Here is a 57,671-nt window from a genome sequence, read left to right as displayed (position 1 = left end):
AATATTCTTGACTGGACTTTCGAAGAACTGCTACTGACCTTTGATTTAGATATAAATCAGTTGGATGTGATTTGTGAAATGCGTGCGCGTTATGGCGTGACAGTGCAGGAAGCCTATGTAATGGGCAATGTTGGGTTACTATCGATCGATGTGCTGAATGAAATTTTCCATTTGGCAAGCCCTGTTGCAGGAAATGCGGTATTTACGCAAAGGGATGTTGTTAGAATCGCGAATACTGGATTCGGCATGGAGAAGGATGAGGCCATAGCTATCTACAAATTTGTGAAAAAAGATGGATTTGATATGACTGCACCCCAAATTATGCAGGAATTTTATCGAGCAACACTCTTACAGAAAACATTTGGGCTTTCGATTGATGCTTTGTTGATTTTAAAGGAAAATGGGCTTGTTGTTAATCCTGAAATGCCTGGACCTGATAATTTGATGAACCTTCGTAAATTTGCCGATGAATGGCGAATTATAAGCGGGACATCGATAGATGCAGATTTTTATTTAAAGATGCTTTCTCCTGTGACCGAAGATGAAGAGACTGCTGCGGAAACCTTTGCTTCAAATCTATATAGTTCTGATTTTTGTGAAGAATTTGATGTTGATGATGACGCCTCGATTCCGGATGCGCTTGATGAAACGCAGCAGAATTTGCGTTTGTTAGTCTTTGCCGAATTTGGTATTGCTGAAAGATTTGGTGATGCATTGAGTCCCGAAAACGATATCCTTGATTGGGAGAGATTCTATGATGATGCCAAAGGCTATGTGTTTGCTCTGGGCATTTGGAATAAAGATAAAGAAAATGAGGAAAAGCCTAGGTTGTCTAAACAATCCTATGCGCTATATGTGAATTTGGCGAGAAAAGTAGCCGTTTATAATTATTTGCAAAATTATGAGCAAGGAATTGATTTAAAAACTACTGACTTTGTTAAATACGAATCGGATGAAGATGTTCTGTCTATAATTAAATATGATGATAATGGGGAAGGCTCCTCTCTTAAACCATTGGTTTATGTAAACTATGTGACGGACAGACTACTTTCGGGCGATTTCAATTTTAATTCTCTTGAAGAACGCTTTACGACAGAATTAGATGATTTCGCCGAGGAGTTAGGACTGGAAAGTTCTGATTTGACGGCATTATATGAATATGCGGATGATGCCTTTGATAATGATATTGAAAAGTGGCTCTGTATTGCACAATATTACGAATTATATTCTAAAACGCATTTGCTTCCGAATGGGCTGAACGATTTGTTAAAGGAATCTACTCTTGAGTCTGATACAGAAGAAGATTTCATTAGATATAAGAACGATTTGATTGCCTATGGTGCATATGTAGAGAATCTTGAACTTGCTGTAAAGTCCCATACGAAGGAATCCGAGTGGCTCAAGTTTGCGCAGGAGATGAATGATGACTTGCGTAAGAAAAAACGGGATGCTCTCGCCGCCTATGTCTGTTGGGAATCATGTTCTAATACGGAAAGGTCTAACCGTTATCCGCGTCAGTTTGTTGATGATAGCGACCTTTATTCCTATTATTTGATGGATGTGAAGATGGAACCGGACATGGCTATTTCTCGTATTGTCCAGGCTTCCGCATCAATTCAGTTGTTCGTGCAACGTGCCGAGTTGGGTTTGGAGGGCGATAGGGTCCTCAATGATCAACAACGTAGCGAATGGGAATGGATGAAGAATTACCGTGTGTGGGAAGCCGCCCGTAAAGTCTTCCTATATCCTGAAAACTGGATAGCGTCCGATTTGCGTGATGACAAAACGCCATTCTTCGAGGAACTGGAAGAGCGTATTCAGGAATTTTCCGACGATCACGCTAATCTTGAAAATGCACTTTTTGAATATCTCGAAAAGATCCGCGAGGTATCGAGTATTGAAATTATTGGAGCGACAAAAGAAAATGGGGGAGATGAAGGAGGAATCCTTTACACCCTGCATATAGTAGGTCGCACACAGGGTGAACCACATACATATTACTATCGCAAATACAAGGCAAAAGCGATTCTTTCGGGGGAATGGACACCATGGGAACGTCTTGATGTAGATATTCCATCAGAGACTGTTATTCCTGCTATTGTGAACCAACGCCTATATTTGCTGTGGCCACAAATTACGGTTGGACAGCGCAATATAGAATCTGCTTCTGAAGGTGGCCTTGAAGCGATAGAATATTATGCGCGAATACAGGTTTGTTGGACTAGTTATACAGGGACAAAGTGGACGGGTACCCGTATGTCAAAAAATGCCCTGTACGATTCTTCTAGAAATCAACTTGACTTTGCCTTGGGCGATAACGAGAACATTGAAGACCGTTATAATTTGAAGACGGAAACGTCACTGGAATGGGTTAAGGTTTCCATTGTCAAGACGAGTTATCACTATCAGGAATTTGAAGAAATTGTCGGTTCCTCAGAAGTGATGGATGGCTCTTCGAAGTCAACGAAAGTAACCAAGCGTATCTACGATTATACTAGGCAGTTCTACCACAGAATCGCGGAAATTACAATTTCCGCGGATGGAAGTGATACTATCGAAGTCAATCCTGCTGCGGAGATGCTGATGGATGATTGTGCACCGGAAAGAACCCGGTTGGTCCATGGCGTCTTTAAGGAAGAGGAAGAATTCACTTGTGGTGACAAGGGCTTCAATTATCCCGAGAATAACGCAATCCTGAACTATACACCGGGCCGATTCAGAATTGTTTCTACGAATTTGTCCATGCTCAAGTTGGATGAAAAAGATAAAACAGAAGATTTGCCGTTCTTCTATATGGATGGTCGGCGTACATTCTTTGTTCAGCCTGTTCCGAAAGACGGAAATGTAAATCAGGGGCAAAAGAATTACAGGTTTGAACTTATTTCCCATTCGTTGGTAGATGAGTTTTATAAGCGTTATCGTGATGGTGGCACTAAGTGGCTTTATACCCGTGAAACGCAGGCTTTGCCTATTTCCGATAGCTATTATTACTCTTATTCCTACTATAACTACTATTTCAGCGTCTATCTTGGCTATTATATGGCTGGAGATTGGCAGTCGTGGGATTTGGGACAGAATATATTCCGCTTTAACTATCGCCCCGACAAGAAGGGCGTCGATGGTCCGTATCCTGCCCCCATGGTGGATTTTGTATGGGGCGGGGCAAATGCAATGTACAATTGGGAACTGTTCTTCTATGTCCCGATGCTCATTGCCGAAAAAATGATTGCAGAACAGAGCTACGAAGAGGCTTTGCTGTGGTTGCAGTTGGTTTTTGATCCGAGAATGAATTATTCGGCGTATGAACGTACAAAGAAGTTCGCAAGGGATTTGCCCAAGGGTGCTCGTTATTGGAAATTCTTGCCATTCTTTGTCAATAAGGATGCCGATAAGTCCATATTGCAGATGTTGGGGCTTCCGACCAAGCGGGACATGCTCCCAGATAGGACAGCTCTCTCGTCACTTGTTGATAAGTGGAAAAATGATCCGTTTAACCCTCATCTGATAGCTCGTTACCGCAAAGTTGCGTATCAGAAGTATGTGGTGATGAAATATCTTGATGCGCTCATTGGATGGGGCGACCAGGAATTTGCCAAGGACACGACGGAATCTGTCAATCTTGCGATTCAGTTCTATCTACTGGCCGCAGAACTGCTTGGCCCCAAAAATGCAGAAGCCCCTGAACCGGAACCGATGTCTGCGCTCACGGCGAACGACCTTCTTTCTAACACCGATTCTTTGGGCAATGCATTTATAGAATATGAAAATTCTGCATTAATCGGTCGAGACAAGGCGAAGGTCCTTAATGCAAGGGCTATGGATGCCAAGGCTCGCCGTACCGGAAACATTGTGGAATCGATGTTCTATTTTACAGTGCCAAGAAACGATACCTTGTTCTCGTATTGGGATACGGTAGCGGACAGACTGTATAAGATTCGTAACAGCTTGAATATTCAAGGTGTAAAGCGGACTCTGGCCTTGTTTGCCCCGCCCATTGATCCGGGCATGCTTGTGAAAGCGAGGGCGATGGGAATTTCTATCGATTCTATTCTAAATTCGTCAAATGAACCGACGTCCATTTATCGTTTCCGGGTTATTGTCAAACTTGCTGTTGACATGGCAAAAGATGCTTGCCAGATGGGCCGCGACCTGCTCTCCATTCTAGAAAAACAGGATGCTGAACAGTTGCAAGTGTTCAAGGCGAAATGTGACAAGGCGGTGATTGCGGAAAGCAGGGCCGTCCATGAAATGGAAATCAAGTCCCTAGAGGCCGAAAAAACTCAACTAGAAGAAAAGAAAACCGCGAAGAAGAGCACCTCCAAGAAGAAAAAGGCGATGCACCTTATTTCGACCGCTGAAAAGAAGTATCAGAAGTTGATGGAAAAGGTCGCTAAGATTCAGGAAACTGTTGAAAAAGTCCGCAACATCGCTTCTGCGACGTTCAAGATTCCTGATTTCAAGTTCGGTGCTGTTACGAATATGTTCGGTGGTCCAAGATTCGACATGGAGTCGATTGGCGGTACAAAACTTGCTGAAAATCTTGTGAGTGCGGCCGAAAGCTATGCTGCGCGATTCGCTCAAAGGCAACTTGATGCTGCCAAGACAAAGTTGCAGGCTGAATTGGAACGTCGCAAGAAGGAATGGCTTGTTGAAGACGAAGTTGCCGATGCTGAAGTGGTCGAAGTCGAAAAACAGGAAGTTGTAAACGAAATCAAGACCCAACAGGTCGAGAAAAAGCAGAAAAACATTGAAAATGAGATTCTGAGGTCGGAAGAAATTTATGATGTTTTGAGCGAAAAGTTTACGAACAATGATTTGTATATTTGGCTTGAAAAGGAACTCGGCAAGGTCTTTAGACAGTATGTAAATCTGTTGATTGATGTTGCCAAGATGGCTGAAAAAGCATACCATTTTGAAATTCCTGATGATGCTGATAAGTCATACATACAGTCGAATTATTGGGACTCTTTCTATAAAGGCTTGCTTGCTCCGGAAAGGATTCTGCTTGATTTAAGACGGATGGAAAAAGCCTATTTAGAAAAAGATGTGAAAGAAATGGAAATTGCTAGGGCAATTCGATTGAGCGAATTTAACAAACCTGATGGTTCTGGTGCATTGAAAAAACTACAGGATGAAGGTACATGCCAGATCCTTCTTGATAATCAATTCTGGACAAATGAATTTGCGAATCATTCATTCCGTAGAATTAGAAATGTCAGTGTATTTGTTGAGACTGTTGCTTCTGTGCAAAAAGTAAATGTTGAATTAACTTTATTGGAAAGTAAGTTGGCGAATATAACTGACTGCAATCCAGAGACATATGCTTCTAGCATTACAAATACTAATCCAAACTTTATTGATTCTCGGATATCTGCAGAAAAAAAGCATTTGTTTGAAGGTAGGGGCGCTGATTCAATTTGGAGCCTTTCGGTAACGGGTGCTTCTGGAAGTCAAATAACAGATGTGATTATATATTTAAACTATACTGCAAGGAATTAAGAATATGCAGAAGATAATCTATAATTCTTTTTTTCTTTTGATGATGTGCCTGGTGCTTTCTTGCGGTGATGAAGTTTCCTCGTCTGGAGAAGATGTTTCCGAGGCCCCAACAGAATCGTCACCTGTTGAAGAGGATGTTTCGTCAAGTTCCCCTGAAGAAAAAATCTCATCTAGTTCGGTTCAAGAGTCCTCAAGCAGCAAAATTCAGGGTGATAAAAGTAGCTCTTCTGAAGAGGGTGTTTCGTCAAGTTCCCCTGAAGAAAAAATCTCATCTAGTTCGGTTCAAGAGTCCTCAAGCAGCAAAATTCAGGGTGATAAAAGTAGCTCTTCTGAAGAGGGTGTTTCGTCAAGTTCCCCTGAAGAAAAAATCTCATCTAGTTCGGTTCAAGAGTCCTCAAGCAGCAAAATTCAGGGTGATAAAAGTAGCTCTTCTGAAGAGGATGTTTCGTCAAGTTCCCTTGAAGAAAATATCTCATCTAGTTCAAAAGGCACATCATCTAGTAGCTCTTTAGTTGTCGGAAAATGCAAAACGACAACTAAAGATAATTGTATATATGGTGAATTATATGATAAACGCGATGGAAAGACTTATAAAACCGTTGTTATGGGAACACAGGAATGGATGGCTGAAAATTTGAATTATTCGGATAGCAATTATACTCCAAATTTGCAGGGGAGCTCTTGGTGCTATAACAATGACACCTTAAATTGTGCAAAATATGGTCGTTTGTATCAGTGGACAGCTGCTATAGATACACTAGAAAGCGATTGTGGATATATGGAAGATGGATGTGCTGATTTAGATGTGAAAAATCGTCAAGGAATTTGCCCTAGTGGTTGGCATCTGCCGGACACATCGGAATTATCTGAGTTAATTGCTTATGTAAAAAAATACAGTTCAAAGAATTATTGGAAGGATTTGCTTGCTATATCGGAGCCTAATGGCACGGATGCGTTTGGCTTTTCCCTTTTATATGCGGGAAGCTATAGTAATTGGAATGCTTCGTCGCCAAACTATCTATCCTTAGGAAGTATGACGTATTTATGGTCTTCTATGCCGAAAAGTGAATATGAGTCTTATACGGCGGTTTTTAAGCAAAATGATGGATATGTTTATGTGGATGATACGTATAAAGCAACCGGACTTTCTGTTAGGTGTATAAAAAATAGTAATGTTTCAAAATCAAATTACTAATGATTTGTCATTATTTTGTGCGAAACAAAAGATTTTAACTTGAAGGATTAATATGAAAAATTTTTTAAGGATTTCGTTTTTTTCATTCTCATTGTTTCTGTTAGCTTGTTCCTCTGATTCGGGAACAGGAACAAATTCCACTGAAACAGCTTCCGGTAATAATCCGCAAGTGGATAATTCCGCTTGCATTGCCATGGCGGAAAAATATTTGCCTATTCCAAGTTCTCTCCCTGAAATGTTTACGACTTTGCTTAATTGGATGCCGGAAGGCAGTTCTTCGTGTGTCTCAAAGGTCTGGCATAACAATCTCCCCAAAACCTTCGATGCGTACTATCAAACTTTAGTAGCCTATAATTGGGGTGAATTGATTGGAACAGATATCCCCTCGGATGTCAGACAAAATGTCAACTCGGAGAAATATATGTATTTCAACTACAAAGAAGAAGGTGGTTTCAAGATTGTTTTCCAAATGTGGCTTTCGACAAGTGCGCAGGGTGGATATGATTTCAACGCAGTCTTTTCAAAAATAGGCGGTTTGTCAGATTGATATCTAATGGTAGAACTCAATCAGCGGTTGTTTATGTAGTTTTTTGAGATTGACAAGGTCTTTAATTTTAAGGTAGGTATTCTTATGTCCGATAAAAAGAAAATTCTTTTCTGGCCTGATGTCTATAAAGAACAGGGGCACTGGCTTCCGACTCTTGCTTGGGCAGACTATCTAAAAGAGTGGCATGATATCAACTATATGGGGATAGCCGATTGCCAAGAGATTGTGACGAAATACAATTTGAAAAATGGGACCAATTTTGGATACGAAACAATCTTTTCGTGTCAAGAGAAATCTGTTGACTATTCCATTTATCCGTATGGCTACACAAATGAAGTTGTAACGACTCCGGGAACTAGATGGAAAACTGACCACATATGGACCTTGGTCGCAGCAGGCTTTGATAGTGAGAAATCGTTAAATAAAGTAGGTTTCCCTTCTGATACAAAAATCTATAAATGTGCTCAGGAGTTTCGAAAAATTTGGAAGCGAATTAACCCAGACCTTCTTATTTCAGGCTATTTTACAGCACTAGAGTTGCTCATTATATATTATCATCATCATGTAAAAACAAAGGTCTTTACAAATGAAAAAATTCAATTTGCGTTTTCAACGACATATTTGCGACACCCGGAAGAGGATCCTGCTGCTCATGCATTGCAAAATTTACAGGCGTTTTCTGTTGCTGAACAGAATAAGATTATCAATATGGTAAAAAATGATAGCGATGATGTTGATACAATTTATGATGATCCGGGAATATCTTTGGAGGAATTTGTCTCGCCATTATCGACTTTCCATGAATTCATTCCATGCATAAAGTCTTTTGATTATAGTCAATATGAACATGGCTCGAAAGTTCACTATGTTGAACCATGTATGACAAAGGAATTGGAACCCGATAATAATGAGTACTCTGATGAGTACTGGCATGATTTTCTCAACGCACATAAAAAGATTGTTTTTGTTACAGCTGGCTCTCAAATTTTGGACTACAAGGAAAAAGCGTTAATTTTATTTCAGTCTATTATTGATGCTATGCAAGCGTCTGATATGTCTGGGTACCAATTGGTGTTGTGTGCGGGGGCGACTCTTGTTCAAGAGTTGAAAAGTGATTATGAGAATGTGTCTATTTTTGGATGGGTTCCGCAAAGAAAAATTTTAGAGAGCTTGGCTGATACTGAACATACGGGAAGCTGTGCCATAATTCATGGCGGTCTTGCAACTATAAAAGAATGTGTTTATTGCAATGTTCCCTTCCTTGTGCTGCCTCTTGGTAAAGACCAAATGGACAATGCGTTAAGGTTAGAAGATTACGGAATCAACAACTATTTCTATATCGAGTTTATCAAGCCTAAGTGTCTGCTTTACTTTATCAATCAGATTTTGCAAGATTATGTATCTCTTGCAAATCTCGCAGCTCTGAGTAAAGAGTTCCATATTGCTGAAAATTCTCATGTGGGAGCAAAATATATTAAGGAACTCGTTGAAACGGGAAGAATCGAGGAATTCGATGGTCCTGCTGTAGAGGAATCCGATTCAGACTGATTTCTCATCTGCTTCTCTGTTCAATGTGTGACACTCCTTTATAAACAGACAAAGACCTCGGCATTATGCCGAGGTCTTTATGTTCTATGGATTGCTTCGGGGCTGTTCGCCCCTCGCAATGACACACTAGGCGAGCGGTCTCATTAGTAAAGCAGAGCGAACACCATACCCGGGCGGAAGTACTTACCTGCGGTGTACTTGAGGGCCGTGCTGTGGAGCAGCATGAACAGGGCGCTCGCTTCAACCTTGTTGGCCTTCGCGATGCTGCCGAATGCCTTCGTAAAGGCGGGCAGGTTGCGGGGGAGCTTCGGGCTGATGCGGGAGTCTGCAAGCAGGGCGCCCTTCTTCAGGAGTTCCTTGTGCATCTTGTCGGCGGCGGTGGCACTGAGGCCGAATGCCTTCACTAGAGCTTCCGGGTGCAGGCGGCAGGAGCCGTTGAATCCTTCCGGTGCGGCGAACGGGATGCGGGCTTCTTCGTAGAGGTTGCGGATCATGGAATCGCCCATGTCGGCTGCCTGCTTTTCGAGGCCGTGGTGCATCATGGCGCACATGATGCTGTACTGGATGCCAATCCACACGTCGTGAGCCTGGAAGTTAAATTCGTCCAGCGGAGAGCCGTCCTTGCGAACAAGGTTTGCTGCACCGATGAGCGGGCTGTTGGCCTTGTAGTTCGTGTTGAATACACGGAGCAGGTTGGCCTTGGCCTTCTTCTCGTCGCTGATCGGCTTGAGGCCGAGCAGGCGGAGGTAAGTGTCGGCGAGCATCGAGTCGGCAAAGACGTCGTCGCAGTCGTTCGCAATCTTTGCGTTCCAGCTGGCGGTAAAGGCTTCCTTGCACTGGGCGGTGAGCCATGCCTTCTTAAGGCCGCGGAGTTCATTCTTGGAAAGATCCACGTCGCTCGGAATTTCGCCCGCGTTCAGCCATTCGTTGATGGTCTTGAGGGCGGCCTTCACGTCGCTGCCGTCGATGGCGAGCGTGTCCTTGATGGCGTCGGCGAGTTGCGGGAGCTTGTCGGCCACAACGTCCTTCGCTTCCATCGGAGTCACGAAGAAGTGGTAGTAGCCTTCGGCTTCGTCCCACAATGCTTCGTCGAATTCCTTGTTGGCGGCGTCGGCCTTGGCGTTCCAAGTGTCGGCCTGCTGCTTGTCGCCGAGGATTTCGGCAATCTTTGCTGCAGCGCGGAGGCCTGCAATCCAGAGGCTACCGCAGTACACGGAAATGCCGTGGCTGGAGAGGTTGTCGAACGTGTCGTCGGTACCGTGGGTGAGCGGGAAGTTTTCGCCTTCGTTCACCATCTTTTCGAGGTATTGCATGGCGGCGTAGACGGCTTCCTTGCAATCCTGCAAGTTCTGCTTGTCCTGCGTCTTCACGTAATGACGGAGAACCATCAGCACATACTTCGGAGCGAGATCCTTCCATTCCTTCACGTTGTGCCAGTCGTAGGCATCGGGTTCTGCATCGAAGGGGCTTCCGAGGTCGTGAATCACGGCGCCTCGCACGGCGCGCGGGCCTTCGAGTTTCGGGTCCGGAAGGTCAGCGAACGGGTGGTTCACGTATTCATGGTGACGGCGACGGTTGTCGTTTACGGCGAGAATCGCATCACCGAAGCGCTTCATCACCACACCGTCGAGGCGCGGCATCAGGGCCATCAGGCTGAAGCTGCCGTAGAAGTAAACGTCGAGGGAGTTGAAGAACGGATAGTCGGCGCATTCGCGGACGAGGAAGCGGTCGTCCTTGTCCCACACGGTGGCTTCGGCGAGGAAGCTGAGCGTGTTGATGGCGAGGCTCTTGAATTCATCTTGCTTGGCGGCCGTCTTGTAGAGTTTGGCCACGGCCTTCTTCGGCACGAGCGCTTCGAAAGCCTTGAGGCGAGCGTCGAAGTTCTTGTCGGCGGCGAGGGCTTCTTCGAGGATGGCGCCCACGCGGCCATAAGCTTCGGGGAAGAATGCGGTGTACTTCTTGGCGGAAGTAAGCTTGTTCAGCTTGATTTCGGGGAAGTCGAGCACCAGGTTGAACTGGAAGCTGACCTTCTGCTTCGGCTTCAAAACGGCCGTCACGGCGACGGCGCCTGCAATCGTTTCACGACCGCTGTAAACGTTCTTGACCCAAGAGCCAGCAACGCGACCGCTCTGGAGAGCGCCCTTCAGCACAGAGGCGGCATCGTCCTGGTAGAACATGGGCTTCACGGAAACGTTCAGGTTATCCTTCTTGTTCCAGGCGACGGACACGCCCATGCAACCGTTGAAGTCGCTTTCGGCGAGCGGCTTTTCGTTGTAGAATTCAATACCGCGCACAGAGCGGCCATCCTTGAGTTCCTTGTCAAACTGCACGCCCTTCGGGAAACGAGCAGACGGCACCAGCACAAAACTGGAGTCCTGAACGCCCTGGCGGTCCTTCTTGGCCATGTAGCCCGTGATGCTGTCCTGAATCTGGACAATCGTCACTTCGCGGGTTTCCTTGGTGTTATTTTCGAGAGTGAACATGGTGGCGTTCACCGGGAGGCTGGAGAGGCGTTCGTCACCCGGGGTCACGTAGCTGGACTGGGTCTTGGTGATAGCGACACCCTTGCCTTCGTAAACGGTTTCGCTCACCGGATAGAGAGCGGTGTACTTCATCTTGGCGGCGTCGTAGCCCGGCTGGCCGAGGAACTCGGAGTCGTTTGCCCAGGCGGCGGTGAGGGCGCCTTCGCGGGCTGCCTTTTCGCCAATCATGCCGTCAAAGAAGTCAATGAGAACGGCGCGGTTGATGGCGGCGGTGTCCTTGCCTGCAGCGATCAAAGCCTGGGTGCGGTCGCTGAACTGGATGTGCCAGCGTTCAAAGGCGGCCTTGTTCGTTGCAAAAAACGTCTTGTCGGCAAGCACTTTGTTGAGCTTGGCTTCTGCCTTCTTCTGGTCCTTCATGTCGGCATCGCCGAAAACGCGCGCACCGTTTGCATCGAGGAGCGGGAAGTTGTTGTTGTAGATGCCGAATGCGGCGAAGTTGCCAATTACAAGGGGAGCCTTTGCGCTTAAGACCGCTTCCTTGAAGAAAAAGTTGTTGAAGCGGAGGTCGGAGGGCTTTTCGGTGCGGACCTGCACGCCCGGCATCACGTTCATCACGGGGGTGGTGCCCGCAGGCGTTGCGGTGAATGTCGAGCCGATACCGCCGACAGCAATACCCGTGGTAGAGGGGGTCGTAGAAAGCGGGGTGTACCAGGGCTGGATAAATTCCACGGCGAGGCCCGGGGTCATCAGCTTCTGGACGGAACCGGCCTGTTTGGCGCCGGCGAGGTAATCTTTGATGCTCATAGTTATTTCCATGAATTAAGGTTTATTTCCGGGGTAAAAGTTACAAATTATAAGGCGGTTGCGCCTGCTTAAAAACAAAAAAGTGTTTACAAAACGGAACTCGGACAAAAAAAGTGTTATTTTTAAATCATGAACAAGTTGATGTCTTACCTGCTCCCTGGCGTTTTCCTCATTGCTGTCTTCGCGATTGTCAAGACGTTTTTCCTGCCGCCTGCGGTGACGGTCCAGGAATGGTTCGTGTACCTGACGGTCGCGGTTACCGTACTCTGCGTCGTGGTGCCCTGCGTTATCTATTACCTGCGCACGCCCCCTGGAATCGACCACAAGTAAGCGGCTCTTTTCTATATTTGGCGCCATGTTTAAAATTGGCGTGATGGCTTCCGGTGGCGGGAGCAACTTTAAGGCTATTATTGAGCGCATTGGCGAGGGTGACCTCGAGGCGCAGTGCAAGTTTTTAATTACGAACAACGGAACGTGCGGTGCCGTGGAGCATGCGAAGGAGTACGGCATCCCGGTTTACCACATTTCGGGGAAGACTCACCCGGATGTTGCCGCGTACGAGGCCGCGCTGCTTGAGGTTCTTGACAAGTACGATGTGGATTTGCTTATTCTGGCAGGTTACATGAAGGCCCTGCCGGTGTGCATCGTGCGGCGCATGGAGAATCGCATATTGAACATTCACCCGTCGCTCTTGCCCAAGTATGGCGGGAAGGGCTTCTGGGGAATTCACGTGCACGAGGCAGTGATTGCCGCGCACGAGAAGGAATCGGGCCCGACGGTGCACCTGGTGAGCGAGGAAATCGACCAGGGGAAGATTCTCGCGCAGGTGAAGGTGCCTGTGCTGGAAGGCGATACGCCGGAGGTGCTCGCCGCCCGCGTGCTCGAGCAGGAACACGATTTATACTGGAAGACGATAAGAGACTACTATAATGAAATGGGTCATTAGTCATGGGTCAATTTTTTGGTCAATGGTTATTAGTCAGTAGTCATTAGCATTTATCAGGCGCCAAAGGCGCGATAATTTTAACTAACAACCAATAACTAACAACTAATGACTAACAACTAATCTATGAAATTTAAACTGCCCGCATTCCTCGAAAACGTCAAGACTCCGGTAGAGGGGGAAACCCTCATGCGGAAGTTTGTCGCGGATCCGGCATCTGTCGGCGGGGCCGGCGTTGACGGTTCACTTGACCTGTTTGCGTCGGCCGCGGCGGGCGAGGGCAAGAGCGTTATCGTTGTGGGTGTCGACGAGGTCGGCCGCGGCCCGCTTGCCGGCCCCGTGGTGGCTTGCGCCGCCGTGCTGAAGGCACCCGACATTATGCCCGAACTGAACGACTCGAAGAAACTTTCCCGAAAGAAGCGCGAGGCGATGTTCGATGCGGTGAAGGACGCGTGTGCCTGCTATGCGATTGCGAGCGCGAGCGAGAAGGAAATTGACGAGATAAACATTCTCGAGGCCGACTTCCTTGCGATGCGGCGAGCGCTGCGGGCGCTCGGGATGCCCGGGATAAACGAGACTGCGCCCGAGATTCCCGTGGAGGTGAAGGGGAGTTTTGCGGAGGTGGACCCTAACGGTTGTCCTGCGGATTCCCTCCAGGGTGACAAGCGGGTGCCGCATATTTTCATTGCGGTCGATGGCAACCTCAAGATTCGCGGTGTTCCTGCAGAACTGCAGATGCCTGTCGTGAAGGGCGACGGGCGCATCGCGAGCATCTCTGCGGCCTCCATCCTTGCGAAGGTCTTCCGAGACCGCTATATGGACAAACTAGCAGAAAAGTATCCGGCTTACGGATTCGAGAAGAACGCTGGTTATCCCTCGCCGGTGCATCTCGACGCCATCCGTAAATTCGGGTTTACGCCGGTGCACCGCAGGAGCTTTCACGTCAAGGAACTTGAAGGCCTTGTGTAGGGCCTATTTTCAATTTTTACAGACTAAATGCTGCTTTTTTGTGTGTTAGGTCTGTATGATTCTGAAGTTCGCTTTTTTTCCCGAATAAAGTTTCTTTTGCTTGGTCTGAATCATATTTTTTTGCTACATTGTGCACGGGGCGGTCGTTCCCGCCAAGTCTTTTATTCGAGGAGGTTCTTTTGAACAATTCCATCCCTCTTGTACAAATGGTAGTGCAGTCCGATATTGCGACCATCGTGGTCCTCTGCATCCTTGCCATCATGTCGCTGGGTTCCTGGGGCATTATCATCGTGAAGTTCTTTGCCTACCGCAGGAGCAAGCACGCGAATGCTGAGTTCTTCCGCAAGTTCAGTACGGTTACGCAGTTCGTGCAGTTGCAGGGCCTTTGCGAGACCGCCGAGGACAGTGCGCTCCGCCGCCTTACGGCCGAGGTGTTGAAGGAAGCCTCCAAGTTCAGTAACTTCGTGAGTTACGACTCCATCCAGCACCGTGCATCGCTCCTGGAAGATACTATCCAGCGTTCCATCGAGGGCCTGCGCCTTACCGAAGACCGTTACCTGAGCTTCCTTGCCACGAGTTCTAACCTTGCCCCGTTCTTCGGCCTCTTGGGTACGGTGTGGGGCATCATGATTGCCTTTTTCCAGATTGGCCAGCACGGCTCTGCCGACCTGAGCGTTGTCGCTCCGGGTATCGCCATGGCCTTGATTACCACGGTGGGTGGCCTTGTGGTTGCTATTCCGGCTTCTGCGGGTTATAACTACTTTACCAGCTGCAACGGCCAGAACGAAATCTCCTATTTCAACTTCGGTTCCCAGGTGTTGAGCCTCTTCAAGCGCGGCGACTTGCTCGCTCTCGAAGAAGTTGCCGGCTAGGAGGCCTAGGTGAAGCGTAGCCGCGGAAAAGAACTCAAGCAGGAGATGAACCTCACGAACATGATTGATATCGTGTTCTCGATTCTTATCGTGTTCATCATTTCTGCGCCGCTCATGAGTCAGGGCGTGAAGGTCGATCTCCCGAAGGCCGAAGCCCCGACCATGGAGCAGGAAAAACTCTTGAAGGTGTCCATCACCAAGAACGAGGAAATCTACATCGCCGACATGCAGGTGGATTTCGATGGTTTCAATAACGTGTTCAAGTCGCTCTGGAATGGCGAGATGGCCGTTGTCATCAATGCCGACGAGGACGTGAACTACGGGCTTGTGATGAAGGTTGTGACCAAGGTCCAAAAATTGGGCGTGACAAAACTCGGGTTCCTTACGATGAATCCTAAAGAAAAACCGGGTAAATGAGCAAGCAGGAAGAAAGAATAAAGTACTTCGGCTCGGACGTGGACTCCACGCTCGTGAAGATAATCGTAGTTGCGGTTGTCTTCCATTTCCTCGTTGTCGCATTCTTTATCGGGCTCCATTACGTGAACCTGAAACCCGAACCGGAACAGATCCCGGTGTTCGAGATGGTGCAGGTGGCCCAGCCGCCTCCGCCCCCCAAGCCTGTGCAGCCTAAGCCCCCTGAGCCCCCGAAGCCCAAGGAGCCGCCCAAGCCCAAGGTGAACAAGGAACTACCGCCCGAGATTAAGCCCGAGCCGGAAGAAAAGCCCGAGGAAGTGCACGAGGATGTGCCGCCAGAACCGGAACCGGAGCCCGAACCGGAACCGCAGGAGGATTTCCCGGTCGACGACCTCGACTTGCCTGTTGCGGTGGAGGCTCCGAGCCTGAACCCGGTGGGTTCCGTGGACATGGACCCGCTGATGCAGGTGTACCTCGAGCAGTTGAAGAAGATTATCATGAGCAACTTCAAGCCGCCCAAGGACTTGAAGGTGGGCCGCGACGCGAAGACTACGGTGCAGTTCCAGGTGGACCGCTTCGGCGGGATTACCGCCGTGATACTCAAGAAGTCGTCGGGCAACAAGGCGTGGGACCACCTGTCCGTGCGCGCCATCCAGATTTCGAAGGTGCCCGAACTGCCGCCGAACTACCGCGCCCCGAGCCTCGTGTTGCACTTTAACTTTACGCCGAACTAGGTTGAATGTTTATGAAGAAGATTATCGCGTTTCTTGCCCTGTTGATGCTTGCCGTACCGAATGCGTTTGCCTCTATCGATACGATTGCAGTCGACGTGGGTATTTCCGTGTTCAAGACCATTCCGCTTGGCGTCGTCCCGTTCGAGGAGAAGCCTGGTATCGAATGGATGGAGGAACGCCCGCACCAGATTGTTACCCGCGACGCGAACCTTTCGGGCCGGTTCGACGTGGTTGCCTCCGACAAGTTCAACCTTGCGCTTTTCAGCCGTAGCCATGCGGAATACTACGTGACGGGGAAGGTATTGCCCCAGAAGGATGGCGCCCTGAAGGTGGAATGCTTCCTGTATGTTTCGAAGTCGAAGGACCTGCTGCTCGGTGAATCGTACACCCTGAAGCAGAAGGACTTGCGCCGCGCGATACACGCGTTCTTTGACAAGGTGACGAAACGCATTACCGGTGAGCGCGGCGTGGCGAGCACCAAGCTTGCGTACGTCTCGAAAATCGAGGGCGTGAAGCAGGTGGTGGTATCTGACTACGACGGTTTCCACCGCAGCCAGGTGACCCGCGATTCAACCATCAGCATGATGCCCGTGTGGACGCGCGGGAATGCGGGGCTTGTTTACGTGAACTTCAAGACGAACCGCCCGCACCTTTATGCCAAGAACTTCGGCGGGCCGGAACGCGTGATTTTCCCGCAGTTCGACCAGACGTACAGCCCCGCGGTAAACCCGCGTACGGACGAACTCCTTTTCTCTTCGACGGTCGACGGGAAGACTGACCTGTTCCTCGGCAACATGGAGACGGGCAAGGCGCGCAAGTTCGCCTACCTGAAGAGCAACCAGACGAGCCCGGCATGGAGCCCGTATGCGACCGAGGTGCTGTTCACGAGCGACCGTGGCGGTGGCCCGCAGATTTTTGTGATGGGGAAGGACGGCTCCGATTTGCGCCGCGTGACATTCATGGGCCGTTACAACGAGCGTGCGAGCTGGTCCCCGAACGGCGACCGCATTGTCTATACCTCGATGGACAACGGCAAGATGAACATCTATACCTGCGCGCTCGACGGCAGCGACATTGTGCAGCTCACGAACAACGCGGGCAACAACGAACACCCGACCTGGTCGCCCGATGGCAAGCTGATTGCTTTTTCGAGCAACCGTAGCGGGACTTACCAGATTTACATTATGCGGTTTGACGGCGCGAACGTGACCCGCATTACCCAGGGCGGCGAGAACACATCGCCTACGTGGTCCTGGTTCTACGAAGATAGTGAACAACAAAAAACCAAAGAAGGTGCTAAATGAAGAACATCGCTAAACTTTCCATTCTTACTTTTGCCGCATGCCTCGCCATTGTAGGCTGCGCGAAGAACGAACCCCCGCAGACGCAGCCCGCGCCGGCCACGGCCCCGGCTGCCGCACCTGCACCTGCTCCGGCTGCTCAGCCCGCGGCTGCACCCGCACCCGCGGTGAACGAGGATTCCCTCGCCGCCGAACGCGCGCGCCTCGAGGCCGAACGCCTTGAAGCGGAACGCGCCCGCCTCGAATCGCTCATCAACCAGATTATGAGCGAAGACGTGTACTTCGATTTCGACCGTTCGGAACTGACCGAAAAGGCGAAGGAACTGCTCGCACAGGTGGGTGAACTCCTCCTGAAGGAAACCCGCTTCACGCTTACCATCGAGGGCCACACCGACGCCCGCGGTACCGAAGACTACAACTTTACCCTCGGTGCAAAGCGCGCCATGAAGGTGAAGGAATTCCTGAGCGCCTACGGTATCGACGGCAAGCGTATGGAATCCGTGAGTTACGGTAAGGAAGCCCCGAAGGCTCAGGGAGAAACCGAAGAGGCTTACTCCCAGAACCGCCGTGCCAACTTCCGCGTGAACATCCAGCAGTAAATTAGAACTTAGTCAATGGTCATTGGTCAGTGGTCATTGGTTGAAAAATGCGCCGGTGGTGCAAAAAAAACTAATGACTAATAACTAAAAACTAATAACTAGCGTAGAAAATGAAAAAAATTGCTTTAGGTATTGTCTCGATTGCATTCGCCCTAGTCGGGTGCTCCCAGATGACGGTGCTCCGTACCGAGGAGATGCGCAATGTCGGTACGGACGTGCAGGTTGCTGTCCTCAGCAATCTCGATTCCGCAATGCATAAGCTTAGGGCCGATAACAAGAACCTCCGCAAGCGCGTTGACTCCCTGAAGGCGGAACTCCTTGCCCAGCAGGAGGCCTCTGCCTTGCTGCAGAAGCGCATGATGGCTGAACTGACCATGCTTTCGCGCCGGGTTAGCGATGAATCCGAAAGGAACGATTCGCGCCAGGAAGAAATCATCTACCGCCTTGATATGCTGCTCGGCAAGAGTGACAAGATTCTGGCGAAGAAGGTCGTGGTGAGCGGTGCCCCGCAGCCGCAGGTTTCGATGGACAGCGTAGAACGCGAGGCTGAGCGCCTCGTGGAAGCGGAAGCGATGTTCAATACGGCCCGTTCGGACTACCATCGCGGTGAATACAAGCTTGCCTACACGGGCTTCAAGCAGGTTTACGAACAAATGAAGGATGGGGAACTCGGCGAGAATTCCCTCTACTGGATGGGGCTTTGCCTTATGGACGTGAACCAGGTGGAAAAGGCCAAGAAGGTGTTCGAGGCGCTTGCACAGAGTTTCCCTGAAGGGCAGAAACTTTGCACGACGATGTTCAAGCTCTCGGCGATATATGCTGCCGAAGGGAATGTCGATATGCAGAAGCAGTACCTGCAGAAGATTCTCTCGAGCAAGACTTGCGCGACATCTGGCGAGTTTGAACAGGCGGCAGAAATCCTGCAGGAACTGCTGGAAGGGAACACCGTAGAACCGCAACCTGTTTCGGATGCTTCGACAGGCTCAGCAACCGAACCTGCTGCACCGGCAACAGAAACCGCGCCGGCCGCACCCGCTGCAGAGGCCCCGGCTGCAGAAGCGAAGCCTGCAGAAGTAAAGCCTGCCGAAAAGGCCGAAGCCCCGGCTGCCGAGAAGGCGGAAAAGCCCGCAAAGGATGCTGCTCCTGCCGAGAAGAAACCCGCGAAAAAGAAGAAGATTCCTTCTGTCAAGAAGGACTAGTTAAAAGCACGCTCTTTGGTAAATGTTGAAGCCCGCGCTCTGCGCGGGCTTTTTTCATATTGCCGAAAAAAAAATTAGAATGCGTCGTCGTCTTCGTCATCGCTGTGGCGAATGACGACACCGCCGATCTTGGCCATCTTGTTTTCGAAGTCCTCGTAACCGCGGTCCAGGTGGTACACGCGGCTCACGGTGCTTTCGCCCTCGGCCACGAGGGCCGCAAGCACGAGAGCGGCGGTTGCACGCAGGTCGCTACCCATGATTTCGGTGCCTTCGAGTTTAGTGCCGCCCTTGATGGTTGCGGTATTGCCGTTCACCTGGATGTTCGCCCCCATGCGCTGCAATTCGGCGACATGCTTGAAGCGGTCGTTATAGACGGTATCCTGGATGAGGCTGTTGCCCGGCACCGAGACAAGCGTCGCCATGAGGGGTGCCTGCATGTCGGTCGGGAATCCGGGGAAGGGGAGGGTCGAAATGCTGATGGGCTTGAGTTCGAGCCCGCGGGCATCGACCTGCGCCCAGTCGTTGCCGACATCTACCTTGCAGCCCATCTCGCGGAAGGCGTCTAGGGTAGAGGCGATGTGTTCGGGAATAATCTTCGTGACCTTCACGCAGCCGCGGGTAATTGCCGCGCCGCAGAGGTACGTGCCCGCCTCGATACGGTCAGGAATGGTGTAGCCCTTGCCGGGGCGGAGGCTTTCTACGCCTTGCACGGTAAGCGTGCGGGTCCCGCGTCCCTGGATTTTTGCACCCATCGAGACGAGGTAATCCACGAGGTTGTCGATTTCGGGTTCGAGTGCCGCATTCTGCAGCACGCTCGTGCCCTTCGCAAGCGTTGCCGCCATGAGCACGTTCACCGTTGCCCCCACGCTGGATATCGGGAAGTTGAACGTGCCACCCGGGAGCCTGCCTTCGCAGGTGGCCTCCACGTAGCCGCGGGTAAGGGTAATCTTTGCACCGAGCGCCTCGAGCCCCTTCAGGTGAAGGTCGACCGGGCGCGGTCCCCAGGCGCATCCGCCGGGGAGCGACACGCGGCAACGCCCGAAACGTGCTACCAGCGGGCCCAGCACGTAGAAGCTTGCGCGCATGGTCTTCACCAGCTCGTAGGGAGCCTCCAGGTGGTCGGCCCCGCGGGTGTCTATCTTGAGCTGGTGCGCTTCGCCGCTGATGCGGCAGCCGATAATGCGCAGCACGTCGCTCATCGTCTTCATGTCCTTCAGGTGGGGCACGTTCGTGATTTCGGAAACACCCTCGGCAAGGAGGGCCGCCGCCATCACGGCGAGCACTGCGTTCTTCGCTCCCGAAATCTGGACTTCGCCTTCGAGGGGTTTCTTTACCTGGTGGACTTCAAAACGGTACATTACTGAATCTCCTTGTCGCCTTCGCTTTTCTTAGCGTTGTCGTCCTTGCCCTTGGGCGTGTTGTGAACGACGTATGTCCTTGCTATCCAGTCGTGGAGCGCCCTGCGCTTCGGGTCAATGCATACAATCAGGTAGCCGAGGCCGTATATGGCGAGTGTAAATTGCGTGAGGATGCTGCCCAGGTAGCGGGCAGCCGAGGTAATCCAGGTGAGGCGCTCGCCGTCTGTGGTTTCGATGTGGATGCGGGCGAGCATCTTCCCGGGGGTAGCCGAGAATATGGCCTGGAACGCGATGAAGTATATGGCCTGCGCCACGCTCCAGATGGTAATAAACGTGCTTATGCCCGGCGTGCTCAATAGTTTGTTCGTGCTTTCGGCAGATATCGGGTCGTTTATGTAGGCGCTTGTCGCTTGCTGGACGGTCTCAAAGTCGAGAACCCCCGCGCTCGAAAGTACGAGCAGCGTAATGCCGCCGAAGAAGCCGAGAATGAGGTTGTCGACAACGCATGCGAATGCCCGCACGAAGAACCCGGCGAACTTGCGCGACCTGAACTTGCTTTCCTTGACAATCTGCTCAAGAGCCTCGATAGTGTCCTTGAGCATTTCCTCGTCTGTGGGCGGGACGGGCGGCAGGTCTTCCTTAAGCGCCTGCGAGGCCTCTTTCCATGTTTTCCAGTCGCTCTCGCCGCTGTGCCACACGAGCGTGTTGTCGCTTATTTTTCCCTGGTTTACAAATTCGTGGATTTCATCGATAGAATAAGGGCCTTGCCGGCGTTCGCCATCGGTAATGCTTTCGTCAATAAAATACCACTTCATACGCGGTAAAAGATAGAAAATTTTAGTCAGAAAACGCATTATTTACTAAATTTGGAGGCATGAAAATGTTTAAGCCGGGGCAACGTTACGTTAGCCAGTCGGAACCGGAATTGGGTCTTGGGGTCGTCTCCGAGGTTCAAGGCCGTACCGTCAAGTTTATGTTCCCGTTAGTGGGTCAGGTTCGTCTTTATCGTGTTGACAATGCTCCCGTGGAGCGCTTCATTTTGCAGCCGGGTGAAACGGCGAAAAACGAGAAGGGGCTTTCGTTCTCTGTCGAGAGCGTCCGCGAGGATGGCGACCTTGTCGTTTACGTAGGCCGTGGTGGTCGCGAAATCAAGGAAGCCGACCTTACGGCGAAGCAGATGGCGCGCCCGAGCGACCTTTTCCGTTCGCTCACGAGAATCGGTGCGGGGTCCAAGTCCGACATTCTTTCGGAAGATGTTTCCTCGAAGGCCTTTGAACGTCGCCGCCGTGCGATGGAACTTTCGTGCATGTGGAAATCTTCGCCGGTTCGCGGCATGATTGGCCCGCGGCTCGACATGATTCCGCACCAGTACTACCTTTGCTACCGCGCCTGCAGTTCCTCTACGCTCCCGCGCCTCATGCTGAGTGACGAGGTGGGCCTCGGAAAGACTATCGAGGCGGGCATGATTTGGCATGCCCTGAATGCGCGTGGCCGCGTGAACCGTACGCTCATCATTGTTCCCGAGACGCTCAAGCACCAGTGGATGATCGAGATGAAGCGCAGGTTCAACCAGCTCTTTACGCTGGTGGACGAGGGCTATATCCGCGGATTGTTTATTGGCGTCGAGAAGGGCGCACCGAAGCCGAACCCCTTCCTGCAGAGCAACAACATCATCGTGGCGATTGACTTCCTGATGAGCCAGCCTGCGCTTATCGAGGACCTGCTCAAGACGCAGTGGGACATGACGATTATCGACGAGGCTCACCACCTGGTGTGCGAGGACGGCTTCACGAGCCACGAGTACATGCTTGCAAACGCGGTGCTTGCCCGCTCGAAGGGCGTTCTCCTGTTGACGGGGACTCCCTTGCAGCTGCACCCCGAAAGCCAGTTCAACCGCCTCAAGATGCTTGACCCGGCCCGCTTTGCCGACTACGGCGCGTTCATCAAGGACCAGGAGGAATACCGCAAGCTGGTGAACGACCTTGCGAAACTGCCGACCGACCCGAACCACCACATGAGCTGGGACGACCTGTACGAATGCGTCCCCAAGAATTCGAAGATTCGCCCGTGGCTCGAGCAGGAAAACTCGAAGGCCATGACCGCAGGCGAATGGATGCGCCGCATCGTGGATGCGATGGGTACGGGCTCCGTGGTGTTCCGCAATACCCGCAAGGGCGTGGGCGGGTTCCCCAAGCGCAAGCTCGACGAGATTTGCCTGGAACCGAATCCGCGTTACCGCGAGATGGTGGAACTTGCCGCCGAGAAGGATTTGGATGCCTCGACCGACATTCAGGAAAATGGCCTGCTTTGCACCCGCTATTCCGACGGCTGGGAACTCGACGAGCGTATCGTTTGGCTCAAGGAGTTCCTCAAGAAACACAAGAACGACAAGATTCTCCTCATTTGCGAATCCATCGAGGTCGTGCTTGCGCTCGAGACAATCCTCACGGATTATTTGGGCGAGGGGGCGTTCTCGATGTTCCACGAGGACATGACCATCATGGCGCGCGACAAGGCTGCCGCGAACTTCAGCAAGGAGAACGGCGCGAACCTGCTTATCGCATCCGAAATCGGGTCCGAGGGCCGTAACTTCCAGTTCTCGCACCACCTTATCCTGTTCGACCTGCCGCTCGATGCGGCCCTCGTGGAACAGCGCATCGGGCGACTGGACCGCATTGGCCAGACGCAGGATATCATCGTGCATGTTCCCTACGTGAAGGGATCCGGCCAGGAAGTGATGTTCCGCTGGTACAACGATGGCCTGAACGCGTTTGGCGCGCCCCTCATGAGCGGTGGTGAACTCTTCCTCAAGTACACCGATAGCCTGATCGAGGCGCTTGCGAACCCGCGCGGCTGCCTGGACGATTTTGTAAAGAACGTTATCCCGCAGGTGAAAAAGGACTGCGAGGCGATGCGCAAGAATATCGAGAAGGGGCGCGACCGCCTGCTCGAATACAACTCCCGCAACCCCGAGAAGGCGAAGGAGATTACCGACGAAATCCTGCGTATCGATGCCCAGCATGAACTGAAGGATTTGCTTCTCGAATCGCTGCATGCCCGCGGGCTTGACGTGGACAACAGTGCCATCGAGGGTTGCTGCGTGATTACGCAGGGCCCGCAGATCGAGGAAGGTTCCGTTGCCGGAATGCCGACCCGCGGGATGATTGCCGCCCAGAGCGAGGAAGACGAGCAGGGAACTGACAATATTTGCCTCACAGCGACGTTCGAACGTGGGGTGGCGATGCTCCATGACGAGGTGGACTTCTTGAGCCTCGAGCACCCGCTGGCACAGGGCACCATAGATTTCGAGACGGGCGTGAACCACGGGACCGTCGCCTGCAGTATCTGGAACGGTTCCGGACTCCGCGGGCTTGTTATGCAGTACAACTTCGTGGTGGAACTGCCCGTGCCCGAGGAATGGGGCGTGTCCGATATCGTTGGCCCGCGCTACGTGTGCACGCTCGTGGATGCCTCGGGACAGGACCTCTCCGAACACCTGAAGGCTGTCGAGAAGGCGGAACTCCGCGACGTGAACGTGCCGCAGGGCAACAAGGCTGTCGATGCCACCTTGCGCTATTTCGCGAAGGAAGGGCTTGCCATTGCGAAGCGCAATGTTTCTGGAGTCGCGAAGGAATACGCCGACAAGGCCGCCGCTGCGGTGGAGGCGCGTTCCGAGCAGGAATACCAGCGCATGAACCACCTGCTCACCATGCGTGGGAAGGCGGGTAACAATGCGGAACTGGCACAGCTCCGCAAGAACGTTGCCGAGCGCAAGAAGATTGTCGCGAACCCGCAGCTCCGCCTCGATGCAATCAGGTTGCTTGTTTGCAGGTAGAGATAGTAAAGGTGAACGTTGTGGTTTTGAAATGAATTAAAATGTCATCCTGAGCGGAGGGGGTAGCCCGAAGTCGAAGGATCTCCTTGCTTGTAGATTCTTCGACTACGAACCTTCGGTTCTTCGCTCAGAATGACACATGCTGATGAAAAAAGAATATGAGTGAATTACGTAAGAACATCCTAGACGAAGCGCGCCGCATTGTGGTGAAGATTGGCTCGCGTATTTTGGTGGATTCCGACAAGGGCGGCGTGCGTACCCGCTATATCCAGAAACTCGCCGATTCCGTTGCCCGCCTCATGGAAGCGGGGAAGGAAGTCGTGATTGTGACAAGCGGTGCCGTGGGTACGGGTATGGCGGAACTTGGCTACAAGCAGAAGCCTACCGTGATTGCCGAGAAGCAGGCCTGCGCTGCCGTGGGCCAGATTGACCTCATGTACACCTACCGCGAGATGTTCCGCTGGGTGCAGCTCTCGGTGGGCCAGATTCTCCTTTCGGCAGACGACTTCCGTGACCGCGCCCGCTACAAGAACTTGCAGAACACCATCAAGGCGATGCTCGCGCGTAAGATTGTCCCCATCATCAACGAGAACGACTCGCTTGCGGTTGCAGAAATCAAGGTGGGCGACAACGATAAGCTTTCGAGCGACGTGGCGCTCTTCCTGGATGCCGACCTGCTGTTGATTTTCACGGATGAGGACGGCCTGTTCGATGACAACCCGAAGAAGAATCCCAATGCTCGCCTGTTGCGCTTTGTGCCCGAGATTACGCCCGCGGTGCTCGCGCTTGCGGGTAAGCCCGGCGAGGCCGGCTCTGCGGTAAGTACCGGCGGGATGCGCAGCAAGCTGGAGGCCATCCGGAACGTTACGAAGAGCGGGGCGAACGCCTTCCTCGCAAACGGCATGAAGGTCTTGCCGCACCAGGTGATTTTCGAGAACGCGAACGGCACGCTTTTTGCAGGCTCCAAGAAGAAGTTGAACAGTCGCCAGCGCTGGCTGAGCTTCATTACCACGCCGCGCGGGAGCGTCGTCGTGGATGAGGGTGGCGCGAATGCCCTCCGGAAAAAGCACTCGAGCCTGCTGCCCGTTGGGGTAATCGCCGTGCACAAGCATTTCGACAAGGGCGACCTCATCGAGGTGCTCGACGAGCAGAAAAATCCAGTGGCCCGCGGGGTGGCGGGTTTCGACAGCGAAACCCTGAAGCTTGTGCTGCGCAAGAAAACGGCGCAGGTTCACGAGATTCTCGGTGAAAACGTGCCCGATGAACTTATCCACAAGAACGACCTGGTTGTTTTCTAGGTTGTCTTTTATATATTTAAAACCATGAGCCTATTCCGTTCCATAAAGATTGCCCTGGTTGCGATTCCGCTTATGCTCACGTCGGCCCTGGCCGATGCCGTCGACGTGGATGCGGTTGCTTCGGGTGGCTACTGGACCCGCGACGAGCAGTTGCGCGACATTGGCGACCTGCTCCTGTACGGAAAGATGTCGTTTGTCGATATCGGCATGAACTACGCTCCGCTCCCGACCCAGATTCCGCTGAAGAGCAAGTTCGGCGAGCACGAGGGTTTTGCCATACGCCATCATTTATCCCTGATGGCGTCGCACCAGGTTTCGCAGAATAACTACCTGTCTGCGCTCCTGTTCTTCGAACGCTCCGGCTGGGACGGCGAGGACTTCCTGTTTTTCCCGAAGTACACGGATTTCGGGCTTGTCCGTTCCGTGACTACGTGGGGCCTTGGCTACACCAACACGACGGTAGACTACTCGATTGCTGCCGGTATGCAGCACCAGAACGTTGAATTCGTGGGCGACGTGTTCCCCGCAGAGAATGATTCGCTCCTGTACACCTGGGCGAACCTGCGCTTTGGCCGCATCAGCGCCCAGACGCAGTTCCACCGTACGCATTTCCGCATGCTCAGGCTTTCGCTCGATCTCGAGGACCGCGAAGTGTTCGGCGGGGCATCCTCCGGGCTCTGGACATACATGCCAAACATCGATGCAACCATCTACAAGCGTGAACTGGATGGCGACGATGAGGACTTTGTCCGCGTGAACTGGGAACAGAACCTGTTCAACCAGATGCTCTATGCGGAAGTCTCGTTCGATTTCCCGAATGACGGCTTCCATTCTGCCGCGCTGAAGTTCTACCCGGAACCCTCGCGCCTATTTTCTGTCGAGTTTACCTGCCTGCGCCGCCGTGCCGTGGCAGACAACTGGGACGACCTGATGTTCGGCTGGGCGTTCGAGATGCCGCTTGTGCGTGTGGGCTACAATTCCGCCTACGAGTACGACCACCTGTTCCATGCGAAGGGAACCTGGTTCGTGGAACTCCAGTTCAACATGGGTTCCCTCGGCGATGCCCTGTTTGCCAAGAACGGTCGCAAGTCCACTCCGCTCCAGACACAGGAAATCAAGAGGAAGAATACGCCGGAAAAGAAATCCGAACTGATTCCGCTTGACTCGCAGAATTCCCAGGGGGCGAACGCTTCGAAGACGATAACCGCGAAGGGTATCCGCTACGAGAAATCGGGCAGTGAAGGGGGCAAGTAATGAAGACTTTTAAGAGTTTGTCTGTACTTCTGGCCGCGCTTGCCTGTTGCATTGTGTTTACGGGTTGTCTCAGCCACTGGGCTATCGATTCTTCGACGCGCCTCCAGGTAGAGAACAAGTCGAGCAAGACGATTGTCGGTATCGATATCGTTTCGGAGGACGGTTCCGAGTATGTGCCGTGGATCCAGGATACGATACGCCCGGGTGAAAAGAGCCGCGTCTACGAGGAGGACTGGGTCGGAACGTTCAATGTCCGGTTCAGGATTGTCGAAAAGACGACGATTGGCTGTGCATGCGATAACGTCCCGGACGGGATGTATGCATCTTGCGTTTGCCCGGTGCTCCGTTCCGAAGCCTTGATTGCCCGCGATGTGGAATTTGAGGGCGGTAGCGAGTACGTGGTCATCACAGATAGCAAAGAGGGTCACGGACTGCGTTACGAGTTCAAGTAGATACTTTTTTACTACATTAATATTCAGTGCAGATTACAAAGTTAAAGATTTTCGGATTCAAGTCCTTTGCGCAAAGGACTGAAATCAACTTCCCCACGAAGGGCCTTACCGCCGTGGTGGGCCCGAACGGGTGCGGAAAGTCGAACATTACCGACGCTATCCGCTGGGTGCTTGGCGAGCAGAAGGCCGCCCTCCTGCGCATGAGCAAGATGCAGGACGTGATTTTCAGCGGTACCGAGGAACGTGCCGCCATGAGCCTTGCCGAGGTTTCCATTGTTATCGATAACAGCGATGGTACGCTTGCCTCTGAATACTCTGAAGTGATTGTTACCCGTCGCGTCCATCGCGACGGCTCGGGCGAATACCTGATAAATAACCAGGAATGCAGGTTGCGCGACGTGCATGCCCTGCTCTTTGACTCGGGCCTGGGTTCCAGTACCTACTCGCAGATGAACGCCGACATGATCAAGGCGGTGTTGAGCGACAAGGCGGACGACCGCCGTGTATTGTTTGAAGAGGCTGCCGGCGTGAGCAAGTACCGCCAGCAGCGCAAGGAAGCCGTACGCCAGATGGAACGTGTGCAGATGGACATGGCCCGCGTGGAGGACAACCTGCGTGCGACCCGCCGTTCCGTACGCCAGTACGAGACCCAGGCGGAGAAGGTCGATGAATACAAGAAACTGACGAAGCGCCTGCGCGAACTGGACCTTTCCGTGAGTATCGACAAGTTCGAGGACCACAAGGAAGGGCTCAATACGCTCGATACGTCGTCCCGCCGCATGGAGCACGAGGTCGAGACCGCAAAGACGCGTGCGACCGAACTGCAGACCAAGATCGAGGAAAAGAAGCTCGATATCAGCGAGGACGAAAACGCCTATCGTGAACTGGAACGCGAAGTCCAGGCGGCGACTATCGAACTCAACAACCTGAACAACGACATCGTGCGCCTGAAGGATTCTATCTCTGCGACCGAGGCGGCAAGCGCGAAGGCCCAGGACGAGATTGAACGCAGCGAGCAGAAGGTGGGCGAGCTTACTGCCGAGAAGGAACGCCTCGAGAAGGAAAACGAGGCGCTCGGTAACGATTCTGAGATGGACGAGATGAGTGCCATCCTGGAACGCGAACGCGAAACCCTGCAAGTGATGCGCGACAAGCTCGATGACCTGCGCACCCGGTCGAGGGAACTCTCGAACGAGCGTCTGCAGGCTGCGAATGCGCTGAACGCGCTCCGTTCCCGCTTTGAACGTGCCGATGCAGAAACGGATATGCTCCAGTCGAACCTTGACGGCTGGAATAGCGAACTGGAAACACTCCGTACGCAGCGCGATGATGCCTTGCGTGCCGTGGAAGATATCCAGCAGGGCATGGATACGGCCCGCACTGAAATTGAAAATCTCGAGGAGCAGAAATCCGTTCGCGAGGAACGCATTGAATCGCTTCGGTCGGAACAGTCCGAACTTACTGCCCGCATTGCGGAACTGAGGAACGAGGAGGCTCGCCTGCAGTCCCGTATCGACGTGCTCGAGAGCGTTGCTAGCGAGGGCTCCGATGCGAGCCGCTGGCTTGCCGAAAACAAGTCGAACCTCACGCAGGGCCTGCTTTCCGAACGCATTAGCGCGACACCTGAATATGCCCACCTGGTAGAAACCGCGCTGGGCGATATCCTTGATTCCGTGATTGTCGACAATGCGGGTAGCCTGGGCGAGATTGTCGCCTCCCTCAAGAACGAGAATGTGGGCCAGGCTCTGATGGCGCTCACGGCTAAGCCGCGCCCTGCTTTTGCGGGCAACATCGAGGGTAACGGCGTGATTGGCCCGATGGCGAATTTCGTGACGGCGGATGAACCCACGTTGGCATGGCTCCGCGGGATTCTTTCGCGCTACATCCTGGTGGAATCGCTCGATGCGGCGCTGGAACTTGCCGAACGTTACGGTAACGACGACCTCTGTTTTGTGTCCCCGGATGCGACAGTTCGCACGGCGGGGCTCGTTTCTACGGGAACGCCGACCGCGGGTACATTGAGCCGCAAGAACGAGATTGAAAGTGCCCAGCAGGCACTTGCCGGCGTGCAGGGCGAGCTCTCGCAGAAACTTTCTGACGAGGAGCGGGTACAGGATACCCTCGCCGAGGAAACCCAGATGCTCGAATCGCTGGTGGATGACATCCGCGAGAAGCAGAACTCGCTCCACGGGGGCGATGCCGCCATTGCAATCCAGAAGAATACGGTTGCCTCTTGCGAATCCCGCATGGCGACGCTCGATGCCAACTGCAACAGCGCCCGTGCCCGTATTGAAGAAGCCGCACAGCGCAAGAATTCCGATGCGGAACTTGCCGAGGCCGCGCAGGCTGCGGAACGGGCCGAAGGCGAGTACGACCGCGTGAACGATGAACTCGGCGAGCAGGAACAGTTGTTCCGCGACAAGGACGAAGAAGTTCGCGAACTTGAAAGGAGCGTCCTCGACAAGAATGCGAAACTCGCGCAGAACACGAGCCGCCTCAAGGACATTGCCGACCAGATGGACTTCCTCGGGAATACGATTGTCAACCGCAAGGACGAAATCGCGAAGAATGCGGAAGCGATGGACAAGCTCCGTAGCGATTCCGAAGGGATTGCCGACCAGGTTCAGGCGAAGGATTCCGCCCTGCGTGAAATCGAGAGCAGGCGAGACCTTGCCCGCGAAAAGTACGAGCTTGTTTCGGGCGATATCGATGAATGGCAGAAGGAAGTCAACAGCCTCCGTGACGACATGATCGAGAAGATGCACGACCTGAACGATATCGTGCGTCGCCGCGAGGCCCTGCAGGCGAATGTCGACAGGCTCAAGGAACGCATCCTTACCGACTGGGAAGTGAACCTGGAAGAACCCGGCGATATTGAACGCGTGGAATATTCCCAGCCCGAAGCGGACCGTGAAATCCGTGAACTGCGCGTGAAAATCAAGGAACTTGGCCCCATCAACGTGAACGTGATGGAAGATTACGAGGACGAGAAAAAGCGCCTGGAAGAAGTCGAGAAGCAGTTCGACGACCTGGACCGTGCCCGCGCATCGCTCGACCGTACCATCACCAAGCTCGACGATATTGCCCGCAAGCGTTACCTCGAGACGTTCGAGCGCATCCAGAAGAATTTCCAGTTCGTGTTCAGCAAGCTGTTCTTGAATGGCGAAACCAAGATGAGCCTCGTGGAAAAGCTCGACGAGAACGGCAAGCCGCTCGATATTCTTGATGCGGACATCGAAATCAACGTGCGCCCCACGGGTAAGAAGATGCGCGGAATCAAGGCGCTTTCCGGTGGTGAACACGCACTTACCGCAACGGCGTTGCTGTTTGCTATCTATATGGAAAAACCGTCTCCGTACTGCGTGCTGGACGAAGTGGACGGCCCGTTGGATGACGCTAATGTGGGCCGCTTCATGGCGCTGCTCCGCGAATTCAGCAAGCAGACCTTGTTCATCGTGGTGACGCATAACAAGCGTACCATGGCCGAAGCCGATATGCTCTACGGCGTGACGCAGGAAATCAAGGGTATTTCCCGCATCGCCAGCGTGCAGTTGGCTGATGCAACGAAGTTTGCGATATAATCTTTTGCTCGGTTCGTCCGAGCTTCTCTCTTATAAAAAAACATCCCCGCATTTGCGGGGATGTTTTCATGTTATAGTACGAATCAATTACTCTTGCTCAAGTTCCTGTTTAATCCACTGATACATGGATGATTCATCCTTGTACGCACAGACATAGATTACGCTTTCTTTGGTAACAGTTGCATCTTCGTTATCTCTGTTGCAAATCTGGTCGAGAGCAATGTCTGTGGAGGCGTCAACCCACTTACCATTGTCATTTACGACTTCTTTAGCTATAGAGCACTTGAAACTGTGGCTTTCACCATCCGTGAGGGTTTCGCTCTTAATGTCTGCAATGTTTTTAGTATCACCTCTATCGGTATCGCAATTATCAAACATGGCGTTAAGGTACTCATTTTCATTAATTTCTAGCCAATCTGTGGAGGAAGAACTTGCGGGGATTCCTTCTACGTTACCATTATTAAGACATTCATAGTATGCGTCACCGACTATAGCGGCATCTTTTTTTCGATTTCTTGTGCAAATTCCAAGCGTTGCGTTTTCATCCAAATCGCTTGCTTTAACCCAAGAGTATCCGCTGAGATAACCTCCAGAAATGTAGTTACACTTGTATTTTTTCCCTTCGTAAACAGCTACTTTGGTTTGATTTTTCATCTTATCTTCATCGCATTCGCCATAGATTTCTTCAAAGGTAAGTTCACGCCATTCATGGATATGGTTACCCCAGTTGTCTGTATATTCAGAATTTTCTTCACAAACATATTCATAACCGGATTCAGTAACCACTTTTTCATTGACATAGCCTTTATAGCAAGCTTTTCCTAAATACGAGTCAGTCCATCCAGCTGGGATCCATTTGTATTTGTTCTCGTTATCAAGGTAATCGCACTTATAAAATTCGGAACCAGATTCTGCCTTGACTTCGCCTTTTTCCATCACGGTTTTTGTACATATTCCATATTCCTCGTCATGATCATCTTTCTTTCTCCATTTGGAGCCATCGCATACAAAGGTTGTTTTGCTCGTTGCCGTGGCAAGTTCCGCATTCTTGGTGTCGAACAGCTTTTCTTTGCCTTCGTTTACAGTAGCGCTGCATTCACCGAGATAAAGCTTGGATTCCGGATTGTTGGCCTGTTCTTCCGGGGTTATGCCGTCCTGTTCAGAATATTCACCGGAAGAACCCGAAGAGCTCGGAGCACTAGGCACTAGTCCAAGATTATCGCAAGAAGAAGCGGACAGGTTACATTCCTCTTTGACGCACTCATACTCTTGAATTTCCCCGTCAAAGAACGCCGATCCCTTATCGCCTATATTACGGCCCAAGCATACATTGTCAGTATATTGCCAGCCACAGTTTTTATCGTTGCATATACAAACGGCATTATCATCAAGACCTTCAAAGCTATAGAAGAAGGTCGAATTAACAGCGTCAGCATCGCAAACTTTTTCCACCGTTGCAACACCTACAGCCCAAAGTGTTACAGGATACCAAACTTGTTCGTTTTCGATATATTCAAAGTAATGGAAATATCCCCCCTTGACATCAGACTTATATACCTTGCTGCTATAGCCAGACGGATCATTGAAAACCTTTGCGTCTTCGACTTTAAGCTTATAGGCTTCCACAAATCCATTCTGCAAAATCTTGTAATAGACGGCATCCGTACCACTCCAGACATTCGTTTCAGCAGTATAGTCGCCATGCTGCATTTGGTTCCACTTGAAGAAGTTCGCGTCGATAAGCAAAGCGAGGTAGTCTACAAAGAACATGCTGTGTTCCTTGCCTGCGTAAGTCGTATTGACGGCGGTGTTAAAGTTGCCGTTTTCGGCAAAGACATTGCGGAAAGCGTTATAGACCGGGTTAAAGCTCGGAGTCTTGTCCTTTTGGTCAATGAGGGCCATCACCCACACGATGCTGTTGAAGTTTTCGGCCAGGCCAATCTGATCGGGGGCATAATGTTCGAAAGACGGATATTCTTCGCTGTTTTCCAAATAAAGGGCAGCGGCAAGGTCCTTGTTCGCCTGCTCGTTTGCAACACCAAAACCGTTTCCATCGTCAACCAACTTCTTTACGCGGGCGGCCTTGTAGTCGGTCAAAAAGTCGATGACAACCGTATCGGACGCATCGGACAAGTCTGCATAGGCGTTGTAAATGACATCCGTTGCGTTCGAGCCAAATCCGCCAAAGGCGCCGAAAGCATTGTTGGTCAAGTTCAGCTTGACACGGAGCTTCACAACCGGGGTCGTAAGGTTCGTGATGTCGAGATCCCCTTCGAGGCGTGCAACCTTGTATTCCACCGCCTTTTCGTTAGTTTCTTCGATTGTCACAAAGGATTTATTGGCAGAGGCGAACAAGTCCTGCATAAACACCTTGCCGCTCGGGGCGAACTTTTCGTCCAGGTCCGTCACGGTAAGTTCTGCATTGTCGCCACCCTTGAGGTTTTTCCAGATTTCTTCGTAGATGTCGTCAGTTTTTGTTTCCTTATTGGCCTGCACCGGGAAACGCACGACAACATGCTTCTTGTACACCTTGGCGAGGTTCTCGTTCACGGGCGTGAACGGGATTTCCATCTTGGTTTCGGCTTCGCCGCAACGGATGGTCACGGTGATAATAGCCTTTTCGTTGTCACGAACTGTATCGACGATGGCGCAAGACCTATCTTCAAGTTCCGCATTCCAGCTGCTGTAGGCGTCGTTGAACTTGTCGTTGATATCTTTCTGGTTCATGGCTGAAGCGGAACTCAAATTTTTGATGGCTTCGTCTATGTCCTTCTGGTTCTGTGCGGATGCAGCGCTCAAGGTTTCTTTGATAGCTTTGTTGATTGCAGCAGTATCGGCACTTACGCCATTTTTACCGTTTATCCCGTTCTTGATTGTGCCGATGGTATCCCCATCGCATATAATCGCAAAGCCAGACTTGTCATCCAGTTCCTTTGATGTGCAACGGTACTGAATCGCTTCGTGGTCGTTCATGGCGACCCATTCGCCTTCAGAACATGCGTACATTGTGGCTTCGGACTTCACGAAGTTCAAGCTTCCTTCGGTTTTGTCGTTGCAGTTATCCGGATCCAGCGTGCTGACAATGCTATAGAATTCATTGGATGTGGGGTCTTCATTGCTACAGGATGTTGTACAAATAGCAAAAGCAGCACATAAAGCTGCAGTAGATAGGTGCTTGATATTCACCGAACATCTCCTTTTTTTTTAATTTTGACGGCAAAATTAGAAAAATTTGTTTACGATAGGGTTCTTTTTAGTATTTTGTATGGAAAAAAACAACTTTGTAATGAAAGGCTTTGCCTTTGCCGCCCTTTCTGCCATTTGCTATGGCACGAACCCGCTGGGCGCATTGCATTTGTACGCTCAAAATTACTCGCCGGAGACGGTTCTCTTTTACCGTTTCTTCACGGCAGCACTTCTCCTTTTTGTGGTGATTCTTGCGAAGGGCTCGCACTTTAAAATTTCATTCCGCGAATTCGGAGCGCTTGTCGCGTTCGGATTCCTCTTTGCGGTGAGTTCGCTTACATATTATGCTTCGTTCAAGTACATGGACGCGGGGCTTGCTTCAACGCTATTGTTCCTTTATCCGCTAGAAGTCTCGGTGCTCATGGCGGTGTTCTTCAAGGAGAAAATCAAGACCTGGACCATCGTTTCGATTGCGGTCTCTATGGCTGGCGTGGCTCTCCTCTATCGCGGTGGCGATGGCGTGCCGCTCAGTACAGTGGGTCTTATGCTTGCTTTCGCCTCTTCGATTTCTTACGCGATATACATGGTGATGGCAAACCGCATCAAACTGCAGATGGGCTCCGTGAAGATGACGTTCTACGCCATCTGCTTCTGCCTCGTGTTTTTATTGCTTTATTCGGTAACGCTCGGTTCGGGCCTCCCGCCGGTGTTTACGCAGGCAAGTTCGTGGGGGTGGGGATTCATGCTCGGGCTTGTGCCGACGGTGCTTTCGCTCATTTTCATGGTGAAGGCGGTCAAGATTATCGGGTCTACGCCTACGGCGATTCTCGGGGCGCTTGAACCCGTGACTGCGGTAACGATAGGCGTGCTTGTCTTTGGGGAAGTCCTTACGGGCAGGCTCATCGCGGGCATTCTCCTGATTCTCGGGTCCACCGTGCTTATCGCCGCCAAGCGGAAATAACCTGCCATCTGCCGACGGCCTACTATTTACTATATTCACAGGCATGCAGGCAATTTGTTCTAAATGCAATAAAGAATTCAACGACAAGGTGGGTATGTCCCCCTTGCAGAGCAACATGGCTATTCGCGTGCGCAACAAGGTGGGCAACATCTGCCCCGAGTGTCGCGCCGAAATCAGCAAGACTCGCCGTGGGTGGTGGAAAATGTGGTTCTATGACTTGAAGATAGGTTTTTACTGCTTCTGGTTCCTGGTTCCCGTGGCGCTCTTCTTTGCGGCGTTTACGGTGTTCCTTGCCTTGTATGTTCTTTAAAGGGGGTTGCTATGTTGTCTAGGATTACGCTGGTTTGCTTGCCCTTGCTGGCTTTGCTTGCGGGCTGTGTTTCGTCCGAGAAGGCGGTTTCTAAAAAGGATGCTTCTGCAGAAGAAACGAATGAAAATGCCGTTTTTGAGGATGCCGTTTCCGAAGAAGAACTTTTGACGAGATACCAGCGCGCAAGGCACATGCTATGGCAGGTTTCGGATTCCAATTCCAGCGTTTACCTGTTGGGGAGTGTCCATTTTGCGGATTCCACGTTCTACCCGCTGGATACGGCGATTACGAATGCGTTCGACCGTTCCGATGAACTTGCTGTGGAACTCGACATGACCGATACTGCTGTGTTTATGGAAATCGCAAAGCAATCCGAGTTGCGGGGCAAACTGCCCGCGGGGCAATCTTTGGCGCAGGTCTTGCCCAAGGATGTCAAGAAGCAACTCGATAGCGTCTGCGCTTCGTGGTATCTTGCCCCAGAAGTCCTCTATGGCTTCAAGCCCTGGTCTGCGGCAATGACGCTCAGTTCCGTTGCCATAATGCGGCTCGGCTTCGATCCGAATCTCGGGATAGATTTCTACTTCTTGCGTAGTGCGCAGGAATCCAAGAAGAAGGTTGTTTCTCTCGAGTCGGCTGCAGACCAGATTGCCGTGCTTGTGGGTGAGGGCCTCCCGGATTCGCTCGGCGTTTACTACCTCAAGAGCACGTTAAGCCAACTGCAGGTGATGGATTCCTCCGTCACGCTGATGATGGGTGCCTGGGTAAAGGGCGATGATTCGCTTTTCCGGGAAGCCATGTACATGGAACCTGAAGGTAGCGCTACGGATTCCCTACTGGAAGCACAAATCGAGGATCTCGTCTACATTGCCCGCAACAGGACGATGGCGGATTCCGTTGCGGCCTTCCTTGCGCAGGACCGTAAAGTGTTTGTCGTAGTGGGGGCCGCTCACATGGCGGGGAAGGGCGACAACGTGCTCAAGCTCCTGCGCGACAAGGGCCTGACGGTAGAACAGCGCTAGTTTTGCGGCATCTTGCGCCGTTTTTGCCGTTGTCTATGGACAACTTGTAAAAGCAATTTTTGCTGAAGTCGCCCTTTTTGCGTGAAAAAAGGATAGATTTATAAAAAAGTTGGTTACGCAAGGAGTATGCGGGATGTTTGAAGTTCCTTCCAAAGTTATTGCCGTCTTGTGCGGGCTCGCGGTTTTTGCGTCCGCCGCGGTGGACCAGTGCAAGCCCATCGGCTGGGCGACCCGTTCGGGCCGTACGTCGACCCCCTTCGAGGTGACGGGAGGCGGTAACGCGACCCCCATTACGGTAACAACATTCGCCGACCTGCAAAAGTACGCGAAGGATTCCTCGCCGCGGGTCATCTACATCGACGGCACGCTCGGCAGCGGTTGGAGCGGCACGACCGGCGACCGTCTGAACATCACGGCCTCGAACAAGACGATTATCGGGCTCAGGCCGGGAACCGTTCTCAAGGCTCCCATCCATATCAGCAAGGCATCGAACATCATCGTCCGCAACATCGTCATCCAGGGTCCGGGCAGCAATGCCGACCAGGCGTGGGACAACCTCACCATCGAAAACGACGGTTCCAAGAACATCTGGATTGACCACTGCGAATTCTGGGACGGCCAGGACGGCAATGCCGACGTGGTGAAGGGTGCAGATAACGTAACGTTCACATGGTGCATTTTTGGCTACAAGAAAAAGAGTACGCACAACCTCTCGAACCTCATCGGCAGTTCCGACAACGAGCCCGTGAGCGAGGGCAAGCTGAACGTGACCTACATGTTCAACTGGTGGAAGGCCGCGAACCAGCGCAAGCCGCGCTGCCGATACGGGAACGTGCACGTGGTAAACAATCTCCTCACCGGCGATGCGAGCATTACGAGCGGAACCGACGTGTTGGGCGTCTCGGCTGGCCACATGTGCCGCGTGCGCACCGAACGGAACGTGTTTATCAACGAGGCGAACCCGATTTACACCGGCAACGCGAACGGCACCGGCGTGAACGAGGTCATCGACAACATCTTTACGAACTGCTCGGGCAACACGAAGGGCACGGGAACTTCATTTACTCCACCCTACGACTACACGGGCTTCATGCTGCCAGCAAGCGAGGTGGAGGCCGCCGTGAAGGCGAATGCGGGTGCGACCCTCAAGAGCCCCACGGAATGCGACGCAAACTACGTTGAACCGCCGCCCCCGACTCCCGACAGGCAGTACCAGGCGGACAAGGGTACGGCGACAAACAGCTTTATCGAAACTTCGAATGCGGGTTATCATGGCGATGCCTACGTGAACTTCGACAAGGGCGGTAATGTGGTCGTGCCCGTGAAGGTTGATGTGGCGGGCGAGTACAAGTTCGAAATCGATTTCGCGAACGGTTCTAGCGAGGACCGCAGCCTGGTGATTTCTTCTGCAATGGATACGGCGACGAGCGTGTTCGAGAAGACGGGCGCGTGGAGCACCTGGAAAACGCAGGAAGTCTCGCTCAAGCTTACGGCGGGCGACAACAGCGTGAAGTTCGCGACGCTCGATGGAAAGGACGGCCCGAATATCGACCAGTTCGACGTGACGCTCGTGAAGGAGATTGCTGCGCCGGATACCTCGAAGAAGGATTCGACTGTTCGCGACACGAGTTCGGGCGATACCACGAAGCCGGATGCGATTCCGCTGCTTTCGGGCTTGTCGCTCCAGCAGGGTGCATACAGCGTGAGTGTCTATGCGACTGACGGCAGGTTTATCCGCAAGGTGGAAAATGTTCCGCAGGCGATGCTCCGCGACACGCGTGAACTGACCAGGGGCCTCCGTGCCGGAATTTACCTGGTGCAGGCTTCCGCGCCGGGAATCAGCAAGAAGTTCTTCATCGCGGTGAAGTAAGCTGAGAAAAAATCGGAAGGACCTGTGAAGCACAGTTTTTTTCTAAATTGAGGCCCGTATGTTGAAACATCTTGTTTGGCTGACCTTTTTTCCTCTAATTGCTGTTGTCTTTTTGGCCTGCGGCGATGATAACTCCAGTACCGGCCCCGCCGTGGAACCTTGTCCCGAAAATGCCGTCTGCGACACGACCTACGTGGACAAGGAAGCGTATAGTTTTATCTACTATTCGGGCAAGGGCCGCAAGGATCTCGATACGGTAACGGCCCCGAAAGACGAGATGGAGTGCGAAATCGGTGACGACGACTTTAAATGTGTTTGGACATGGGTCGTTCAGATTTGTCGCGTCATGTATTCATATTCCGGGCAGGAACCTCTTGGCGAAGTAAAAATAGAGGTCGTGGAATCGGAAGATGGTGAACAGCATTTTATTCATCACTATCACTGGACCGAAGTTCGCCTGGATACGACCTATATCAATTACACGAAGAAGCGCCTGATAGACTATATCCCGCCCTACATCGAGACTCCGAAACTGGATGTCGATGAACTGCGGGCGGAATTCGATACGCTGGTGATAGACTTGGACACGCTATACGACGACGGAACGAGATATTATGGACGTGTAGAATATAGTACCCCGTACACCTTTGACGATGTTTATGAGTTGCCGGATGGGATCGGGGCCTACACATCGGTATTCAGCACCGTTGTAGATTCTGCTACGGGTTTAATGTCTTTTGAGATTGAGCCGATTTCGTTTTCTTCCTGTTATCAAACGTACGTCACGAAATACCCGCTGAAACAAAGGAATCGGGACTTCGTCCTTTATGCGTTTCTGGACGAGCCGCTCGAACGCGATACGACCATCACCTGGATGGCGCATTATTCCGATATATACGGCGTCGAGGATTCTCTCGAGATAACGACGCTCTTCACGATGAAAGAAGGCCTGTAGCCAAAAAAGACGGACTAAAGTCCGCCATCACGAAAAAAAGTCACGCCCGGCAAATGCCGGGCGCTTCTCGTAAATTGATTATGACTGATTAAACCTTGGCGGCTTTCTTCGTGAGCCACAAGCGACTCGTCTTTTACGAGTCGTGGTGGCGAGAGCGAGGCTCTACCGGAGGTTCTTTGTCTGTTTTAGAGCCGAGCGGCCTTCTTCAACGCTGCTGCTTTATCCGTCTTTTCCCATGTAAAGCGCTTGCCGGTGCGGCCGAAGTGGCCGAGGGCGGCGGTAGCCACGTAGCCGGGCTTACGCAGGTCGAGCATCTTCTCGATGCCGGCCGGGGAGAGGTCGAAGTTCTTCGCGACGATTTCTTCAATCTTGCGGTCGTCGATCTTGCCGGTACCAAACGTGTTCACGAGCACGGACACGGGCTTGCTGTAACCGATGGCGTAGGCGAGCTGGACTTCGCAACGGTAGGCGAGGCCTGCGGCCACGATGTTCTTGGCTACGTAACGGGCAGCGTATGCTGCACTGCGGTCGACCTTGGAGGGGTCCTTGCCGCTGAACGCGCCACCACCATGACGGCCCATGCCGCCGTAGGTGTCCACGATAATCTTGCGCCCGGTGAGGCCGCAGTCGCCGTGCGGGCCGCCCACGACGAACTTGCCGGTCGGGTTCACGAGGTAGCGGGTATTCTTGTCGAGGAGCTTGGCCGGGATGACCTTCTTGATGAGTTTCTCGATGATTTCCTTTTCGATCACGGCGTGCTTGAGTTCCTTGCCCTTCACGAATTCGTCGTGCTGGGTAGAAATCACGACAGTGTCCACGCGCACGGGCTTGTCGTTCTCGTCGTATTCCACCGTCACCTGGGACTTGGCATCCGGACGGAGCCACTTGATGGCGCCGGATTCGCGGAGTTCCTGGATCTTTTCCATGAGCTTGTGGGCGAGGCTGATCGGGAGGGGCATCAGTTCCGGCGTCTCGTTCACGGCGTAACCGAACATCATGCCCTGGTCACCGGCGCCCTGCTTGTCATCCTTCTTGCCGTCGGCGGCCTTGGCATCCACGCCCTGGGCAATGTCGGGGGACTGCTTGTCCATCGCGACGAGCACGGCGCAGCCCTTGTAGTCGAACTGCAGGTCGGGGTTCACGTAGCCGATATTCTTGATGGTGTTGCGGGCGACTTCCTGGAAATCGACGTTCGCCTTGGTGGTGATTTCGCCGGAAATAACGACGAGGCCCGTGTTCACGAGCGTTTCGCAGGCCACGCGGCTCTTCGGGTCCTGTGCGAGGCAGGCGTCGAGGATGGAATCGGAAATCTGGTCGGCGACCTTGTCGGGGTGGCCCTTGGACACAGATTCAGAGGTAAAAAGATAATGTGCCATTATGGCTCCTTTGTGCTTCCAGCACCGAAAAGAATGTCGCATTTTTGAGCATTCCCAAGCGCTGAAAAAACGGGTTTGAGATTTTTCTATGCATAAATCTACAAAAACGCATAAGGTTTGACAACTCCGGACGGGTGGGGTAGGTTCAATTTGTTGTCATCTCTAGAATTTTTTTGGCGGTTTATCGGCCTTTTGTGCAAAAGGGCCATTTTTGACGTTGTTGTGGAGTCTATTTTGTTACCTTTTTGAATAGGTCTGGGGTAACTCATGTTTTTTCGAATTTTTGCGCTTACCGCATTGGTTTCATCGGGGTTGTTTGTTACAGCCTGTGGTGACGACAATTCCGTTGTACGCGATAACCTTCCGGGGAGTGTGCCGGAAGGGGTTGAATTTGGATCGTTTGTCGATAACCGCGACGGGGAATTCTATGCAACCGTTGTTATAGGTGACCAGGAATGGATGGCCGAGAACCTCCGTTATATCCCGCCGAGGGGAGGGAGCTTCTGTTACGATGACGACCCGAAGAACTGCAAGATGTACGGTCGCCTCTACACCTGGGGCGCCGTCATGGATACTACCGGGGTCACCTGCGACAGCGATGACCCGGAATGCTTCAACTGTGCCGCGAACCGCCGCTGCTACCAATGTGGCATGGGGACCCTCTGCTTTGTCCATACGACGTTCCGGGGTATCTGTCCGGAACACTGGCACGTTCCCTCGCGTGAGGAGTGGCAGCGCCTGCTCGGCCTTTACGCAACCCAGGTAAAGACGAACTATAGCGAATATATGGATTACGAAGGGGTTAGCAATAGTTTCAAGGATATCCGTTCCTGGGATAAAGGGACAAACCTGTACGGATTCTCCGTGATGCCTGCGGGAGTCTGGATCCAGCGCAGGGTCTTTGACGATACTGACGACCCTAACGGCTACATAAAGTGGGATTATTTCGACAAGGGGTCCGAAACCTATTTCTGGACATCCAGCGAAAGACATTTCGAGTATGCAAATGCGGTACGCTTCTACGAGTACGATGTTGTCAATCTCCTTTACGAAGACAAGTACAATGGTTACTCCCTGCGTTGCGTGCGCGATGTGGAACCGGGGAGGGTCTATTCCCTGGATTCTTCCGCTTATAGCGATTTTGACGAGAATACAGCAAAACTGGTCGATCCGCGTGATTCATCCGAATACAGGGTGACTGCAGTAGGGCCGCAATTCTGGCTTGCCCGCAATGTCGATATTGAACCCGAGGTTGGCGAGAGTTCTTGCTACGGAGACAGTACAGAGAATTGCAAAATTTACGGGAAACTCTACGACTGGGAGGCGGCTCAGTCGGTCTGCCCGCCTGGGACGCACCTGCCGTCTTCTGATGAATGGTACTCGATGCGGCAGTATCTAGAAAACCTCAAGGAAGGTTCCTGCTATGTCGCGTCGTGGCTCAGGTCCAGGGATTCGCTCTGGTCCAATTCCAGCTCCGCGCGCGATGACTTTTTCCGGTTTACCGCGAAGCCCGCGGGCTACATGAACGAGGATGGCGTCTACAAGGATAAGGGTGCGGGCGCCTATTTCTGGAGTTCTACGTTGACAGATGGTGCTGTCGGTATGTATCATTTAGGTGATGGCTGCTGTATTGACTTGGGCCAGAAATTTTCTCCCGCGGCTCAGGCCTCCGTCCGGTGTGTCGTGGATGCTTACAAGGACGATTAGCGAGGTCTCATGCGAATTTCTGATTTTTCCGGCTGGCTGAACGACCTTCTTGAACCGCACGCGTTCAAGGACTACTGTGTGGATGGACTCTGCGTGGAGGCGTCCGACAAGGTGACCCGCGTCGTGACGGGAGTATCCTTCCGTGACAGGCTTATCGATGCGGCAATCGAGGAACATGCGGACTGCATTATCGTCCACCACCCGAACGGGTTCTGGCAGGGCGAGAACCGCGTGCTCGTGGGCAAGTTCGGCGAGCGCATGCGCCGCCTGATGCAAAACGGCATCTCGCTTTACGGCTACCACCTGCCGCTCGACGGCCACATGGAAATCGGGAACAACGTGCTTATAGCCCGTGCGCTCGGCCTGGAAAAGATTGACGGTTTCATGCGCGAGGGCGAACGCACCGTGGGCGTCGTGGGGGAGTTTGCCGAGCCGGTTTCGCGCGAGGGCTTTGTGGATCTTGCCTGCGGAGTTTTCGAGCACGGGGTTCAGCATAGTCTCCTGCACGGTAGCGAGATGGTACGGAAGGTTGCCATCTGCAGCGGCTCCGGCGCAAGCGGCATCGAGGAGGCCAAGTCCCTCGGTTGCGATACGTTTGTCACAGGCGAAATCAAGGAGGCCGTGCCCATCGCCGTGGAAGAACTCGGGTTCAACCTGGTTTCTGCAGGGCACCACCGTACCGAGATTTTCGGCGTGCGAGCCCTTGCCCAGAAAATCGAGAACGACCTCAAGATACCCGCCAGGTTCGAGGATATCGACAACCCGGTCTAGTGAACAGTGCCGCCCGCGTGGCGGCCTCTTACTTTTTTCTTATTTTGGTGCCGTTTTTTGCGAAATTTAAGCAAAAATGCGGATTTTACAATATAATAGAGGTTTTTACTTTTCTTTTTAGGGGTGTTTTTCTATCTTCTTGCCCGTGAAATTCGTAAAGGCCAACATCCATTACCAGAATTCATCGAAGTCGGTGACCCTCAATTTGCCGGAATTCCTTTTCCGCGGGCACTGGGCGGTCCGCGCCTTCGTCGTCGTTGGCCTCCTCCTTCTCGTAGTCCAGTTTTCCGCTACCTTCGTGCACGATGCCGTGCTGAAGCATGTCATCAAGTCGCGCCAGTACCTTGACCGCCAGATGGTGCAGATCGAGGGTACGCTCGACTATCTGGACGGGACTTCCGGCGTATTTTTCAAGGACGAACAGCGCGTGCATTCCAAGTTCGCGCTTACCCCGCCCGATGCTCAGGCCCGTGAACTGGGAACCGGTGGCTTTATCGGCCCCGAGTCGCTCCTGGTGCGCGGGACCTCCCCGGTATTTGAACGCATGGCGCTCCTTCGCGAGAATGCAGCGCGCATCCAGAACAAGCTCGACATGAATAACGCCGCGTTCTCCTCGCTCTCCGAATACGTGGGGCAGCAGCAGTCCCGCTGGCGTTATATACCTTCTATCGCTCCCACGCGAGGCAGGCTCGGTTCCGGGTTCGGCCCGCGCGTCCACCCGGTAACCGGCGAAGTCGGCCGCATGCACCAGGGTGTGGATATTGCGAACGAGCGCTGGACCCCGATTTTTGCGACGGCGGACGGCGTGGTGGAAAACGCCATGTACAATCCGTCGTTCGGTAACTTTGTGGCGATAAGCCACGGAAACGGGATTCGTACCCGTTATGGTCACATGCAGATGCTCCTCGTCAAGCCAGGACAGCTGGTCCACCGCTACGAGATCATCGGCTATATGGGTTCTACCGGCATGTCTACCGGCTCGCACCTCCACTACGAGGTCTGGGTCGGCGACCGTCCTGTAAACCCCGTTGCCTATATTCTTCCAGGCGACTACTCGGTCGACTGATATCCTGGCTTGCTCCAGTTAGGTGGCGTTCCTTCGGGACGGCGGGCGGGATAAACCCCTTCGGGGGACTACATGAAATTATTGCCCTGGCTTGCGGTAACCATTCCCGCATGCCCAATGCTCGTGGAGGTGTTTCCGGACCCGACGGACGTACCTGACCAGGACGGGGAGTTTGTCGAGGTGCGCCTGGATGCTACGTTCCGGGCGGACACGTTAACGCTGTTCATGGACGGGAAGGCGGCTGTCCGGGTGCCGTACCCGGAGGGGAACCGCCTGGTGCTGGTACACGACAGCGCGTTTTGCCCCGTGCGGGAGAATGTCGCCTGCGCGGTATTCAAGGAATCGCTCCCGAATTCGCGGGAAAGTCTGTGGAAACTCGAGGCGGGCACGTGCACGGATTCCGTGCTGGTGCCGGCCTCGAAGGCGGGGAAGGCGTTCCAGAGGCGCGGCGGGACCGACGACTGGGAGTTTACCGCCGCCACGCCGGGTTTCGCGAATGCAGGTTACGAGCAGGGAATCGCAGACTGTGGGATTGGCGCACTGCGGATCGTGCCTGGGGAGGTTTCCGCGGGTGTGTTTGAATTCCGGGTGGAGGGAGTTCTCGATGGTTGCGACAGTGCGCAGGTTCATGCGGGCTGGCTCGACCTGATGGCGGGTGTAGCGCAATCCGGACGGCTCGATACGCTCGCCGTTTCGGGCCGGTTCGGATTCGGGTTTACCGCCCGAGGGAGCGTGCTGCTGCAGGTCTCGCTCCCGGAAGACGAGTACCCGCTGAATGACAAAATCGATACGCTTCTCGTGGTACCGGGCAAGGCCCCGCTCGTGATATCGGAGGTGCACCACTGCCCGCAGGAGCCCGTTCCCGAGTGGGTGGAGGTGTTCAACGCGTCGCGCTCGGCGGTGCCGCTGTCGCAGGTGGGTTTCTGCGGCAGGGGCGCTACGCTGGGCGGTAGCGGGGATTCCCTATACCCCCTGCAGGCGCTTCTCGTGACGCGAGATTCGCTCGAGTTGAGGAGGCAGGTCGGGTTTCCCGACGTGCGGATTGCGCAGGTGGCGCTTGGGTACCTGAACAACACCGGCGGGTCGCTCGCCCTGTGTTACGGAGGGCAGGTTATAGACTCGGTTAGCTGGGGCAAGGGGACTGCGGTCTGCCCCGCGGGTTTCAGCCCGCTTTCGGGTGCTACCGACGATTCGCCCGGGTTTGTGCGCAAGGCGGGCAAAAAGACGGAGGCCCCGTTCACGCTGACGCTTTCCAGCCGGGTAGTGCGTGCGCGCGGCGTACCCCTGCGGGTTCGGGTCGAGGGGGAGGGCGAGGTGAAGGTGCGCCTGCTCGATTCGGCTAGCAGGGAGGTGTGGAACGCCGTCGCGCAGGCGAATTCCCCGCAGTGGATGGACGTACCCGTGCAAAGCCTGGGGAGCCGCGGCGTGAACTACGTGGCGGCGAGGCAGGGCGATTATGAAAAGGTGGTGGGAATTGTACTGCGTCCTTAGTTTGTCTAAAATCGCGGGCCGTTTAGTTCAGGGCCGTTTAATCGCGCGCGGCTTGATCCCGTGTTGTCAAAACTCCTGTCTTGAACTGCGTCGCCTTGCCGCCATCATCTTCCTTGTTGGCTTTCTTTCGGGCTTTATCTCGCAGGCCTTCTGCTTCGATGCTCCTGTCGCCTTTGTCGGCGACTTCGGTTGCGCTCCCGAGGGGCTTCCGGGCTGGAACTCCACTCCGGCGCGCAGGGCAGCTCCCGCTTTCGGCATCTCGGGGTACATGCGTTCGGATTCTCCCGAGGAATGGGTGCTCTCCGCTGCAGGGGAATGGGGCAACCCGCATTACCGTGTCGCGTTCCTTTACAGCTACTACGCGCTCGATTCCCTGTTCCGCGAGTCGGGGGCGTCCATCGAGGCGTCGTTTTCCCGCTGGTTCCTTGTGGCGGGTCTCGGGTTCGGCGGTATAACGCAGTGGGTTCCGGGCGATGCCGCCTGGCTCCGCTACAGGCTCAAGTTCGGAATCTCCGCGCAGGCGAGGGGCTTCACGCTTGCTTCCTGGTGGCAGGGCTTTACTGACGAATGGCGGGAGTACCCGCGTGCGGGCGTGTTCTGGGACGCCTCGCAATCCTTCCGTGCCTATGTCGCGACGGACATGCAGGCTGTTTTCGTCGGCACAAGCCTCCGCTTTGCGTGGGGGAGTATCGAAACCTCGTACAGTTTTCCGGGCTTTTCGCTTGCGTTCGGGATTTCGTTCGCCTTCTCCGGGTATGGAATCGGGGCAAAATACGGTACGGGCGGCGCTCTTGGCCCGTGGGAAGGGCTCTGGGTGTCCAAATCGCTAAAAAAGGGAACTTAATTACAGGAATAGATGTTCCCAGCGCGATATTTTGTTTATCTTGTAGGTATGGATTCTGCGATTTCCGTTGCCGGACTCGGAATAAACTGGGTCATTGTGCTAGCCTTTACGTGCGTCATCCTTTTGGTGGCGTGCTGCATTTTCGTGTTCCTGCTGCGCGAGGGCATTCACAAGCAGAGGCTTTACGACAAGTTCCAGGGTAGTGTCAACGAGTTTATTGTCGTGCTGTCGCGCAGGCTCGAGTTCCTGTACGGGCTTCCGATGTACACGTCCGACCCGCTGTTCGCGAGGCTCTCTTCGGGCAATATTTTCCAGGACTTGCTTCGCTCGAAGGACTGGTCCCGAATGAAGCTGTACTTTGACGAGGTGGAAAAACACCAGAACATGTCGTTTGTATTTTCCGTGGAAATAGACCCGACAAATGCGAATTCCGACCAGAGCCGTGTGCAGTGGTACGAAATGAAGACGGTGCTCGATTATGTATCCGTGCAGGAATACCGCTACATCTGCTTTATCAAGAACTTTACCCGCGAAAACGAGAACAGGAAGGAACGCGAGCGCATCCAGGTGCGGCTCGATAACCTGTTGCAGAATACCGGCGACTTCCTCTGGAATTTTGAGGTCGATGACCGAAGGTTCAGGCTCCTTACCCCGCTTATGGACGAGGAACATCGCGTTATCCCGCAATCTACGGGCTATGTGGATATCCGCAAGATGATGCCGGAATCCGACTACAACCTTCTCGATTCCGTGGTGAATGCGCGCGTCAAGGATTTCCATACCTACGGTTCCAGGGGCGATCCGTTCGAGACAATCAAGCTGCGTCTGTATGGTGCCGACAGGGCTATGGTATGGTACTGCTTCCGCTGCAGGCTCGTAAACGACGAGGACAACCGCCTTGTGCTGCAGGGCTCGGCACGCCGCATGGATATGGTACTCGACAACCCTGTTTCGGACGATGACGACAAGGAAGCCATGCTTTCGGCGGTGCTCTCGTTCCCCGATGTGCGCGTGCTGTGGGCTGACAGGAACTTTACCATCCAGGGTTGCAACCAGGCTTTTGCGACCGACTTCCAGATTGTGAACCCGAAGGACATTTACGGGAAGAACTTGGATGCGGTTCTTACGAGCAGAATCCTGCCGCACGTGTCGAAAATCTTTTCGGAAGTGTTCGATACCGGAAGGAGCGTTGCCTGGAAGGGCGGGTTCTTGAAGGAAAATAGCCTGCTTATGTTCAACGCCGTTCCGCTCAAGTCGAAGGACAATGTGCTCCATTCCGTTTTGGGCGTGTACATAGTGCTTGACAAGAGCGACTTTGTAGAAGACGAAGAAAACGTTTAATCAAAAGGAGATATTGTGAAAAAGTTATTCGGTCTTGTGATTTGTTCTGCGTTTATGCTTTGTGCCTGCAACGAAGCGAATGCCGAGAAGTCTGCAACAGCGAAGGGAGCCCCCGCCGCACAGCCCGCGGCTGCGGTCGCGGCACCCAAGCCTGCGGAATCTGCTCCGGCTCCGGAAGCCCCGAAGGCGCAGATTACCAACATCGACTGGGCGAAGGCTCTCGAGATGCAGAAGGCCGGTGGCGTGCTGATTGACGTGCGCACTCCGGGCGAGGTCGCCGAGGGTACTGCCCCGGGTTCCATCAACATTCCGCTCCAGGAAGCCGAACAGCGCCTGGGCGAGTTCCCGAAGGACAAGGACCTGCTTATCTTCTGCCGTAGCGGCAAGCGCAGCATGGCTGTTTCGAACATCCTTATCCAGAACGGGTACGAGCGCGTGTTCAACGTGGTCGGTGGCTTCATGGCCTTCCCGAAGAACTAGTGAACTACCTACAGCTCGCACTTGAAGAATCGTTTTTCTCCATCGGGGTTAGCCGTCCTAATCCTGCTGTGGGGGCTGTTGTCGTTAAAGACGGGATTGTGGTGGGGAAGGGGCGTACGCAGTGCCCCGGGAGCGCCCATGCCGAAGTGATGGCGCTGCGTGACGCGGGCGAACTCGCCCGCGGCGCGGCCATATACGTGACGCTCGAGCCCTGTTGCCACTATGGCCGCACGCCCCCCTGCACCAAGGCAATCATCGATGCAGGCATCAAGGAAGTTTATTTCGCGCACGCCGACCCGAATCCGGTAGTGCGCGGCAACAGCCGCAAGGTTCTCGAGGAGGCGGGAGTCCACGTTTTCGAGGGTGTTGAAGCCTGCATTGCCGCTTCTTTCGAGGAGGCGGATGAAGGCGATTGCGGGAGCGGCTGTCGCGTGTTCGGGTACGATGCTTCCGGGCGTGCTGCCGGCAATCCCGTGCCTATTTCGGGTGCTGGGAGTGCAGGTTCTTTCTCGGGTGTCGGGTATGCTGGGCCAATCTCCGGTGTCGGGATGCGCGCGCCTAATTCGGGTGCCGGGAATGTTGGTTCTATTTCGGGTGGCGGGATGCGCGCGCCTTCAGAAGCAGAAATCGAGGGGCGCAGCGTATTTGCAGAAATCGAGCGCTACTTCGAGGCGTATGATTACTTTGTGCGCAACAAGATGACGTTTGTCGAAGTAAAGTGCGCCGTGTCGGAATCGGGATTCATGGGGGTCGCACGGCCCGATGGGTCGCATGCCCCGCTTTGCATAACGGGTCAGGGTGCGAACTGCTGGAACCATGAACTGCGCGCGATGAGCGATGCGATTCTCGTGGGTGCCGGGACGCTCCTTGCGGACAATCCCTCGCTTGATGTGCGGTATGCCCGCGGGAACAATCCTGTGAAGGTCCTCTGGGCGGGTCACCGCGTGTTTGGCGCTGAGGATGTTCGCGCGTTGAAGTTTTTCAATGCGCCGGATTGCCTTCTTGATAGGAATGGCACAAATTGTGCAGAGGGCAAAACTGTGGCTGATTGCGCCGCGAGCGATAAACGTTCACTTGTATTTTCCCTTGTGGAACAGCCTGCAGTTGCATCGCTCCCGCATGTCGAGGTCGTGCACCTGGGCGCGGGTGACTTTGTTGCCTGCTGGCGTGAGATGCTTGCGGAACTTTCCCGCCGCGGGATGCACCGCCTGATGGTTGAACCCGGCGCGACGCTCGCGCATCTCCTTTTTGAAAATCCTGCCGACGACGCACTTGATGGTGCCGGCAACGCGCCCGAAAATCGCCCCCTCTGGAACCGCCTCGACCTGTGGCATTCTACGGACCCGCGTGTCGAGGAAGTTCTAGATGGCGGTGCCCCGCTTTCCTTTCTCGGAGTCCCCTCGGGTGCAATTGCCCGCGAGTCGGCAATGCTTGGCCCCGACGTGCTGACCGTCTATTACCCGGGATAACGTTATCCCGCGGGCATCTCGCCATCTATTTCACAATCACCATCGGGCTCGTTTCGCTCAGCAGGTAGTCCCATTCCTCGCGAATCTTGTTGTATTCGCTCGGGTCGGCGTACAGCGCGAACGTCGTCCACTTGATGGAGGATTGCGCCCCGGCGTTTACGCCCTTCTCGAAGCTCACGTAGTCTGTGTCGCGGGCGAGTGCCTTCGGGCCGACCACGTTCACGCTCTTGCCATCGGCAGCCTTCACGGTGAGACTGTAGCTAAACTGCGTCTCGTGCGGCATGCGGATGGGGTGGTGGCGCTTTGCGACCTTGGGCATCTTGAACAGGCTGCGCTCCCACACGTTGGGGAACCGCCCTTTCATTTCGCCGCCCTGCCCGAAGTACGCCTTGGACCCGTAGGTGGTAATGAGAACGAGAGGCTTGTTGAACTCGTCGAGGTTCTTGATTTCGACCTTCGAGATGTTCACGTCGGGTACGCCCTGCGCCATGAAGTCTTCCATGAGCTTCTCCTGCTCCTTGACTTCGCGCCCGTAGAACTTGTTGCGGATGGCGCTTGCGAACTTGCCTTCCAGCGTCACGGAATCGCGGAACTCGCAGGTGCCGTCGTTCCCGATAAAGAGCCTGTGGTCAATCGCAATCTTGTGTTCCTGGTTGTCTTCGAGTATTGGCGTCTGCGTCACGCGGCTGTTCTCGCCGTCGATGATGAGGGCCACCTTGCCTTCCATGTCGAGCGGCACGGGGCGGTCGTTGCCCGTCTTGTCGGTCGCGTCAATCCACATCTCGCTTATGCGGTCCTGCTTGGGCACGTAGAGAATCATGTGGTTGAACTGCTGGATGGTCGGCAGCTGCGAGAAGCCTTCTTCCGTGAGGTGGATTGCGGTGAGGTAGCTCTTGACGCCGATGGTCGCGAGCATTTCTTTAAGCAATAGAGCCATGTCCTTGCAGTCGCCACGACGCTCCTTGAGCGTCACTTCGGCGGTCTGCGGGATAAGGCTGTGGCCGCCGAAGCGGATATCGCGGTAGCGGATATCGTGGCGCACGAAGTTCGCGATTGCCTTCACGGCCTCGTTCCCAATCTTGTTGCCCTTCACTTCGAACGCCTTCTCGCGCACGCTCACCGCCTGCTTGAACTGGTGCTTGATGAGGTTCTGGTAGTCTTCGCCGACCTCCTTCCACTGCTGCTTGCCAGTGAGCATCAGGCCTGCTCCAAAATCGCGGTACACGGGCATGTAGAGTTCCTTGCGCGTAACGACCGGGCTCTCGATTTTCCATTCGCGCCCGCCCTTGATGTTCTCGCGCTCGAGCGGTCCGTACTCCTCGGTGGTGAAAGCGTTCGTGTCGGCGTACACGCGGAATATGGACTGGCCCACGGGAACGTCCTTGCTGCTCACGAAGTCGGTGTAGGGAATCATGCCCTTCGCCTCGATGGCAGTGCGGCTGAACTGCAGATAAATGAAGTCGCCCGGCGCGAGTTCCGAGAGCGGGAAGTGCGCCATCTGGCTTTCGTTCTTGCCGCCGATTTCGGTCGCGTAGGTGATGTAGGCGCCGTTCAGGCTAGCCTTCTGCTTCAGGTTCCAGTTGCTGTCGTACACTTCGAGCGCGTTGAGGAATATGCGGTCGTACCCCGGCAGAAAATCGAAGGTGAACTCGCGGTAGATGGCTGCACCGCGCACGTCGAGGATTTCCATGAGCATTTCCTCGCTCCTGCTCCACGGCTGGTTCTTTTCGGCCTTCAGGCATTCCTTGCGGTAGTGCACCACGGCGGGGAAGTCTCCCTCGATTGCTTCCTGCTTGGCCTTCGCGCTCAGCAGGCTCTTGATATTCGCGGTACGTTCTTCTACCGGCGTGATGGGCTTCTGCAGCGTGCGGTTGTCGGCCTTCCCGAGGAACGCCTTGGTTGCGCTGAGGAAGCTCTTCGCATCTTCGTTGTCGGCCTTGAGCGAGAGCGCCTTGGTGAGCGCCTTTTCGGCGTCGCGGTAGTTGTGGCTGTAGAAGAGGATTTTACCGTGCATGGTCCACAGCTTGTAATCGTTCTTTTCCTTCTGGAGGGTCTCTTCGCTGATGGCGCGGGCTTCCTCGTAGCGGCCCAGGAACATGAGGGCGTCCATGAGGGTTTCACCCAAATCCTTGCTCATCCCGAACCGGCCTCGTACCCCATATAATATTTCGACGGCTTCGGCGTACTGGTCGAGGCCCATGTAGGTTTTCGCGAGGTACACGCCCAGGCGGCTGCTCGGCTGCGTGTCATAGAGGCGCTGCACCACCACGAGCGACTGGTGGCGCTGTCCGAGTCCCCAGAGCGCGTCGGAGAGGTTGATGACGTATTCTGGATTGTTCGGCGTGAACTGGAGCGCCGCTTCCGCACATTCGCGGGCGTGGCTGTAGTCGAACAGCACCTCGTACATTTCTCCGAGAATCGAGAGGAGTTTCCCGTTCTTGCGCACCAACGGCATTTGGCTTGTAAAGTAGGCGATGCCCGGGCCGTAGAGTTCCTTCATCTGGTAGATGAACCCGCAGTTCACGAGGTAGAGCGGTTCCTCGGGGTCCATCTTGTTCGCGCGTTCGAAGTAGCTGAGCGCCACGAGCGGCTGGTCTTCCACAAGTCGGAGGATGCCCACCTGGTTCATGACGGCGGCATTGAACTTGTTCTGCTTCTTGGTGCTTTCGGCGTCGGTCGCCTGCGCGGGCTTGGCCCCCACGGAGAGCCCTTCGATGGCGTTGTCTATCGCCTTCGCGTATTTCTTCTGCGTCGCGCCCTGCGTCCAGGCCGCAATCAGGATTCCTCGGCCGTTCTCGTAGAAGAACCGTCCCTTGTAGGCGAAATCGAAATTCCCGACCATGTGGGTGAGCGTGAATTCCTGGGCGTAGCGGTCGCCGACTTTCGTACGGCGTGCATCGAGCGTGCGGTTGTTCGGGTCCACGCCCAGGCGGGTGAGGAGCACCTTGAACATATCCTGCTGGTTAATCACGTCGGGCGGGAGGATGGCGCCATATACAAATAGCGAGACTTCCTCGGAATTGTCGGTGAGCACCAGGTCGGGGTCGTTGTTCTGCTTCGCGATGCCGTTCCAGAAATGCCAAAGCGTGTCCTTTGTGCTCCAGGTGTAGCCGAGCGCTGCGGAAGTGTGGCTCTGGATGCGTTCCGGAGAGAGTTCCGGGCCCTGTTCCTCGGCGATTTCGTTGAGGGTGAACCCCTTGAAGAATTCCCTCCATTCCTCCTTGAGCATGTCCTTTCCGGGCACGTTGTCGGTTGCGGTAAGCGTGAGGGTATAGACGCTGCGTCCGTTGCCCGTGACCATGCCCACTGCCTCGTACGGGGTCTCGTAGCGCTTGCCCGCGATGTCGAAGAACGCGCCGGTCGTCCCGAACGCCTCTTCGGGATTGAGCTCGCTCAAGGTCGCCTTCTTGCCGCTAGATTCCAGGCTCTGCATTTCCATGCGGGCGCGGTCCATGAGGTTCATGGGCTCGCCTTCGTCGAGCGCTACCTCGCGTAGCACCGCGCGCCTGCCCGAATTCGCGTTGTAGAACTCGTAGGGGGCTCCGTCCTCGCCGCCGATGACCGTCCAGTCGCCGCCCGGGAACTTGAAGCTGAAGCCCGCATTGCCTATTGTGCCGTCCGGGTTGCGAACCGCGCTTGCTTTCGCGCCCGAGCCCGTCGAAGCGCTCTGGTCGCTGTAGTCGTAATAGTTTTGGGCCGCGGTAGCGGGGGCGCCGCTCTCGTCGGCCTTCGGTTCCGGGTTGGTCAACGGGTCGCCGTTTCCGGCGCAAGAAACCAGGGATGCGAAAAGGAACAGCGCAAACAGGCCCGCACTCTGCTGTGCGAGGCGGCCGCGAAGACCGGCCACACGGGTAAATCTTTTAGACGTAGGAATCATCATGAGAGCAAAGATACAAAAACGAATTGCTCCCGCCCTGCTTTGCTTAGTCCCAAGTGGAATATGGTATTTTATTGGTAAAAAAATGTTAAGAAAATAGTCCCTGAGAGGCATCTCCATTTATAACCTTCTTGATGCTTTTGGCCGTCGTCATGAGCGTGTTTTTCCCGAAATCAGCAGTAGGGGCAACCGCCCCTGCCGGTCGGGGAGGGGCAAAGCGGGGGAGTCCGTGCTCCCTTAATCACTAAATATCGGTCTTTTGTCTTTTTTTTACTCCAGAACTACACAAAGACCTCCATTTTTTGTATCTTTGACGCCAGCAAAGCACCACCCTAAAGGTGGCTAGCAATTTCAACAATAAACAAAAGGATCCAATAATGGCTCTCAAACTCGGTATCAATGGTTTCGGCCGCATCGGCCGTATGGTGTTCCGCGCTGCTGTGGAAAACTTCTCCAAGGACATTCAGGTTGTCGGTATCAACGACCTTCTCGACGTTGACTACCTCGCTTACATGCTGAAGTACGACTCCGTGCACGGCGCTTTCAAGCACGACGTGTCTTTCGAAGGCAACTTCCTCATCGTCGATGGCAACAAGATTCAGGTGTTCGCCGAAAAGGATCCGTCCAACATCACTTGGGGTGCCCTCGGTGTTGACGTTGTCGTGGAATCCACTGGCTTCTTCCTGACCGACGAACTCGCCCGCGCCCACATCAAGGCCGGTGCCAAGAAGGTCATCATGTCCGCTCCGTCCAAGGACGCTACCCCGATGTTCGTTTACGGTGTGAACCACCAGACCTACGCCGGCCAGGACATCATCTCCAACGCTTCCTGCACCACCAACTGCCTCGCCCCGATGTCCAAGGTCCTCAACGACAAGTTCGGCATCAAGCGCGGCCTCATGACCACCGTCCACGCTGCTACTGCTACGCAGAAGACCGTCGACGGCCCGTCCAAGAAGGACTGGCGCGGTGGCCGTGGCATCCTCGAAAACATCATCCCGTCTTCTACGGGTGCTGCCAAGGCCGTGGGCAAGGTTCTCCCGCAGCTCAACGGTAAGCTCACCGGTATGAGCCTCCGCGTTCCGACCTCCGACGTTTCCTTCGTTGACCTCACTGCCGAACTCGAAAAGCCGGCTACCTACGAAGAAATCTGCAAGGCCATGAAGGAAGCTTCTGAAGGCGAACTCAAGGGCATCCTCGGTTACACCGACGAAGCTCTCGTCTCTACCGACTTCCGCAACGACGCTCGCACTTCCATCTTCGACGTCAAGGCTGGCATCCAGCTCGACCCGACCTTCGTGAAGGTTTGCGCCTGGTACGATAACGAATGGGGCTACAGCAACAAGGTTTGCGAAATGGCCCGCGTCATCACCAAGTAATTGATTTCTGCAAAGCGCTAGTGGCGCGGACGTAACCGCCTTCGGGCAACCTGATTTCCGCGCCTCCGCTTGAAACTTTTACAAGAAGCCCTGCTCAATCGAGCGGGGTTCTCTTTTTAAGACCGCTCGTTCGTCGTTTAGGGTGTCGAGACCTCCGGTTTCTCATTCGCTCCCACCTAAAGGTGGCCATGTACACTAAGGCAACAAGTTGCCAAGTGTCCAAAGGTCGCAACCGCCCTCGGTTAACGCCCGAGGGCTTTGTTTGCTCACGAATCGACCGCTCGTTCGTCAGACGGTGCGAATGTCGCGTTTTGGGTGGTGCAAATGCTGCTTTTGGGCGGTGCAAATGCTGCTTTTGGGCGAAATAGCAGACTAAATGGGGCTTTTGTCGCTGTTAGGTCTGTAAGATTTTGTACAAATTAAACGTTTTTTGGCGAAAAATATGCTTTTTGCTCCCGAAAATGAACTTTTGAGGATGCTTTCGGGAGCAAAAGTCCTGAAAAATGCCTGAAATAGTACGAATAAACTAAAAATCAGCAGACCAAATGCCGCTTGGAAGGCTGTTTGGTCTGTAAAAATGCGAATCATTTGCAAATTGCCTTCGAAGAGCCCGCAACAAGCCCGCACCCCGCAAAAAGCCCGCTTCGCGCACCCCGCACCCCGCATCCCTCGCTTCCCGCAATAAGCGCCCTGCAATAAGCCCGCTTTGCGCCCTCCCTAGTCTCATACAAAAATCCCGAGGGCCGCAGCCCCCGGGACTTCTCTCTCTTTTGGTGTAACTCTTCTGGCTTAGCGCATCTGGAAGCGGACCTGCGCGAGGTTCGCGCCCTGCTGCACGCGCACAAGGTAGCTGCCCGCGGGGAGCGTTCCGAGTGCGATGCTGTGACTGCCGGAACCGAGCTGCTTGCTCATCTGCACGCGGGTATTGCCGAGCATGTCGAACACCTGGATGTTCGCTACACCGCTGGCCGTGCTCGTGAACGAGAGCGTTCCGTTCTGGACTGAGGCGTTGAAGCGGTCGCTGCTTGCATAGGACGGGATGGCGGTAATCGCGGAGGAGGAACTGCTTTCAGGTTCGGGCTCATTGGCCTTGCAGGCAGTGTAACTCGTGGGGTTCGTGGCGAGGTAGCCCTTCACCAGGTTGCCCGAAGTGGTGTACTGCAGCGAGGTCTTGCTGGAGCCGTTCTGGAAAGCTGCCGTTCCTTCGGAAATATAGGATGCCGACCAGTTTGCCCAGGAGAGCTTGTGTTTGTTCATGTAGTCCTGCCAGCTCTTGTTGCGGCTCTGGTCGGGATTTCCGTTACCATCTGAGTTGGCGGTGCCCCATTCCGAGACGAATACGGAGAGGCCCGCGTTCATGGCCTTTTCGCCCTTGGAACCTTCACTTTCTCCACCCCAGTCGTAGTTGCCGCTCCAGTTATGGGAATTTGCATAGTAGTGCAGGGTGTAGGCCGTATTCTTCTTGCTGTCGTTCACCTCGTTGCCAATGGCGTCACTGGGGTTCTGGTCCCAGGAGGGGTTGCCCACGAGCACCAGGTTGTCGGAATACTGGCGGATTACCTGGATGACCTGGTTCGCGTAGTTCTTCACTTCGCTCCAAGAAATCTGCTGCGGCTCGTTATAGACTTCAAAAATCACGTTGTCGTACTGGCCGTAGGTTTCTGCCATTTCCTTGAAGAAGTTCTTGGCGGCGTCGGTCTGCTTGTGGGCCTCGTGTGAGTGCCAGTCGATAATCACGTAGATGTCGTTCTTGATGGCGGCCTCGACGACGGTCTTCACCAGGTTCTTCTGGGTGTTTGGGTCGCTCGCGTAACCCTTGTAGCCGCCCTGCCAGTCTTCGTTGCCGGTTGCCATGGCGGCGCGCACAATCTGGATGTTCATGTCGCGGACCATGGTAGAAACACCTTCTTCGCTCCAGAATTCGACGGCCTGGGGCATAAGGCTCCAGTAGAGGCTCATGCCGCGCACCTGCACTTCGGCGCCATCCTTGACGCCTTCGCAGCTGCCGTAGATCTGGCCTTTGCCGCTAGAGTTCTTGCCTGTCATGAGCTGGCCGTACTGGCTCACGGGGCCCACGCGGGTGGGGGTGATTTGCGCGAATGCGGTTGTGGCCAGCGATGCCGCCAGAGCCAGGGATGCCGCCGTTGTGAATCTCATAATACCTCCATACACTGCCTAGGCAATGTAAAAACGTTTATACACTTTTCTTAATCTATATTCAAATTTCGCCATTTTTACGCTTTTAGGCGTATTTCGTGTTTACATCGGCAACCATTTGTGAGTATGGTCACTCATAATGGGAATTATTGCCGCATTTTTAATGCTAAAAGGGTGTTTTTTTTATTATTTTATCTCATACAAAAGGCTTCTCGATGTCGCTCTATATAACTGTCAATACGCTCTGCGCTGTCATCATGATTATCCTCATGTTCATGGTTAAGCGTGGCGTGATGCACGAGTCCGACCAGAAGACGTTTTTTAACCTCTGCCTCCATTCGCTGCTCCTTTTTTCGTTCGACATTCTCTGGGTAGTGCTGGACGGGACTTCGTTTTCCCACGGCCCGCTGATAAACAAGATTGTAAACGCCGTGGATTTGTAGGTTTTTTAATAGTGGGTTCATGAACAACCATATTCATTACCGGTTAAGTTAAAATATATCCTTTTTTCTTGTTAAGTGGTATAC

At 53.6% G+C, this 57,671-nt stretch carries 40 protein-coding genes (1 of these 40 running past the window's edge); 33 read left to right on the top strand and 7 right to left on the bottom strand.

Annotation, left to right across the window (positions count from 1 at the left end; translation table 11 throughout):
- The 4 genes from BUB22_RS13520 to BUB22_RS13500 form a co-directional block, all read left to right on the top strand.
- A protein-coding gene (locus BUB22_RS13520) for a Tc toxin subunit A-related protein (protein ID WP_073115948.1) crosses the window boundary here: on the top strand, positions 1-5,499 show its 3' portion. 3,411 nt of this gene lie to the left of the window's left edge; only the last 5,499 of its 8,910 coding nucleotides appear in the window; the start codon falls outside the window, past its left edge; its stop codon occupies positions 5,497-5,499.
- Between the two features lie 4 nt (positions 5,500-5,503).
- A complete protein-coding gene (locus BUB22_RS13515) occupies positions 5,504-6,694 on the top strand; it encodes an FISUMP domain-containing protein (protein ID WP_073115945.1) in 1,191 nt (396 codons plus the stop codon).
- A gap of 52 nt (positions 6,695-6,746) precedes the next feature.
- Positions 6,747-7,241, top strand: coding sequence for a hypothetical protein (locus BUB22_RS16460; RefSeq protein WP_139259009.1), 495 nt, complete (start codon positions 6,747-6,749; stop codon positions 7,239-7,241).
- 84 nt (positions 7,242-7,325) lie between these two features.
- Positions 7,326-8,789 (top strand): glycosyltransferase, encoded by a 1,464-nt coding sequence (locus BUB22_RS13500; protein WP_073115939.1) that lies wholly within the window; start codon positions 7,326-7,328, stop codon positions 8,787-8,789.
- Positions 8,790-8,932: 143 nt separating this feature from the next.
- Here BUB22_RS13500 and BUB22_RS13495 read toward each other — a convergent pair whose 3' ends face one another.
- Positions 8,933-12,076 carry a GH116 family glycosyl hydrolase gene (locus tag BUB22_RS13495; protein WP_073115937.1) on the bottom strand — a complete coding sequence of 1,048 codons (3,144 nt, stop codon included), beginning with the start codon at positions 12,074-12,076 and terminating at the stop codon, positions 8,933-8,935.
- A gap of 129 nt (positions 12,077-12,205) precedes the next feature.
- On the opposite strand from BUB22_RS13495, the gene BUB22_RS13490 reads away from it, so the two are divergent.
- The 9 genes from BUB22_RS13490 to BUB22_RS13450 all read left to right on the top strand — a co-directional run bounded on the left by BUB22_RS13490 (position 12,206) and on the right by BUB22_RS13450 (position 19,107).
- Positions 12,206-12,406, top strand: coding sequence for a hypothetical protein (locus tag BUB22_RS13490; RefSeq protein WP_072812509.1), 201 nt, complete (start codon positions 12,206-12,208; stop codon positions 12,404-12,406).
- Between the two features lie 25 nt (positions 12,407-12,431).
- On the top strand, positions 12,432-13,022 hold the full coding sequence (gene purN, locus BUB22_RS13485; RefSeq protein ID WP_073115935.1) for a phosphoribosylglycinamide formyltransferase: 591 nt from the start codon (positions 12,432-12,434) through the stop codon (positions 13,020-13,022).
- 123 nt (positions 13,023-13,145) lie between these two features.
- Complete coding sequence (locus BUB22_RS13480) at positions 13,146-13,988, top strand: ribonuclease HII (RefSeq protein ID WP_073115933.1); 843 nt, start codon at positions 13,146-13,148, stop codon at positions 13,986-13,988.
- Between the two features lie 179 nt (positions 13,989-14,167).
- Positions 14,168-14,860, top strand: coding sequence for a MotA/TolQ/ExbB proton channel family protein (locus BUB22_RS13475; RefSeq protein WP_217650375.1), 693 nt, complete (start codon positions 14,168-14,170; stop codon positions 14,858-14,860).
- Between the two features lie 9 nt (positions 14,861-14,869).
- Entirely contained in the window at positions 14,870-15,277 is a 408-nt protein-coding gene (locus BUB22_RS13470; protein ID WP_073115929.1) for an ExbD/TolR family protein, read from the top strand.
- The gene (locus BUB22_RS13465) at positions 15,274-16,008 is read left to right on the top strand and encodes an energy transducer TonB (RefSeq protein WP_073115927.1); all 735 of its coding nucleotides are present in this window, start codon (positions 15,274-15,276) and stop codon (positions 16,006-16,008) included. The genes BUB22_RS13470 and BUB22_RS13465 overlap by 4 nt, the downstream gene beginning before the upstream one ends.
- Positions 16,009-16,019: 11 nt before the next feature.
- On the top strand, positions 16,020-17,312 hold the full coding sequence (locus BUB22_RS13460) for a PD40 domain-containing protein (protein ID WP_073115951.1): 1,293 nt from the start codon (positions 16,020-16,022) through the stop codon (positions 17,310-17,312).
- Positions 17,309-17,908, top strand: a complete 600-nt coding sequence (locus tag BUB22_RS13455; RefSeq protein WP_073115926.1) for an OmpA family protein — start codon at positions 17,309-17,311, stop codon at positions 17,906-17,908. Before BUB22_RS13460 ends, BUB22_RS13455 begins: the two co-directional genes overlap by 4 nt.
- 110 nt (positions 17,909-18,018) lie before the next feature.
- Positions 18,019-19,107, top strand: a complete 1,089-nt coding sequence (locus BUB22_RS13450) for a tetratricopeptide repeat protein (protein ID WP_073115925.1) — start codon at positions 18,019-18,021, stop codon at positions 19,105-19,107.
- Between the two features lie 74 nt (positions 19,108-19,181).
- On the opposite strand, the gene murA is transcribed toward BUB22_RS13450, so the two are convergent.
- Both murA and BUB22_RS13440 read right to left on the bottom strand, forming a co-directional pair.
- Complete coding sequence (murA, locus tag BUB22_RS13445) at positions 19,182-20,465, bottom strand: UDP-N-acetylglucosamine 1-carboxyvinyltransferase (RefSeq protein WP_072812493.1); 1,284 nt, start codon at positions 20,463-20,465, stop codon at positions 19,182-19,184.
- Positions 20,465-21,280, bottom strand: coding sequence for an RDD family protein (locus tag BUB22_RS13440; protein ID WP_073115923.1), 816 nt, complete (start codon positions 21,278-21,280; stop codon positions 20,465-20,467). Before BUB22_RS13440 ends, murA begins: the two co-directional genes overlap by 1 nt.
- A 59-nt stretch (positions 21,281-21,339) precedes the next feature.
- On the opposite strand from BUB22_RS13440, the gene rapA reads away from it, so the two are divergent.
- From rapA to smc, 5 genes are all read left to right on the top strand, one after another.
- The gene (rapA, locus tag BUB22_RS13435; RefSeq protein ID WP_073115921.1) at positions 21,340-24,300 is read left to right on the top strand and encodes an RNA polymerase-associated protein RapA; all 2,961 of its coding nucleotides are present in this window, start codon (positions 21,340-21,342) and stop codon (positions 24,298-24,300) included.
- A gap of 158 nt (positions 24,301-24,458) precedes the next feature.
- Positions 24,459-25,598: a glutamate 5-kinase gene (proB, locus tag BUB22_RS13430; RefSeq protein ID WP_072812712.1), complete on the top strand. Its 1,140-nt coding sequence runs from the start codon at positions 24,459-24,461 to the stop codon at positions 25,596-25,598.
- A gap of 24 nt (positions 25,599-25,622) precedes the next feature.
- Positions 25,623-26,852 carry a hypothetical protein gene (locus tag BUB22_RS13425; protein WP_073115919.1) on the top strand — a complete coding sequence of 410 codons (1,230 nt, stop codon included), beginning with the start codon at positions 25,623-25,625 and terminating at the stop codon, positions 26,850-26,852.
- Positions 26,852-27,304, top strand: coding sequence for a hypothetical protein (locus BUB22_RS13420; RefSeq protein WP_073115917.1), 453 nt, complete (start codon positions 26,852-26,854; stop codon positions 27,302-27,304). The genes BUB22_RS13425 and BUB22_RS13420 overlap by 1 nt, the downstream gene beginning before the upstream one ends.
- A gap of 26 nt (positions 27,305-27,330) precedes the next feature.
- Positions 27,331-30,885: a chromosome segregation protein SMC gene (smc, locus tag BUB22_RS13415; protein ID WP_073115915.1), complete on the top strand. Its 3,555-nt coding sequence runs from the start codon at positions 27,331-27,333 to the stop codon at positions 30,883-30,885.
- Between the two features lie 87 nt (positions 30,886-30,972).
- Here the strand turns inward: smc and BUB22_RS13405 are convergent, their stop codons facing one another.
- The gene (locus tag BUB22_RS13405; protein ID WP_254794754.1) at positions 30,973-34,071 is read right to left on the bottom strand and encodes a hypothetical protein; all 3,099 of its coding nucleotides are present in this window, start codon (positions 34,069-34,071) and stop codon (positions 30,973-30,975) included.
- 79 nt (positions 34,072-34,150) lie between these two features.
- Here BUB22_RS13405 and BUB22_RS13400 point away from each other — a divergent pair, with 79 nt between their 5' ends.
- The 5 genes from BUB22_RS13400 to BUB22_RS13380 all read left to right on the top strand — a co-directional run bounded on the left by BUB22_RS13400 (position 34,151) and on the right by BUB22_RS13380 (position 39,186).
- Positions 34,151-35,032, top strand: coding sequence for an EamA family transporter (locus BUB22_RS13400; RefSeq protein ID WP_073115910.1), 882 nt, complete (start codon positions 34,151-34,153; stop codon positions 35,030-35,032).
- Positions 35,033-35,075: 43 nt separating this feature from the next.
- Positions 35,076-35,342, top strand: coding sequence for a hypothetical protein (locus BUB22_RS13395; RefSeq protein WP_175547301.1), 267 nt, complete (start codon positions 35,076-35,078; stop codon positions 35,340-35,342).
- An 11-nt stretch (positions 35,343-35,353) separates the two neighbouring features.
- Entirely contained in the window at positions 35,354-36,361 is a 1,008-nt protein-coding gene (locus BUB22_RS13390; protein ID WP_083535550.1) for a TraB/GumN family protein, read from the top strand.
- A 133-nt stretch (positions 36,362-36,494) separates the two neighbouring features.
- Positions 36,495-38,231 carry a pectate lyase family protein gene (locus BUB22_RS13385; protein ID WP_073115904.1) on the top strand — a complete coding sequence of 579 codons (1,737 nt, stop codon included), beginning with the start codon at positions 36,495-36,497 and terminating at the stop codon, positions 38,229-38,231.
- Positions 38,232-38,289: 58 nt separating this feature from the next.
- The gene (locus BUB22_RS13380; protein ID WP_073115901.1) at positions 38,290-39,186 is read left to right on the top strand and encodes a hypothetical protein; all 897 of its coding nucleotides are present in this window, start codon (positions 38,290-38,292) and stop codon (positions 39,184-39,186) included.
- 185 nt (positions 39,187-39,371) lie between these two features.
- On the opposite strand, the gene metK is transcribed toward BUB22_RS13380, so the two are convergent.
- Positions 39,372-40,562: a methionine adenosyltransferase gene (gene metK, locus BUB22_RS13375; RefSeq protein ID WP_073115899.1), complete on the bottom strand. Its 1,191-nt coding sequence runs from the start codon at positions 40,560-40,562 to the stop codon at positions 39,372-39,374.
- Positions 40,563-40,829: 267 nt separating this feature from the next.
- Between metK and BUB22_RS13370 the strand changes: the two genes are divergently transcribed.
- From BUB22_RS13370 to BUB22_RS17140, 8 genes are all read left to right on the top strand, one after another.
- On the top strand, positions 40,830-42,269 hold the full coding sequence (locus tag BUB22_RS13370; protein WP_083535549.1) for an FISUMP domain-containing protein: 1,440 nt from the start codon (positions 40,830-40,832) through the stop codon (positions 42,267-42,269).
- A gap of 9 nt (positions 42,270-42,278) precedes the next feature.
- Positions 42,279-43,040, top strand: coding sequence for a Nif3-like dinuclear metal center hexameric protein (locus BUB22_RS13365; protein ID WP_073115895.1), 762 nt, complete (start codon positions 42,279-42,281; stop codon positions 43,038-43,040).
- A 145-nt stretch (positions 43,041-43,185) separates the two neighbouring features.
- On the top strand, positions 43,186-44,106 hold the full coding sequence (locus tag BUB22_RS13360; protein WP_072812183.1) for a M23 family metallopeptidase: 921 nt from the start codon (positions 43,186-43,188) through the stop codon (positions 44,104-44,106).
- 72 nt (positions 44,107-44,178) lie between these two features.
- Positions 44,179-45,597 carry a lamin tail domain-containing protein gene (locus tag BUB22_RS13355; RefSeq protein ID WP_139259007.1) on the top strand — a complete coding sequence of 473 codons (1,419 nt, stop codon included), beginning with the start codon at positions 44,179-44,181 and terminating at the stop codon, positions 45,595-45,597.
- Between the two features lie 52 nt (positions 45,598-45,649).
- The gene (locus BUB22_RS13350) at positions 45,650-46,441 is read left to right on the top strand and encodes a hypothetical protein (RefSeq protein WP_139259006.1); all 792 of its coding nucleotides are present in this window, start codon (positions 45,650-45,652) and stop codon (positions 46,439-46,441) included.
- Positions 46,442-46,489: 48 nt separating this feature from the next.
- On the top strand, positions 46,490-47,782 hold the full coding sequence (locus BUB22_RS13345; RefSeq protein ID WP_073115886.1) for a hypothetical protein: 1,293 nt from the start codon (positions 46,490-46,492) through the stop codon (positions 47,780-47,782).
- A 15-nt stretch (positions 47,783-47,797) separates the two neighbouring features.
- The gene (locus BUB22_RS13340) at positions 47,798-48,262 is read left to right on the top strand and encodes a rhodanese-like domain-containing protein (protein WP_254794753.1); all 465 of its coding nucleotides are present in this window, start codon (positions 47,798-47,800) and stop codon (positions 48,260-48,262) included.
- Positions 48,262-49,731 (top strand): bifunctional diaminohydroxyphosphoribosylaminopyrimidine deaminase/5-amino-6-(5-phosphoribosylamino)uracil reductase, encoded by a 1,470-nt coding sequence (locus tag BUB22_RS17140; RefSeq protein WP_254794752.1) that lies wholly within the window; start codon positions 48,262-48,264, stop codon positions 49,729-49,731. The genes BUB22_RS13340 and BUB22_RS17140 overlap by 1 nt, the downstream gene beginning before the upstream one ends.
- A 25-nt stretch (positions 49,732-49,756) precedes the next feature.
- On the opposite strand, the gene BUB22_RS13325 is transcribed toward BUB22_RS17140, so the two are convergent.
- Entirely contained in the window at positions 49,757-53,611 is a 3,855-nt protein-coding gene (locus BUB22_RS13325) for a transglutaminase domain-containing protein (protein ID WP_254794751.1), read from the bottom strand.
- Between the two features lie 374 nt (positions 53,612-53,985).
- Here BUB22_RS13325 and gap point away from each other — a divergent pair, with 374 nt between their 5' ends.
- Complete coding sequence (gap, locus tag BUB22_RS13320) at positions 53,986-54,987, top strand: type I glyceraldehyde-3-phosphate dehydrogenase (RefSeq protein WP_072811949.1); 1,002 nt, start codon at positions 53,986-53,988, stop codon at positions 54,985-54,987.
- A 789-nt stretch (positions 54,988-55,776) separates the two neighbouring features.
- Here the strand turns inward: gap and BUB22_RS13310 are convergent.
- Positions 55,777-57,144 carry a cellulase family glycosylhydrolase gene (locus BUB22_RS13310; protein WP_139259005.1) on the bottom strand — a complete coding sequence of 456 codons (1,368 nt, stop codon included), beginning with the start codon at positions 57,142-57,144 and terminating at the stop codon, positions 55,777-55,779.
- A 215-nt stretch (positions 57,145-57,359) separates the two neighbouring features.
- On the opposite strand from BUB22_RS13310, the gene BUB22_RS13305 reads away from it, so the two are divergent.
- Complete coding sequence (locus BUB22_RS13305; RefSeq protein WP_073115878.1) at positions 57,360-57,587, top strand: hypothetical protein; 228 nt, start codon at positions 57,360-57,362, stop codon at positions 57,585-57,587.
- Positions 57,588-57,671 lie beyond the last annotated feature (84 nt).

This window comes from Fibrobacter sp. UWCM, assembly GCF_900129735.1.
Lineage (GTDB): Bacteria > Fibrobacterota > Fibrobacteria > Fibrobacterales > Fibrobacteraceae > Fibrobacter.
This window is presented reverse-complemented; position numbering and strand designations above follow the sequence as displayed.

Coding starts and splice junctions, on each gene's coding strand:
- BUB22_RS13480 (WP_073115933.1), top strand. CDS start 13,146: ATGAAATTTAAACTGCCCGCATTCCTCGAAAACGTCAAGACTCCGGTA.
- BUB22_RS16460 (WP_139259009.1), top strand. CDS start 6,747: ATGAAAAATTTTTTAAGGATTTCGTTTTTTTCATTCTCATTGTTTCTG.
- BUB22_RS13425 (WP_073115919.1), top strand. CDS start 25,623: ATGAGCCTATTCCGTTCCATAAAGATTGCCCTGGTTGCGATTCCGCTT.
- metK (WP_073115899.1), bottom strand. CDS start 40,562: ATGGCACATTATCTTTTTACCTCTGAATCTGTGTCCAAGGGCCACCCC.
- gap (WP_072811949.1), top strand. CDS start 53,986: ATGGCTCTCAAACTCGGTATCAATGGTTTCGGCCGCATCGGCCGTATG.
- BUB22_RS13305 (WP_073115878.1), top strand. CDS start 57,360: ATGTCGCTCTATATAACTGTCAATACGCTCTGCGCTGTCATCATGATT.
- BUB22_RS13345 (WP_073115886.1), top strand. CDS start 46,490: ATGGATTCTGCGATTTCCGTTGCCGGACTCGGAATAAACTGGGTCATT.
- BUB22_RS13390 (WP_083535550.1), top strand. CDS start 35,354: ATGTTGTCTAGGATTACGCTGGTTTGCTTGCCCTTGCTGGCTTTGCTT.
- rapA (WP_073115921.1), top strand. CDS start 21,340: ATGAAAATGTTTAAGCCGGGGCAACGTTACGTTAGCCAGTCGGAACCG.
- BUB22_RS13515 (WP_073115945.1), top strand. CDS start 5,504: ATGCAGAAGATAATCTATAATTCTTTTTTTCTTTTGATGATGTGCCTG.
- murA (WP_072812493.1), bottom strand. CDS start 20,465: ATGTACCGTTTTGAAGTCCACCAGGTAAAGAAACCCCTCGAAGGCGAA.
- BUB22_RS13310 (WP_139259005.1), bottom strand. CDS start 57,144: ATGAGATTCACAACGGCGGCATCCCTGGCTCTGGCGGCATCGCTGGCC.
- BUB22_RS13455 (WP_073115926.1), top strand. CDS start 17,309: ATGAAGAACATCGCTAAACTTTCCATTCTTACTTTTGCCGCATGCCTC.
- proB (WP_072812712.1), top strand. CDS start 24,459: ATGAGTGAATTACGTAAGAACATCCTAGACGAAGCGCGCCGCATTGTG.
- BUB22_RS13400 (WP_073115910.1), top strand. CDS start 34,151: ATGGAAAAAAACAACTTTGTAATGAAAGGCTTTGCCTTTGCCGCCCTT.
- BUB22_RS13465 (WP_073115927.1), top strand. CDS start 15,274: ATGAGCAAGCAGGAAGAAAGAATAAAGTACTTCGGCTCGGACGTGGAC.
- BUB22_RS13460 (WP_073115951.1), top strand. CDS start 16,020: ATGAAGAAGATTATCGCGTTTCTTGCCCTGTTGATGCTTGCCGTACCG.
- BUB22_RS13420 (WP_073115917.1), top strand. CDS start 26,852: ATGAAGACTTTTAAGAGTTTGTCTGTACTTCTGGCCGCGCTTGCCTGT.
- BUB22_RS13355 (WP_139259007.1), top strand. CDS start 44,179: ATGAAATTATTGCCCTGGCTTGCGGTAACCATTCCCGCATGCCCAATG.
- BUB22_RS13385 (WP_073115904.1), top strand. CDS start 36,495: ATGTTTGAAGTTCCTTCCAAAGTTATTGCCGTCTTGTGCGGGCTCGCG.
- BUB22_RS13325 (WP_254794751.1), bottom strand. CDS start 53,611: ATGATGATTCCTACGTCTAAAAGATTTACCCGTGTGGCCGGTCTTCGC.
- BUB22_RS13500 (WP_073115939.1), top strand. CDS start 7,326: ATGTCCGATAAAAAGAAAATTCTTTTCTGGCCTGATGTCTATAAAGAA.
- BUB22_RS13490 (WP_072812509.1), top strand. CDS start 12,206: ATGAACAAGTTGATGTCTTACCTGCTCCCTGGCGTTTTCCTCATTGCT.
- BUB22_RS13495 (WP_073115937.1), bottom strand. CDS start 12,076: ATGAGCATCAAAGATTACCTCGCCGGCGCCAAACAGGCCGGTTCCGTC.
- BUB22_RS13450 (WP_073115925.1), top strand. CDS start 18,019: ATGAAAAAAATTGCTTTAGGTATTGTCTCGATTGCATTCGCCCTAGTC.
- BUB22_RS13365 (WP_073115895.1), top strand. CDS start 42,279: ATGCGAATTTCTGATTTTTCCGGCTGGCTGAACGACCTTCTTGAACCG.
- BUB22_RS13370 (WP_083535549.1), top strand. CDS start 40,830: ATGTTTTTTCGAATTTTTGCGCTTACCGCATTGGTTTCATCGGGGTTG.
- BUB22_RS13380 (WP_073115901.1), top strand. CDS start 38,290: ATGTTGAAACATCTTGTTTGGCTGACCTTTTTTCCTCTAATTGCTGTT.
- BUB22_RS13440 (WP_073115923.1), bottom strand. CDS start 21,280: ATGAAGTGGTATTTTATTGACGAAAGCATTACCGATGGCGAACGCCGG.
- purN (WP_073115935.1), top strand. CDS start 12,432: ATGTTTAAAATTGGCGTGATGGCTTCCGGTGGCGGGAGCAACTTTAAG.
- BUB22_RS13395 (WP_175547301.1), top strand. CDS start 35,076: ATGCAGGCAATTTGTTCTAAATGCAATAAAGAATTCAACGACAAGGTG.